The sequence below is a fragment of the Streptomyces sp. CB03238 genome, from assembly GCF_002099185.1.
Classification (GTDB): domain Bacteria; phylum Actinomycetota; class Actinomycetes; order Streptomycetales; family Streptomycetaceae; genus Streptomyces.
In genome coordinates this window covers 390008-435852 of the sequence record NZ_NBCN01000010.1, presented here as the reverse complement: position 1 = coordinate 435852, position 45845 = coordinate 390008, and the positions used below count along the sequence as shown (strand labels likewise).

Below are 45845 nucleotides of genomic sequence, written 5' to 3'. Positions count from 1 at the left end.
TCAGCCGAGACCTGGCTCACCCGTCCACAACCTCCCGAGACAGAACAGCTAGCCCCCGTTCCTGGGGTCGGGGCGCATCCGGAAGCCGTAGCGGTACGGCAGTGGTTCGTCGGTGGCGGCCGACCAGAGGTCGCCCAGCGTCTCGGCGCCCTCCCGCAGGTCCGGCACGTCGAAACCCGCCTCGAACACGGCCCGCGCGCCCGCCTGGTCGCCCTCGGCGAGCAGCACCCGCGCCTGAGCCAACCGGAACGCGCCGCGTCGCCGCACCTCCGGGGGCAGCCGGTCCAGTACGGCACGGGCGGCGCCGGGCCGGCCGGCCTCCAGCAGCGCGTCCAGCGCCTCGCGGGCGAGCGCGACCAGCACGGGCGCGTCGTCCACGGCGTCCACGTCGTCCGCGCCGTCCGCGCCGTCCGCGCCGTCCGCGCCGTCCGCGCCGGAGGCGCACAGGTCGTCGAACGCCTCCGCGTACCGGTCGGCGGCCCGCTCGGGGTGGCCGCCCTCGCGGTCGGCGACGGCCAGGCAGCGCAGCAGCGGCCAGCGGGCCCAGGCGCCGCCCAGGCCGCGTTCCCAGCTGCGGACGGCCTGCGCGCGGTCGCCCGCGTGCCACTGGGCGACGCCCAGGTGGTACTCGGTGTACGGGTCCGCCGGCGCCGTCTCCAGCATGTCCCGCCAGTGGGGCGCGACGAGCGACGGGCCCGGCGGCGCGCCCCGGGGCGGCGCGGGCAGCATCCCCGTACGCAGCAACTCACGCCATGGCTCCTGCTGTTCACCGAGCGTCGACTCCGCGAAGGGCGTACCGGGGAGCGTGAACCGGCCGCGCAGCACCTCCAGCGCGCCCCACCCCGAGCCGGTCGCGAGCGACGTGCCCGGCTCGGTGTCGGCGCACGGGCGCCACGCCCGGTACGCGGCGTCGACCTCCGCCCGGGGCAGCCGCTCCTCCAGCCGCGCCGCGACCTCCGCGCGCGCCGCGCTCCAGTCCGCGCCGTGCACGGCGCGCGGGTCGGCGCCCAGCGGCCCGTACGCTTCCAGCCAGCTCAACTCCCCGCCCGCGTCGAGCTTCAGGTGCTCCAGTTGCGTGCGGGCGAGCCCGGCCTGGATCTCGGCGTAACCCGGCGTGCCGGATTCGGTCAGCCACTCCTGCCAGCGCCGCCCGCCCCGCCCGTGGCCCCACACGAACAGCTTGCGCCCGCGCAGCAGGTCGGTGGAGGTGTGGACGAACCCGTCCCCCGTCCGCGTCGAGCGCGGCGATCCACTTGCGGGAGCCGTCCGGCACCTCGTAGAACCAGTCACCCGAGTGGGCGCTGCCCAGCGGATACGTACGGTCCTCGCCGTCCTGGTACGGCACCGGGGCGCGGCGCAGGGTGTGGGCGCAGCCGTGGTGCCAGGCCTCGTCGGCCGGTGCCAGGACGCGCCGGTCCTCGGGGACGGCGATGTTGGTCCACCAGTAGACGGGGGCGGGCCGCTCGTGCGGGTTGCGGATCCGTACGCCCGCGTAGAGGAAGTCGGAGCCGTCGGGCAGCCACAGGTCGACCTGGAAGGGCAGGTCGCGCAACCGCTCCCACTCCCACAGCCGGACCATGTCGCCGCCGTCGGGCGCGGGGACGACGGCGGCGTGCAGCGGGGCGCAGGTGAGGGGAGTGTGGCCGGTGGCGCCGATGTTCCATTCGATGCCGCCGGAGAACCAGGCGCCGTTGAGGGCGAAGGCGGCGGGCTGGACGACGGGGTTGCGGTGCAGGAGTTCGCGCCCGGTCGGCTTGTGGTGCAGCGAGTGGACACGGCCGCCGAGGCCGGGCAGCACGGTGGCGCGCAGCCGGTCGTTCTCGATGACGATCGCGTCGAAGGCGGTCGGGGTGCGGTCGCGCCCGTACCCGTCGAGGATCCGGGTCGGGAGCGGGGTGAGCAGCGGCGCGTAGGTGGTCTGGCGGGCCATGTCGGGTGGCATGGCCCGCCGGGTGGCGTCGTCGACGGTGCGTTTGGGCGGGTCGAGGAGGCGGAGGGCGGGAAGCGGGTTCTCCGGGCCCAACGGGGCGGCCGGGAGAGTCAGTACGGCTCGGCGCACGGTCATGACGACCATGGAACACGGTGGGCGCCGTACCGGCCAGGGTGTGTCAGTCGCCGGTCATCGCGTCGACCACGAGGTCGGTGAGGAGCGCGCCCGCCGTACCGTCGGGGTCGAGGTCGGGGTCGTAGATGGTCACGTTGAGCCCGACGCACCGCTCGGAGCGGACCAGCGTCCGCAGCAGCGGAGCGAGTTCGGCGGGCAGCAGGCCGTCGGGGTCGGGGCTGTCGACGGCGGGCATCACGGAGGGGTCGAGGACGTCGGCGTCCAGGTGCACCCAGAAGCCGTCCAGGACGGGCACCTCCAGGGTCTGGACGACGGCGCCCGCGAGGCCGGCTACGCCCCACTCGCGCAGTTCGCCGACCGTGACGGTGGGGATCCTGAGCTGGGCGAGTTCGGTGCGGTCCTCCTCGTCGGCGTCCCGGATGCCGAACAGCCGGATGTCCTCGTCGCGCAGATAGGGCCTCAGGCCGTCGATGTCGGTGAGGTCGTCCTGGCCGCGCCCGGTGGCGATCGCCAGTTCCTCACCGGCTGCCGCGCCGATCCGGTCGGAGTTGCCGGGGTGCCGGAAGTCGGCCGAGGCGTCTATCGCGGCGAGCCCGTACCGGCCGAGCCGCTTCAGCGCGAGCGAGGCGCCGAGCTGGATGGAGCAGTCGCCGCCCAGTACGAGGGGGAAGTCCCCGGCCCGGACGTGGTGTTCGATCCGGGCGGCGAGCTTGCGGGTGTACGCGGCGATGGCGGCCGCGTGGAAGACGCCGTCGCCCTCCTGCCAGTCGCCCCGGTCGTAGCGCGGCGGCACGACGACGCCGCCCTCGTACGCGCCCAGCCTCTGCACGATCCGGTTCTCGCGCAGGGCGCCGGCCAGTTTGTGGCAGCCGGGCACGGTGCCGGGGGCGGGGGGCCTGAGGCCCAGGTTGGAGGGGGCGTCGATGACCACGATGTTCCGCATGCGGTTCATCCTCCGCTGCGTCGGGGCGGGTCGACCATCACTTTTTCGGACGTGATCGCCCATCGTTCGTGGTCGCGCCAGGCGCCGTCGACGAAGAGGAACGCCGGGGAGAAGCCCTCCAGCCGGAACCCGGCACGGCGCACGAGCGCGATCGAGGAGTGGTTCAGCGGCTGGACGTTGGCCTCCAGCCGGTGCAGGCCGAGCGGGCCGAAGGCGTACCGGAGGACGAGGCCGAGCCCTTCGCCCATCAGGCCCCGGCCGGCCGCGTGGGCGAAGGCGCCGTAGCCCAGGGTGCCGTTGAGGAACCCGTCGCGGACGATGTTGTTGATGGTGATGTAGCCCGCGATCGCGCCGCCCGCCTCCCGCTCGCAGATCAGCAGGGGTTCGGCGGCCGGGCTCTCGATGCGGGCGCGGGCGTAACGCGCGTACGCCTCGGCCGTGTCGGGCGGGAAGAGCCACGGCCGGTGCAGATCCCGGCTCTCGCGGGCCCGTACGGTGAACTCGCCGGCGTCCTCGTACGTGAAGTGCCGGATCCCGACGCGCGGGCCTTCGGCCAGGTACGGGGGGTTGGCGCCGTTCGCGGACATCCGGTCAGGGTAGCGAGGGCGTCAGCGGTCGTTCTTCGGACGGTCCGGCGAACTCTTCCGTGGGCACTTCTCGCCCTTCTTCATCACGTCGAGGGAGAGGGTGCGGCCGCCGAGGTCCGTGCCGGGCGCCGGATGCTGGGAGCAGACCTTCCAGTTCGACGGCCACAGCACCGTACGGTCGTAGCCGCTGGCGTCCCGTACCTCGACCTTGGTGCGGTAGTCCGTGGTCGTGAAGACGGTCATGAGCCCCTTGCCGGTGAAGTCCGGCAGCGGCGGGCCGGCGGCGGCCGCCGCGACCGCCGTCCCGGCCGTCGTCCCGGCCGTAGCCGTCAGGGCGAGGACGAGCCCCGCCGTCACCGTGGCCGCACGCTTCACTGTCGCCTCCTGAGGTGGACGAAACGCCTGCCGCCCCCGTGCGACCAGGATGTGCAGATCCTGGCCGCGCGGGGGCGGTGGGGCGGGCCGTACGGGTGAGGCTCCTGGGTCAGTGGTGGCTGACGACCAGCTGCGGCTCGTCGGTGCCGGCGGTGTCGGCCGGGTCGGGGCGCTGGATGAGCAGCGCGCTGACGACGCCGATGCCGAGCAGGGCGAGCGCGGCGTACATGGCGTGCTGGTAGCCGGCCTCTGTGACGCCCTGCGCGTCGCTGCCCGCACTGATCATGGCGGAGGCGAGGGCGATGCCGAGCGAGGCACCGATGCCGAAGCAGGCACCGTTGAGGCCGGAGAGGGAGCCGGGCTTGTCCTTGGGGGCGGTGGTGACGGCAAGGCCGTTGAGGCCGGTGAGCATGAAGCCGCCGTACGTGACACCGAGCGCGGCGAGCGCGGCGACCAGGATCCACTCGCTGTGCAGGAACAGCGTGGCGAAGACGAAGATCGCGAAGTTGGCGACGGCGCCGGCGACCACGACCGTACGCCAGCCGATCTTCGGGCCGAGGCGGCCGGTCAGGGGGGCGGAGACCACGCCGATCAGCTGGATCGGGGTGAGGAAGAGGATCGCGGCGGTGACGGCGGACAGGCCGAGGCCGACGCGGGCGTCCTGGGAGAAGAGCGGGATGGTCAGCGCGATCGCGCCGAAGGCGCCGCCGAGGGTGCAGACGGTGGTGAGCAGCAGCGGCCAGGCGCGGCGGGAGGCGAGGACGTCGAGGTCGATGACCGGGTTGGGGGCGCTCTTCTGCGAGACGACGAAGAAGACGAGGGAGGCGAGGCCGCCGAGGAGGAATCCGAGGGTGAGCGCGGAGGTCCAGCCCCAGGCGCCGCCCTGGGCGAGGCCGACGAGGATGCCGGTGAGGCCGAGGGCGAGGGCGGAGATGCCGCGGGCGTCGAACCGGGCGTCGGCGTCGGTGGTGGGCGGGACGTCGGGGACGTACCGGCGTACGCCGATCAGGCCGGCGACGGCGATCAGGGTCGAGCAGACGAAGATGCCGCGGAAGCCGATGGTGTCGGCGATCTGGCCGCCAGCGATGGCGTCGACACCGGCGAGGCCGCCGTTGACGGCGGTGATGATGCCGGCCGCCTTGCCGAAGCCGGCCGGGGTGAGCAACTGGTTCAGGGTGAGGAAGGCGAGGGTGAACATCGCGGCGGAGATGCCCTGGAGGACGCGGCCGGCGATGAAGATCTCGATGTTGGGCGCGAAGACGCAGAGCAGGTTGCCGATGATCAGGACGAACGCGCAGACGATCATCATCGGCTTGCGGCCGCGCTGGTCGCTGAGGCGGGCGAGCGTCACCTGGCCGATGGCGGCCATCAGGAAGAAGAGGGTCTGCGACAGTCCGGCGGCGGCCGTGGTGGTGCCGAGGCGCTCGATGACGTCGGGCAGTGCGGGGCTGAGCATGGTCGCGTTGATCTGGTAGCCGAGGACGGCCAGGACCATCGCCAGCAGCATCGGGCCGCGGCCCGCGAGGTCGGATTCGGCTCCGGAACGTGTCCGGCCGAGCGAGATGGACATGTCGGCCCCTTTGCCTTGGATGTCATGTCGAGAGCGGTGAAGTAGCTCGCCCCTTGCCCTTGTCAGACAAGTGCTGCTGAGACAGATTGGGATCTACGCGCGTAAACGTCAATACCCCGCAGCCAACTTTTCGCATCCCCGCAGCTCAGCGCGGCTGAATCTCACCGAATCGAGTCCCCACCACCATTGCCCGCCCCACCTGTGGCGGCTAACTTGCAGACAAGTCAGCCGAGGAGGGGCAGTGGTGGTCAGCAGCGCAGAGCAGCGGAGACCGGTGGTGGTGCTGTACGAGCGGATCGTGGACGCCATCCACGCCGGCACCTACCCGCCCGGTTCCACCCTCCCCTCCGAGCCCAGGCTCGCCGCCGAGCTGGGCGTGAGCCGCCCCGCCCTGCGCGAGGCCCTGCTGCTGCTCCAGGAGGACGGCCTGCTCTCGGTACGCCGCGGAGTCGGCCGGACCGTCGCCGACCGCCCGCCCCGGCGCGGCTTCGAGCACATCCAGCCGCTGGAGGAGCTGATCGGCGCGGGCGCCCCCGTCCGCGTACGCGCGCTGCTGCGGGCCGTCGAGGAGCCCACCGACTTCACCACCCAGCACCTGCTCGCGGCGGCCCGCGCCCGGCTGCGGTTCTGGGAGTCGCTGCTGGTCGGGGACGGTACGGCGGCGGCGCTCAGCCAGGAGTGGGCGGCCGCCGAGGACGTCCTGGCGGGCGCCCACCCGGGTTTCGCGCGGGCGCTGGAGGCCGTCGCGGCCGGGCCGGACGCCGCCGCGGCCCGTACGTCGATGCTGGCGGTACTCGTCTCGTCGTCACGGGGCGTGCCGCTGAGCGCGCACAGCAGCGTGACGGCGACGCTGGTCGGGCAGCGGCGCGGCGAGCAGCTGGGCCGGCCGGCCGACACCCCGGCCGTACTGATCACCCAGGTCGTGCGTGCCGGGGACGTCCCCGTCCTGGCAGCCAAGCACATGCTGCCGACGGGGGCGGCGGCCCTCCCGGTGCTCCAGTCCAACTGAGCCTGTCGGCTGCGTCACGGCAGCGGGCCGGGAGCGTGCCGTACACTCCGGCTCCATGCACTTGTCTGACAACCTCCCCGCCGCCGAAGGCGCCGCCGAAGCCGCCACCGCCGGGATCACCGCCGACTGGATCCGCCGCGCCCCCAAGGCGGTCCTCCACGACCACCTGGACGGCGGCCTGCGCCCCGCCACGATCATCGAGCTGGCGCGCGAGTGCGGCTACACCGGCCTGCCGACCGAGGACCCGGCCGCGCTCGGCGTGTGGTTCCGCGACGCCGCCGACTCCGGTTCGCTGGAGCGCTACCTGGAGACGTTCGCCCACACCTGTGCGGTGATGCAGACCCGCGAGGCGCTGTTCCGCGTCGCGGCCGAGTGCGCCGAGGACCTGGCGGCGGACGGGGTCGTCTACGCCGAGGTGCGCTACGCCCCCGAGCAGCACCTGGCGGGCGGCCTGACCCTGGACGAGGTCGTCGAGGCGGTGAACGACGGCTTCCGCGAGGGCGAGCGCCGCGCGGGCGGCCGGATCACCGTCGGCACGCTGCTGACCGGTATGCGTCACACGGACCGTTCGCTGGAGATAGCCGAGCTGACCGTCGCCCACCGCGAGCGCGGCGTGGCCGGGTTCGACATCGCGGGCGGCGAGATCGGCAACCCGCCCTCCCGCCACCTGCCGGCCTTCCAGCACCTCAAGCGGCACCACTGCCACTTCACCATCCACGCGGGCGAGGCCGTCGGCGCCGAGTCCATCCACGAGGCCGTCCAGGTCTGCGGCGCCGAGCGGATCGGCCACGGCGTGCGGATCACCGACGACATCCAGGTGCACGAGGACGGCACGGCCACGCTCGGCCACCTGGCCGCGTACGTCCGCGACAACCGCATCGCGCTGGAGGTCTGCCCGACCTCCAACCTCCAGACGGGCGCCGCGAAGGACTACGCGACGCACCCGATCGACCAGCTGCGCCGCCTCGGCTTCCGCATCACGCTGAACACCGACAACCGGCTCGTCTCCGGCACCACCATGAGCCGGGAGTTCCAGCACATGGTGGACGCCTTCGGGTACGGCCCCGAGGTCTTCGAGGAGTTCACGGTCGCCGCCGTCGAGGCCGCGTTCCTGCCGCTGCCGGAGCGCCGCCGGATCATCGACGAGGTGATCCGCCCGGGTTACGCGGCCCTCTAGCTCAGCGTCCCGCCGACGACGGGAAGCTGGAGCACACCGGTGTCCTGCGGGGCGCTGGTGACGGTCACCGGCTTGATGCCGCGGTTGCCGACGTACGCGGAGTCGCTCGCGGCGATCACGAACTGGAGCCGGTGACCGGCCTCGTACCGGTGCACGATGCCGGGCAGGTCAACGGTGAACGGCCGGGTCACATCCGGTACGCGCACCGGGGCGACCAGCCGCTCGACCAGCGTCTTCGTGCCGTCCGGGGCGATGTCGTACACCTTGGCGAAGAACACCAGCTTGTCGGCGGCGTCCCCGGAGTGCTGCACCCGCTCGGTCTTCGGCGAGATGACGCGGAGGGTGGCCCTGGGGGCGCCGACGACGTCGACAGGGGCCTTCAGGGGCTCGCTGGTCCAGCCGAGGTAGGTGCCCCTGGTGTCGTAGGGCTTCGGGTCGGCGATCCCGATCAGGCCGGCGAGCGAGGACTCCGAATGGCTGGTCGGCACCAGCCAGTTGCGGTACTCGCGGGCGCCGCGCGCCACCTTGGCGCGGTTGTCGACGAGCTTGCCGTCGCCGGACAGGTAGAGCTTCTGCGACAGCGGCGGCACGGCGGCGGCGGTGCCGTACCCCGGCTGCCAGTCGCGGTAGTAGGCGAACGCGGGCCCGGTGTCCGTGCCCGTCCTCTTGTGCAGGTGGCGGTCGAACCAGGCCAGGATGCGCCTGCCGACGTAGCTGGACTCCAGGTTGCCCTCGCCGAGGTTGAGCTCGCCGCTCGCCGGGTCGGTGAGCCCGCCGCTGTGGCCCCACGACTGCCAGATCATCTTGGTCTCGGTGCCCTGCGCCCTGAGCCGCTCGTAACTGGCCTGTGCCTCGTTGAGGTTGAACAGGCTGTCCGCCTGCCCCTGGATGAGGAGCGTCGGCGCCTTGACCTTGCCGAGGTACGAGACCGGCGAGACGCTGCGCGCGAAGTCGAGCATCTCCTGCGTCTTGCCGGCCGGGTAGCGGCCGGAGTTGAGCAGCCGGACGGTCTCGCAGGCACGGGTGACGAAGTGCAGGCAGCCGAGGCTGTTGATCCGGGACGGATCGAGCGATGGCACGAGCAGCGGCTGCCCCTCCCCCATCAGGTAGAAACCGTTGGACCACTGCCACTTGAACGCCCCGGGCACGGTGCGCGAGGCGTTGTTGGGGTCCAGCGAGTACGCCAGGTCGTGCCAGGTGATCATCGGTACGAGGGCGTCGACGCGCTGGTCGACGGCGGCCGTGGCCAGCTGGATGGCGCCGCCGTACGAGCCGCCGATCATGCCGACGCGAGGGTCGCCGTGGCCGTCGGTGGTGACGAAGTCGGCCCTGGTGCCGTCGTCGGCGGCGCGCGTGCCGCCGAGGAAGTCGATGAGCCGGGACGCCGCCGAGCCGTCGATGCGCGGATCGTCGAGCGAGATCAGGCAGCCGGACTTGCCGAACCCGAGGCCCGAGTAGACGAGGGCGACATAGCCGCGCTCGGCGAACGCCTTGCCGATGGCGTCGGTGGACCCGTCGGACTTGCTTCCGCCGAAGCCGTTGGTGGCCAGCACGGCGGGCGCCCGGTGGGCTGCATCGGCCCCGGCGGGCCGGTAGAGGTCGGCGTCCACGGTGCAGCTGCGCCCGCCGGCGTCGACGGTGAACGTCAGTGCCGTGACGGTGAACCGCCCCGGCACCGGGGCCGCCGCCGCCGGCGGTACGGTCACGGCGAGCGGCGCGACGAGCGCGGCACCGGCCGCGAGAACGAGGGACGTACGGAGCCGGGGCAGGGGGCGCGACAACACGAAGACCTCCACGATGAGGACACCTACCGACCGGTAAGTACCGGGCCGCGCTCATCGTGTGACACGTGTCAGATCCACGTCAACGCTCGTGCAGTGCTTTCTTGACGCGGATTCAACGAAGAATCCGTACGCGCTCTCAGCGCAGCGCGGGCTCGTCCAGGGTGAGCGTGCCCGCGTCCGCGTCCAGGACCGCCGGGACACCGAGGGGCACCGTCAGATTGGTGGGGCTGTGGCCGAAGCCCAGTTGTTCGACGACCGGTACGCCGAGGGGCGCCAGCCGGTCCATGAGCGTGGCGCGGACCTCGGGGTAGGGTCCGCACTCCTCCCAGGAGCCGAGCGCGATGCCCGCGACGCCGTCCAGCCATCCGGCGCGGAGGAGTTGGGTGAGGATGCGGTCCAGGCAGTACGCCTCCTCGCCGATGTCCTCCAGCAGGAGCAGTCCCCGTCGCGCGGACGGCCGGCCGTGCGGCGTGGCGAGGTCGGCGGCGAGGAGGGCCAGGCAGCCGCCCAGGGTGACGCCCCGGGCCCGGCCGGGAACCATCGGCCCCGCACCTTCCAGGCCCAGCGTACGGACCGTCTCGGGTTCGAACAGCGTGGCCCGCAGCGACTCCTGGGTGGCGGCGTCCTTGAGGAACGTGACCACCCCGGCCATCGGGCCGTGCAGCGTGGCCAGCCCCATCCGTACCGCGAACGCCTCGTGCAGCGCCGTCACATCGCTGTAGCCGACGAACACCTTGGGCCCGGCGGCCCGGATCGCCGTCCAGTCGAGCAGGTCGACCATGCGCTGCGAGCCGAACCCGCCGCGCGCGCAGATCACCGCCGAGACGGACGGGTCGCACCACGCCTCCGTCAGGTCACGGGCACGGTCCTCGTCCGCTCCCGCGAGGTACGGCAGCTCCGGGTGGACGTCCAGGACATGCGGCAGCACCACGGGGTCGAGCCCCCAGCCGCGCAGGATGTCCAGCCCGGCCTGAAGGCGGTCCTCGGGCACGGGGCCGCTGGGCGACACGACGGCGACCCGGTCACCGGGCCGCAGACGTGAGGCGCGTTCCAGCGGCGCCGTCACTTCCGCAGCTCCAGCAGCGGCACGTCGAGCCGGGCGATCCCGAAGACCTGGACGTACAGCGCCAGTTCGGACTCCAGGGCCCGGGTTACGGAGTCGGCCCGCCGGAAGCCGTGCCCCTCCCCCTCGAAGGCGATGCAGGCGTGCGGAATGCCGCGCCCCGCCATCGCCGCCAGGAACCGTTCGCTCTGCGCGGGCGGACAGATCACGTCGTCGAGCCCCTGGAGCAGCAGGAACGGCGAGGTGATCCGTTCGACCTGGGCCAGCGGCGCCCGCTCCCGGTAGCGGCCGGGGACGTCATCGGGCGGCCCGATCAGCGACTCCAGGTAGCGGGACTCGAAGTCGTGGGTCTCGTCCGCCCACCCGGTCAGGTCCAGGACCGGGTAGAGCAGCGTGCCGCAGGCGTACACGTCGGTGACGGCCAGGGACGCGGCGGCGGTCCAGCCGCCCGCGCTGCCGCCCCGGATCGCGAGGCGGGCCGGGTCGGCGGTGCCCTCGGCGGCGAGCGCCTCCGCGACGGCGGCGCAGTCCTCGACGTCCACGACGCCCCACTGCTCCCGCAGCCGGTCGCGGTAGGACCGCCCGTACCCGGTGGAGCCGCCGTAGTTGACCTCGGCGACGCCGATGCCGCGCGAGGTGAAGTACGCGATCGCCAGGTCCAGGACGAGCGGGGCGTTTCCGGTGGGCCCGCCGTGCGCCCACACCACATAGGGCGGCAGTTCGTCGTCGGGGGCGATCCGGTCGGGGTTGTGCGGCGGGTAGATGTGGGCGTGGATCTCGCGGTTGTCCGGCCCGGTGAAGGTGCGGATCTGCGGTTCGGGGTAGTACGCCGGGTCGACCGAGTCGTCGTGGGCGGAGCCGACGACCCGGGTGCGGCCGGTGCTGGTGTCCAGCTCGACGACCTCGTAGCCGCTGCGCGGGCTGGCCGCCACGCCGATGACGCGCGACCCGTGGCCTGCGAGCGTGGGGGCCCATTCGGTCCACGGGCCCGGGGCGTCGACCACCTCGCCGGTCTCGGGGTCGAGTATGCCGAGGCTGGTGGCCCCCCTGCCGTGGATGACGGCGATCGTCCCGTCGTCCAGCGGCTGGAACCACTTCATCCCGATCTTCCACAGCGGCCCGCCGAACTCCTCCGCCCGCCCCGTGCACAGACCGGCCGCCTCCGCGCCGGCCCTCATCCGCCGCAACTCCCACCAGCCGCCCGCGTCGGAGACGAACAGCAGCGAGCCCTCCGGTGCCCAGTCGACCTGGCAGACCGACTCCTCCGGGCCCCCGGCGACCGCCCGCACCCCGGTGAACGGTCCGCCGTCCGTGACGTCACCGGTCATCACCGTCGTGCCGTCCCACGGCATCCGGGGGTGGTCCCAGGCGAGCCACGCGGCCCGCCGGCCGTCCGGGGAGAGCCGTGGCCCGGTGACGAACCGGTGCCGGTCGTCGGTCAGCTCCCGCACCGCGCCCCGGTCATCGGCCGCCGACCCGTCGAGCGGCACGGCGGCGATGACGCGCCGCACGTCGCCCGGCCCCTCGCCGGTGAACTCCTCCAGGACGCACCACACTTCGCCCCGGTCCAGGCGGATGACCGGGTCCACCCAGCGCAGCCCGCCGCCCACACCGGACACCGGGGTGAGCGGCACCGGTTCGCGGCCGCCGTCGCCGTCCACACCGCCGTCGCCGTCGCCGTCCGGCTGGTACGCGTACAGCCGCTGGTCGGGGAAGTGGCTGAAGACGACGAGCGGCCCGCCGCCCTCCTCCCGTACCGCCCCGGCCCAGGACTGTCCGCCGTACTCGACGACTCTGCTGCTGACGTTCCACGGGGCGGGCAGCACCGGTTCCTCGGTGCCGTCCGGGCGCCGGCGCACCAGGGCGCGTCTGCCGCCCTCGGCGGGCCTCGGCTCGGTCCACCACACCTCGTCGCCGACCACGCCGACGAATTCGGGACGCCCGTCGTGCGCGGCGGCGAGACGCGCGTCGATCGGTGACGGCCAGGTTCCGTAAGCCCCCGTGGGTACCATGTCCGGGCTTCCCCCCTACGCGGTCTGCAGATAGTGGTCGAGGACGCGGATGCCGAAGTGCAGCGCCTCGACCGGGACGCGCTCGTCGACGCCGTGGAAGAGCGCCTGGTAGTCGAAGCCGATGGGCAGCCGCAGCGGCGAGAAGCCGTAGCCGGTGATGCCGAGCCGGGCGAAGTGCTTGGCGTCGGTGCCGCCGGACATGCAGAACGGCACGACGTGCGCGTCCGGCTCGAAGTGCTCCAGCGCGGCACGCAGCTTGGCGTACGTCGGTGAGTCGACGGGCGCCTGGAGCGGGATCTCCTGGTGCTGGAACTCCCAGTCGACGTCCGGCCCGGTCAGCATGTCCATGGTCTCGGCGAACTCCAGGTCGCCGCCCGGCAGTACGCGCCCGTCGACATGGGCGCTGGCGACGCCCGGGATCACATTGACCTTGTAACCGGCGTGCAGCATGGTCGGGTTGGAGCTGTTGCGGATGGTCGGCTCGACCAGGGCAGCGGCGCGGCCGAGCTTCGCCAGCAGGGCGTCGGCGTCGAAGTCCTCCGCGTCGAGGTCGGGCTGGAGGCCGTGGAGCGCGGCCAGTTCGGTGAGGGCGGCGCGTACGGTCGGGGTGAGCCGCACCGGCCACTCGTGCCGGCCGATCCGGGAGACGGCCTCGGCCAGGCGGCTGACCGCGTTCTCCCGGTTGACCTTCGAGCCGTGGCCCGCCCGGCCCTCGGCGGTCAGCTTGAGCCAGGCGGTGCCGCGCTCCCCCGCGCCGATGGGGTAGATCTCCAGGTCGGGCCCTGCGTGGAAGGTGTAGGCGCCGGACTCCCCGATGCCTTCCGTGCACCCCTCGAAGAGGTCCCGGTGGTGGCGTGCCAGGTAGGCGGCGCCGTCGGCGGCGCTGGCCTCCTCGTCGGCGGTGTACGCGATGACGATGTCGCGCCGTGGCCGGATGCCGTGGCGGGCCCACTCGCGGACGACCGCCAGGATCATCGCGTCCATGTTCTTCATGTCGACGGCGCCCCGGCCCCACACCAGCCCGTCGCGCACCTCCCCGGAGAAGGGGTGCACGTCCCAGTCGTCCGGGTCGGCCGGGACGACGTCCAGGTGGCCGTGGACGAGCAGCGCGTCGGCGGACGGGTCGGTGCCCTCGATGCGCGCGACGACATTGGTACGGCCGGGTGTGCGTTCCAGCAGCGCCGGTTCCAGGCCGGCGTCGGCGAGCCGTTCGGCCACGTACTCGGCGGCGGGCCGCTCCCGGCAGTCGCCGCTGCCGTGGTTGGTGGTGTCGATGCGGATCAGCTCGGAGGTGAAGGTCACCACCTCGTCGAGCGCCTGCGAGTCCGTGTCGAACGGTGTCGTCACGTCAGCCATACTGCTCCTCCACTGCGGCCGAGACGATCGTGGTGACCGCCTTGAAGGCGCGAATGGCCTCGTACATCGTCTCGCTGGTGTACGCGACACGCCGCTCCCCGCTGACCGCCACGCCCGGGACGACGGTGGCGGCAGCCGCGAGATGCTCCGCGTCGAACTCCAGCTCCACGGTGAACGGCCCGCCGCGCACCGGTTCGTACCGTACGGCGAGAGCGGTCGCGTCCTTGGCTGCGGCGCGGATGTCGGCGGCCGTCCGGGTGGGGGTACGGCACACCGCCGCGTACCGCGAGACGTGGTCCTTGACGGCGACCTTGCGGGCCTCCGGGGCGTACGCGAGGGCGTCCTCGCAGGTCAGGTCGTCGCCGGTGACGAGGATGACGGGGACTCCGTACTCGGCGACGACATGGGCGTTGAGCATGCCCTCGCTCGCCCGTACGCCGTTGAGCCAGACGCCGGTGATGGAGTTGGCGAGGTAGGTGTGGGCGAGGACCCCTTCGCTGCCCGCGCCCGTGTGGTATCCCACGAACGCGATGCCGTCCACGTCACCGTGCTGGACGCCTTCCACCATGGTGAGGGGCTTGTGCCGGCCGGTGAGCATCTCGGCGCGCTCGTCGAGCCGTTCCAGCAGCAGATTGCGCATGGTCCAGTGCGCTTCGTTGATGAGGACCTCGTCGGCGCCGCCGTCGAGGAAGCCCAGCACGGCCGCGTTCACATCGGAGGTGAACATCGACCGGCACCGCTCCCACTGGGGAGTGCCGGGCAGCACGTCGGCAGGCCAGGTCACACCGGTGGCGCCTTCCATGTCGGCGCTGACAAGGATCTTCATGCCTCGAAACCGTACGCGGTCCCGCCGCGCCTGCCCAGGTCTGTGGATAACTGTCGGCCCGGGGTCGCCGACCGCACGATGTCGGTCGTACGCCGGATGCGGACTCCGGGCCGCCGACCGACCATGGACCCATGGATCACGTGGCCAATGACAGGACCGCGGCGCACCCCGCCCCGGTCACCGCCGCCCACGAGGCTCTGATGTCCAAGGGCGCGTACGTGATGGCACCGGCGGCCGTCTCGGAGTGCCTCGGGACGGACCGGCACGACTGGGCCGCCTTCGCCGCCCACTGGGAGGACCTGGCGCCGGACTCGTACGCGGCCGAGCGGGGGACGCGTCGGCTGCGCCGCTACGGGCACTTCTCCCTCTCCCGCACCGGGGAACTGGCCCTGCGGCCGCACGGCACCTTCGTGCAGCCGGAGAACAGCAACCCGCTCTACATCGACGTGGACCGGCACTTCGAACCCCTGACCGACGCCTTCGTGGCCGATCCGCTCCTCACACCGCTGCTGAGGATGCTGGGCGACGTGGCGGCCTGCCTGGACGACGCGGCCGAGTGGAGCGTGAAGGTCCACCCGTTCCGGGTCGTCGCCTCGGCAGACAGCCAGGGCGCGCCCACCCCGGAAGGCCGGCACCGCGACGGGGTCACGCTGGTGACGTCACTGCTCATCGGCAGGGACAACGCCGACGGCGGCGAGAGCACGGTGTACGCCACGGACGGCACGGAACTGCTGACCACCACGCTCAGCGAGCCCGGGACGCTGCTCCTGGGCGACGACCGCTCCACCCTGCACGGCGTGTCGCCTATCCACCCCGTCGACGCCACCAGGCCCGCCCACCGGGACGTCCTGGTGACCACGCTCACGGCGCGCTGACGTCACGGGCACGCCGACCCTCACGGCGGGCTGACGTCACGGCACGCCGGCCCTCACGGCACGCCGGCGCGGTCGGTGGCGCGCACCAGGGCGTCCACCGCCCCGGCCGGGCCCGCCTCACCGCGGGCCCAGGCGCGTTGCCGTTCGGCGCCGGTCCCCCGGGCCGCGAGCCGCCGCAGGAACGCCGACACCTCACCCATGTCCCCGTACGCCTCCAGCACGGGCCGCACATGCCGCACCAGCCGCTCCGCCTGCTCCGGCGCGGGCGCGACCCGCCCGGTCAGGGCGTCCACGCCGCTGCCGGGCCAGCCGTCCCGGGCGGCGCGCCAGTACGCGGCGCGCAGCAGTTCGCTGTTCACGCGCGGGCCCGGGTCGCCGCGTACGACCCGGTCCGCCGCCGTCACCACGAGCGCCCTGATCAGCGCCGTCAGGGCCACCGTGTCGTCGATCTCCGCGAGGACGTCCATGGAGCGGATCTCCAGCGTCGGCAGGCGCGGGTTCGGGCGGACGTCCCAGAACGGCATGCCGGGCTCCAGCATCGCCTCCGACTCGGCCATGGCGGTGGCGAGCCGCTCATGGTCGTCGAGCGATTCGGCGTACGGCGGCGGTCCCAGGCACGGGAAACGGCCCCTGATGACCGCGCGCCAGCTGGCGTAGCCCGTGTCGTGTCCCTCGTGGAACGGCGAGTTCGCGCTCATCGCCACGAGCAGGGGCAGCCAGGGCCGGAGGTGGTTGCCCACCAGGACGGCGAGTTCCCGGTCGGGCAGGTGCACATGGACGTGGAAGGCGCTGATGGCGAAGTCGTCGAGCATGGCGCGGTACTGGTCGGCCCCGGCCCGGTAGCGCGGGTGGTCGCCGATGTCCGCCCTCCGGGACACGCCCAGGACCGGCGTACCGGACGCGCACAGGCGCAGGCCCTCCGCCCGGGCGGCCGCCACGGCTGCCGCCCGTACCCGGTGCAGTTCCTTGCGCAGCTCCTCGGTGCCCGGGCACGGCGGGGTCTTGCCCTCGATCTGGTACGCGGTGAACTCACCGGAGACGAGGTCGCCGACCATCGCGGAGGCCCGGCCCACCACCCGGGCACCGGCGGGTTCCACACCGCGCGTTCCGGGGTGGACGAGGAAGTACTCCTCCTCCACTCCGAGCGTGGGCGCGTCGTTCTCCCAACCGTTCACCGCTTCAGCATCACGCGTCCGGGCGCCCCTGTCGCGGGGAACGCGGGGGAACGTACGGCCGGGTCAGCCCGTGAGGGACGCCGGTCCGGTCGCGAGCCGGTCGAGGAGCTGTTCCCGGTGCAGGTCGGCTATGGGCGCGAGCAGGTCCGGGTGGCGCAGGAGCGCGGCGGCCCGGCGGTCGTGCTCGTCCGGGTCGACCAGCCGCCGGAACTCGACCGGCGCGCCGCCCATGTGCACGGACCCGGCGAGGGCCTCCATGGCGGCCGCGGCCAGCCCGGGCGTACTGAGCAGGGACGCCGCCCAGCTCGCGACGACCTCGTCGACCCACGTACACCACGCCTGACGTTCCTCACCCCGGCTCTCGGCGGAGTCCGCGCCCGTGACCCGGTCGAGCCGCGCGGAGCCGCCCGGCCCCGCCACGGCGACCAGCGCGGCGTCCATCGCGGTCGGGTAGCGCAGCCACGCCGCGACGGTGACGGCCTGCCGCGCCTGCGTCTCGGCCAGGGCACGGTCCAGTGCGCCGCCGCCCGGCGGATAGGCGCGCGTCAGCCACTGCGCGGTCGCCGCTATGAGCGGGGAGAGCGAGAAATCTGCGGGCATGGCTGATCCATCCGAATTCACAGGGGTGAGGTGAACGGAAACCGTACCGCCGGAATTCCGCGGACGAAATGACGCAGCTCACGCGCGGCAAATGTGGGGCAGCGGGGCGGGAACGACACGCTGAGCGCGCGGCAATACGCGGGGTGGGGCCACGGCGGCGTTTCATTGGGGAAATCCGGAAATACCCTCGCGAAGGAGCGACGGCATGGCACACGGCGGAAACGTTGTCACCGAATTGACCAATGACCACGAGGAGGTGGAGGAGCTCTTCAGCACCATCGAGGAACTGCCGCCCGGCGACAGCCGGCGCAAGCAGTACGCCGACCAGGTCACCATGGAGCTGATCCGGCACTCGGTCGCGGAGGAGGCCTACCTCTACCCGGCGGTACGCAAGCACGTGCCGGGCGGGGACGCGCTCGCCGAGAAGGAGCTCGCCGACCACGCGGCCGCCGAGCGCATCATGAAGGAGCTGGAGGGGTGCGACGCGGGCGATCCGCAGTTCGACGTGCTGATGAACCGGCTCATGACGGAGATCCGGTCGCACATCACGGACGAGGAGAACAACCTGTTCCCTCGGCTGCGTGACGCGTGCTCCGCCGAGGCGCTCGACGAGCTCGGGGACAAAATCCGTCAGGCGAAGCGGACTGCCCCGACCCGCCCCCACCCCTCCGCCCCGGACAAGCCCCCGGCCAACAAGCTCCTCGCCCCCGGTGTCGGCATGGTCGACCGCCTCCGCGACGCGATGACGGGCCGCGGCAAGTCCTGACCTCCGCCCGCCCGGTCCGCCCGGCTCAGGCGCCCCGGCCCGCCACCAGCCCCATCGACGGCAGGTCGATGCGCGTGCCGTCCGGGGCGGCGTACTCCGTCGTCGTCGGGGGCATCTCGCCCGAGGCCGGCACGCCGAGGCCCGCTGTACGGAAGTACTCCGGCACCTCCCCGTCCGCGACCGTGGCCGGTGGGCCGGGTTCCGTCACACTCACAACCGACGCGCCCGTCCCACCTCGCGCGGCTCCGGGGCCGGCTCCCACCGGGCGGCGTCCTCGGCGGCGATGCCGCCCAGGCGGGCCATCAGCAGGGCGACGTCGTCCCTGCGGCCGCCCCGGGCGCCCAGTGCCCGGATGATGGCGTCGCAGGCGTCGTCCATGGAGGCCGCCGGGTGGGCGGCCGACTCGCAGAGCGCGGCAAAGCCCACGCCGATGTCCTCGCCCCGCACCTCGACCAGCCCGTCGGTGCACATCACGAGCCGGTCGCCGGGCGCGACCGGTACCCGTACGGTCTCGAACGGCACCCCTCCGACGCCGATCGGGGCGCCCGTCGGCAGGGCGAGCAGGTCGCCGCGCCCGTCCTCGGCCCGGACGATCACCGGCGGCACATGGCCGGCGTTCGCCAGCAGCAACTCACCGGCGACGGGGTCGTAGATCACGTACAGACAGGTCGCCAGGTAGTGCTCGCCGAGCCGCTGAGCCAGGTCGTCGAGGGTGCGCAGCAGCTGGGCAGGCGGCAGGTCGAGCCCGGCCATGGTCTGTACGGCCGCCCGCAACTGGCCCATCATGGCGGCCGCGTTCAAGCCGTGTCCCATGACGTCGCCGACGACGAGGGCGGTGCGGGAGCCGGGGAGCTCGACGGAGTCGTACCAGTCGCCGCCGGCCCGCCCCAGCAGGTAGCGCGTGGCGGTGTCGCAGCCCGCCATGCGCGGAGGGAGCTGGGGCAGCATCGCGTTCTGGAGCAGCTCGGCCACGCTTCCCGCCCGGTGGGCCTTTCCGGCTCCACGCGCGCGTGGGGAGCGTTCCGCGCGGCGGGGCACGCCCCAGTCGGGGGTGACCGGTACGCGGTCGTGGTGGCTGAACTCGAGGACGGGGTAGCCCAGTTCCAGGATCTGGGAGACGATCCGGGCGGACTGCCGGACGCTCATGGGCGGCCGGACCCCGGGGAGCCGCCGGGCCGGCTCGTCCGAGCCGGGGAAGTCGGTGTGCAGGGCGAAGCCGGGCGCGATGCGCTCGAAGTGCTCTCGATCGGCGGCGTCGCCACCGAACTGCGCGGCGTCCACCGCCAGGACGAGGAGCCGTTCGGGGCCGGGGCCGACCAGCGGATAGGCCCACCACAGGACGTCGGTGCGCTCCTGTCCCGGTTCGGAGAGCCGGGCCCGGCCGGCCGCCGGGTAGCAGGTGAACCCGCCCAGGGAGGCGTCCAGGGAGGTGTCCAGGGCATGGCCCGGGCGGTCGTCCGCCCCATACGGACGGTTCTCCTCCAGCGCGCCGGAGACGGGGAGCAGTTCGGCGGCGGGCCGGCCCAGCGCGGCCTGCTCGGCGTGGCCGAACAGCCTCCGCGCGCCGGTCGACCAGTGGGACACCAGGCCGTCGCCGTCCACGACGACCACGGCAAGCGGAACCCGGCCCGCCGTGCCGGTCAGGCCCGTTGCGGGCCTCGGCTGCGGAACGCCACTGTCCATGGCTGGAAGGCTCCTTCCCGGCGCGCCGCGGACCCGCGGCCGTGCCCCACGGTACGGCCCGTGCGCCGTTGTGCGCCGGTCATCCATGGAACTGACGCACCGTCAATCCTCGTGTCCCAGACGGAGATCCCGTTCGGTGCGTCCGCCGCCCGCCACCTGGAGCACGGTGGCCACCGGGGGGTATCCGGCCGCGATCACGGTGTACTCGCCGGACGAGAGGTCCACGAAGCGGAATGTGCCGTCGGGGCCCGTGGTGAGCGTGTCGACGACGTTGCCCGCCGCGTCGAGCAGCGTCACGCGCGCGTCCTCCACGGGCCGCCCGCCGGGCGCCCGTACCGTCCCGCGCAGCACCGCCCCGCCGGCCAGTTCGACGTCCTGCCGGGTCTCGCGGGCCGCCTGGACGCTGACCGGCAGGGCGGCGGGCCGGAAGGCGGGGGCGCTCGCGGCCAGGGTGTACTCCCCCGCCACGAGCGCGGTGAGGACATAGCCCCCGTCACGTCCGGTGCGGGCGCTCGCGACGACCTCGCCGCGTACGTCGGTGAGGGTGACCGCGGCATCGCGTACGGGCGTGCCGTCGGCGGTGTGGACGGTCCCGGCGAGCCGGCCCGCGCCGCCGAGGACCACGTCGATCTCGACGGGCCGGTCGCCGACGGTGACGGGGACGGCCTGGGGCTGGTGACCGCCGGCCGCCGCGATCATCACGTACGAACCGGTGCCCGGCACGCTGAGCGCGTACCGCCCGTCCTCGCCGCTCGCGCCGCGTCCGACCTGCTGTCCGTGCACGTCGATGAGGGTGAGGGCGGCGCGCGGCACGCACGTTCCGTCAGGGTGCTGGACGGTGCCGCAGACCGGGACTCCGGAGCGGACGGCTCCCGGCGCGGTGCGGGGCGGGGGCACGGCGGCGGTGGGGGCGTTGTGGGTCACCAGCGGTTTCTCCTTGAGGAAGAAGGCGATGAGCAGGCCGAGGCCGAGGACCGGCACCAGGTGGAGGAAGGTCCTGGGCACCGCCTCGGCGTACGCCTCGATGTACGCGTCACGCAGAGCGGGCGGCATGGCCCGCACGAGCCCCGGGGTGACTGCCCAGGGCCCGGGCAGCTCCGCTGCGGCGGCGCCGTCGGGCAGGCGCGCGGCGACGGCGTGGTCGAGGCGGTGGGCGAAGAGGGCGCCTAGGGCGGCGGCGCCGACGCAGCCGCCGATCCAGCGGACGTGGGTGTGGGCGCTCGTGACGGTGCCGAGGGCGGCCGGTGGCGCGGCGTTCTGGACGGCGAGGACGAGGGCGGGCAGGACGAGTCCCATGCCGACGCCGAGCACGGCCTGCCAGACGCTGTGGGTCAGGCGTGGCGTGTCGGGCTCCAGGCGGGACAGCAGCCACATGCCGACGACGGAGACGGCGCCGCCGAGCACCGGGTGGACCGTGTAGCGGCCGGTGCGGCTGATGAGGTGCCCGGAGAGGAGGCAGGCGACGGCGAGGCCGCCCGCCATGGGCAGCATCAGCAGACCGGCTTCGGTGGCGTCCGCACCGCCGGCCAGCTGGAAGAAGGGCGGCAGGCAGGCGGCGACGGCGAAGAGCGCGACGCCGGTGACGGCGCCGACGAGGCCGCCGGCCGCGAAGGTGGGGTCGCGGAACAGCCGGAGCGGGACGATCGGTTCGGGCGCGTAGTTCTCCACGACGATGAACAGCAGGATGGTTCCGGCCGCGCCGCAGGCGAGCCCCAGGACGACGCGGGAGTTCCAGGCGTACTCCGTACCGCCCCAACTGGTCAGCAGCACCAGAAAGGTGGAGGCGGCGGCGAGCAGGAGCGCGCCGAGGACGTCGGGGCGGCCCCGGGCGGCGGGCTTCTGCCCGGTGAGCGCCGCGCCGACGAGGAGCAGGGCGACCAGCCCCAGGGGTACGGCGGCCCAGAAGCACCAGCGCCAGGAGACGTGTTCGGGGAGGAGACCGCCGAGCAGCGGGCCGGCCAGCGACGCGAGGGCGAGGGCGGCGCCGATGAGGCCCAGGAAACGGCCGCGCCGCCGGTCGGGGACGAGGTCGGCGGTGATGGCCTGGGCACCGGCCAGCAGGCCTCCGGCGCCGACACCCTGGAGGGCGCGGAAGGCGATGAGCTGGTCCATGGTGCGCGACCAGCCGGCCAGCGCCGAGCCGACGACGAAGACCACGAGGGCGGCCTGGAAGATCCCCTTGCGCCCGTAGAGGTCGCCGAGCTTGCCGTACACGGGCAGGGTGACGACGGCCCCCAGGAGGTAGGCGGTGACCACCCAGGTCGCCCGGCCGGGCGCGGGGTCCGGCCCCTGGAGGCCGCCGCTGATCGCGGGGAGGGCGGTGGCCGCGACCAGCTGCTGCAGCACGGCGAGCAGCAGCGTGAGGACGAGCCCGGAGAACACGACGCGCACTCGGGCGGGGCCGAGCGTGGCGGCGGCCACGGGGAGGGACGGTTCGCCGTCCGCCCCGTCGGCGGCCTCCGGGACGGACGGCCTGGGGGCATCCGGCGCGGGAGCGGCCGGATCGGGGGCTCCCGGCGCGGCCGCCTGCTGTGCGACGCCTTGGGCGGCCGGCAGGAAGGCCGCCGCTGCACCCCTCTCCCAGGGAACGGTCTCGGGGCCCCGTCCCGGGACGGCTTGCGGGCCGGGTCCTGGGGCGGCCTGTGGAGCCGCTCCTGGAACTGCCCGCGAGCCCCGCCCTGGACCCGCCTGCGGGTCCGGCCCCAGGGCCGCCTGCGGGCCGGCCGACGTGCCTTGCCAGGCCGCCGGGCCGGATCGGCCGCGGGCAGGCGGTGTGTGGTCGTCGTTCGCCAGCGTGCTCCCACCCACGAAGCTGCTCCCCTCAGTCGCGCCTACGCGGCGCGCCATTCTTCGCATTGCGCGCCGAGGGGGAGCAAGCGGGCATTACGGGGTCACCAGCACGGCCGGGCGCCCGGCACGCGGAGCACCCCGGCGCTCATCAGGCGGTTTCCGGTGGCCCCCCGCGCCCCCGGCCGTGCACGCGCGCCGGGGAGCCGACGGGAAGACCACCCGAACCGGTGACCGTTCCGCGCTACTTCTCGACCTCGGCGGCGAGCTTGGCGAGCACCTGGTCGTAGATGCGGCCGAGGCCCTTGGGGGCGAAGGTCTTCTCGAAGAACCCGCCGATGCCGCCGGCACCGTTCCACACGGTCGTGACGACGACCCTCGACCGGCCCTCGCCGGCCGGGGTGACCGTCCAGGTGGTGACCATGGAGGAGTTGCGGTCCTTCTCGACGAGCTGCCCGTCGGTCGGCTCGGTGACCTCCAGCAGGCAGTCACGGACGCGCTTGCTGGTGGCCTGGAGCTTCCAGCGGACGAGGGTGCCCTCGCCGTCGCCGCCCTCGCGCACCTCGTACTCGCTGAAGTGCTCGGGCAGCAGCTTCTCGCGGGTCTCCTTGTAGTCGGCCAGCGCGTCGAACACCGTCTCCGCGTCCGCCGCGATGACCCGCTCCGTCGTGGCCTCGACCTGCGCCATGCCATGTCCTCCAGCACTCGTTCCTAAGGGGAGGCACAAGCCAACCACCTGCGGGGTGGCCGCCCAAATCCGGGGAGGCCCGGCAGAGGCGATCATGGGAACAAGTGTTCTATTGTGTGGGCCTGTGCTACCGAGGAGGCGTCCATGCGCTGGGACAACCTGAGCGAGAACCCGACCGGGGACACCGTGCTGTTCGGTACGGACGCCGTGACCACGCGTACGTTCGACACCCCCGAGTTCCGGGGCATCACGTTCCACGAGGTGCGGGCCCGTTCGATCGTGAACCGGGTGCCCGGCGCCTCCCGTATGCCGTTCGAGTGGACCGTCAACCCGTACCGGGGCTGCACGCACGCGTGCGTGTACTGCTTCGCCCGCAAGACGCACAGCTACCTGGACCTCGACACGGGCCTGGGCTTCGACTCCCAGATCGTGGTGAAGATCAATGCCCCGGAGCTGCTGCGCAGGCAGCTCGCCTCACCGCGCTGGCAGGGCGCGCACATCGCCATGGGCACGAACGTGGACTGCTACCAGCGAGCCGAGGGCCGCTACCAGCTGATGCCCGGCATCATCTCCGCGCTGCGCGACCACGCGAACCCGTTCTCCATCCTCACCAAGGGGACGCTGATCCTCCGCGACCTGGACCTGCTGCTCCAGGCGGCCGAGGTGACCGACGTCGGCATCTCCGTCTCCGTCGGCTTCACCGACCGCGAGCTGTGGCGGACCGTCGAGCCCGGCACCCCGGCCCCGGAGCGCCGCCTCGACGTCGTACGGACGCTGACGGACCACGGCATCGGCTGCGGGGTGCTGATGGCGCCGGTGATCCCCTTCCTCGGCGACCACCCCGACGAGTTGCGCGCCACCGTCCGCGCGATCGCGGCCTCCGGGGCGACGTCGGTGACCCCGCTCGTGCTCCATCTGCGGCCCGGGGCGCGCGAGTGGTTCATGGCGTGGCTGAACCGGCACCATCCGCACCTGGTGCGGCGCTACGAGCGGCTGTACGCGGACGGCGCCTACGCCCCGAAGTGGTACCAGCGCCGGATCACCCGTCAGGTGCACGAGCTGGCGGACGAGTTCGGCATAGGCCCCGCGCGGCGCGGCACGCCCCGGCGGATCGCCACGCCACCGCCCGTACCGCCGGAGCGGCAGCCGTCGGAGCGGCAGCCGTCGGGGCCGGGTCCCACACAGCTCACCCTCCTCTGATCGGGTCAAGTCTGATCACGGCATGCCCGCCCGGGCCGGAATGCGGGGACGATCCGCCGAGGGCCGCAAGGTCCTCGCAAGCCCTCGTTCCGCTCGCTCGGGAGGCCGTATGCAGAGACGTGCAGGAGTGCTGATCGCCGCCGGGGCGCTGATGGCGGGCGCGGTCACCGCCGTACCGTCGGCGGCGGAACCCTCCCTCAGGGAGCCGGCAGGCCCTCTCGTATGGAAGGGGTGCGCCACCAAGCAGTACCCCAGGCTCCAGTGCGCGACGGTACGGGTGCCGCTGGACCACGCCGATCCGGACGGTGAGCGGATCACGCTCGCGCTCTCCCGGGTCGCGCACACCGCGAAGACCTTCCAGGGCCCGCTGCTCGTCAATCCGGGCGGCCCGGGCGCCAGTGGGCGCTCGATGGCCGGATTCGTGGCGGCGTCCCTGCCGTCGAAGGTGGCGGCGCAGTACGACGTCATCGGCTTCGACCCGCGGGGCGTGGGCGCGAGCCGGCCGGCGCTCGACTGCAAGCCGGGCTACTTCACGCCCGTACGGCAGGACTCCGTGCCGCGCGACCAGCGCGACGAGCGGGTGAACCTGGCCCGCGCGGCGTCGTTCGCCAAGGCGTGCGGCGACAAGTACGGCGACCTGCTGAGGCACATGAGCACGGTGGACGCGGCCCGCGACCTCGATGTCGTCCGGCAGGCGCTCGGCGCGGAGAAGATCAACTACTTCGGGTACTCGTACGGGACGTACCTCGGCGCCGTCTACGCCAAGCTGTTCCCGCAGCGGGTGCGGCGGGCGGTCCTGGACTCGGTGGTCGACCCGCACAGGGTCTGGTACCGCCTCAACCTGGCGCAGGACGTGGCGTTCGACGCCCGCCACAAGGCGTTCATGGGGTGGGTGGCCAAGCACCACAGGACCTACCGGCTGGGCACCGACCCGGCGAAGGTCGAGGCGCGCTGGTACGCGATGCGGGAGGCGCTGAGGAAGAAGCCGGCGGGCCGGAAGGTGGGCCCGGCCGAACTGGAGGACACGTTCCTGCCGGGCGGGTACTTCAACGGCTTCTGGCCCACGCTCGCCGAGGCCTTCTCGGCGTACGTGAACGACAACGACCCGGACCCGCTCGTCGCGGCCCACAGGACCCTGGCGACCTCCGACGCCGACGACGACAACAGCTACTCCGTCTACGCGGCCGTGCAGTGCCGTGACGCCGACTGGCCGAAGGACTGGGGCGTCTGGCACCGGGACAACTGGGACGTGTACGGCAAAGCCCCCTTCAACACCTGGAACAACGCCTGGTACAACGCGCCCTGCGCCTTCTGGCCGGCCCCGTCCATGACGGCGCCGGACCTGGCGAACGCCGCCCTGCCGCCGGTGCTGCTGTTCCAGGCGACGGAGGACGCGGCCACGCCGTACGAGGGCGGTGTGGCCGTCCACGAACAGCTGCGCGGCTCCAGCCTGGTCGTCGAGCGGGGCGGCGGGAACCACGCGATCACGTTGGCCGGCAACGCCTGCCTGGACCGGCACCTGGTGCGCTACCTGGAGACGGGCGTGGTGCCGCGGAGCGGCGGGGCGGGGGTGGCGGACGCGGTCTGCGCGGCGGTGCCCGATCCGCAGCCGGCGAAGCCGGTACGGGGCACGGGGCCCGCGGGCCGGACCGGCGGCACCGCGCTGCACGGGGTGCTGGGTCACGGGCTGCCCGCTCCGAGGTGACGGGCTGATTGTCAGTGGCGTGCGCGAGGATGAGGCGCATGAGCAACCACCTCACCCACGTGCACGCCCCTGCGGGGGTCGCCCCCGGTTCCGGTTACAGCCATGTCGTCTGGGGCAGCGGCCGGTTCATCGCGATATCCGGCCAGTGCGCCTTCGACGCGGACGGCCGGGTGGTGGGCGAGGGTGACGCGGGCGCCCAGGCCCGCCAGGTCTTCGAGAACCTGCGGCGGTGCCTGGCCGCGGCGGGCGCCGGTTTCGACGACGTGGTGAAGCTGACGTATTTCGTCACGGACGTGGCCCACCTGCCTGCGGTGCGGGCCGCCCGGGACGAGTTGATCGACACAGCACGTCCGCCGGCGAGCTCGGCGGTCCAGGTGTCGGCGCTGTTCCGGCCCGAACTGCTCGTGGAGATCGAGGCGTTCGCGGTCCTTCCGGAGGGGCCCCGGCCATGACGGACGTCGTCCGGGTGCGGGACATGGTGGTGGACGACTGCGAGGCCGTCGCCGAGGTCCGGGTGCGCGGCTGGCAGACGACGTACGAGGGGCTGATACCGACGTGGTACCTGGCGGCGATGACCGTCGAGGCGGACGCCGAAACCCGCCGCACGCACTTCGCCCAGGACAGCACCCGCACCGTCAACCTGGTGGCGGAGCGCGCCGGTTCGGTGGTCGGCTGGGCGTGCTACGGCCCGTACCGGGACGGCCGGGCCCCGACCGGTGAGGCCGAGCTGTACGCGCTGTACGCGCGGCCGGACCAGCTCTCGACGGGCGTGGGGCGCGCCCTCATGGACGAGGCGACGACCCGCGCGGCCGGCGAAGGGTACGCGGCGATGCGGTTGTGGGTGCTGAGGGACAACGCCCGCGCACGGCGCTTCTACGAGAAGGCCGGCTTCGCGCCCGACGGGGCGGAGGAACCCTGGCACGTGGCGGGCACGACGGTCACGGAGGTCCGTTACGCCCGCCGTCTGCCGGCCTGAGCCCCAGGCGTCTCAAGGCCGCCGCGGCGGCCGCGGCGAGGCGGGGGTGGGCGCGGGCGGCTTCGAGCACCGGGCGGGCGCGGGGGTCGCCGAGGGCGCCGAGCCCTTCCGCGCAGGCGACACCCACCCGCCAGTGCGGGTCGCCGACCGGCAGGCGGCGCTCCAGGACGGTGATCAGCGCCGGTACGGACTCCGGAGCGCGCAGCTGGGCGAGCAGCCGGACCGGCAGCAGGGCGTAGGCGACGCGCAGCTCGTTGGTGGCGAGCGCGGCCGCCGCCTTCGGGGTGCGCGGGTCGCCCAGCCGGGCGAGGGCGTACGCGGCGGAGACGCAGCGCGCCGGGTCGCGGTGGTTGAGGAGCAGAACCAGGGCCTCGAAGGCGCGCCGGTCACCGGCGAGGCCCAGCCGGAACGCGGCGATCTCCCGGGCCCACAGCGGCTGCCCGGGCCGGGTGAGGACGGCGGCGAGCTCGTCCGGGTCCCGGACGGTGATCAGCCGTTCGTACGCGGCCGATCCGCCGGCCTCGTCGCGCAGCCGGTGCGCGAGCGACCTGAACTCCTCGTCAGTACCGTCCATGACATCCGAGCCGCCCGCATCGTCCTGGCCGTCCGAGCCGCCCACACCGTCGGCACCGTGCCGGCCTCCCGCACCGGCGGCGCCGTCCGGGCCGTCCGCCTCCTCCGTACCGTCCATGGCGTCCGAGCCTTCCGCACCCCCAGCACCGCCCGAGCCGCCCACATCATCGGCACCGTGCCGGCCGTCCGCACCCCCGGCACCGCCCGCACCGCCCGAGGCGCTGACACCTCCCACACAGCCGGCACCGCCCGCACCGCCCGCACCGCCCATGGCGCCCGAGCCGTAGGAACTGTCCCGGGCCTCCGCACCGTCCGTGGCGTCCATGGCCGTCAGTATCCCGTCCGGCAGCGATCCAGATCACATGTTCCGGCCACTTCCCAGGACTGGCGCGCTCGTTACTCGCCGGTTAATCTCAAGTGAGCGGGCTACACCCGCACCCTCACGGCGGCCTGGTGACGCAGCCGCCGCGAGTGCCTTGTCGGTTCGGCACCTTGTACGACGTGGCTCCGGGACAGAGTCCGTCGTTTCTCCTCACCGCGACAGCACGGCTGCGCAGCACGCCTGCGCACGATCCGCTCGCACCCGCGTACGCCACCTCCCGGTCGTACCCCCGCGCGCGCCCCTCATCAGTCGTCACTCATCCCTGGAGTCCCGTGATGGACACCCCTCTCGCCACCATTGCCGTCGTCGGTCTCGGCACCATGGGCGCCGGTATCGCCGAGGTCCTGGCCCGGGCCGGCCGCGAGGTCGTCGGCATCGACATCAGCGAGGCCGCCGCCGGCCGCGCGATCGCCACCCTGGAGGCCGCCACCGCCCGCTCCGTGGCGCGTGAGCGGATCACCGAGGAGGAGCGGCGCGACATCCTCGCCCGCTTCCGTACCTTCTCCGACATCCAGGCCGCCGCCGACGCCGACCTCGTCATCGAGGTCGTGCCCGAGTCGTACGAGGCCAAGCAGCAGGTCTTCCGGGCGCTGGACTCCGTCGTCCGCCCCGACGCGATCATCGCCACCGGCACGAACGCCCTGTCCGTGACCCGGCTCGCCGCGGACTCCGCGCACCCCGAGCGCGTGCTGGGCCTGCACTTCTTCAACCCGGCCCCGGCGATGAAGCTGGTCGAGGTGGTCTCCTCGGTGCTGACCGCCCCGCAGGCCGTCGCCGCCGTCACCGACCTCGCCCACCAGCTCGGCAAGGAGCCTGTCGCGGTCGGCGACCGGCCCGGTTTCGTCGCGGACGGCCTGCTCTTCGGCTACCTGAACCAGGCGGCCGCGATGTACGAGGCCAAGTACGCCTCCCGCGAGGACATCGACGCCGCGATGAAGCTGGGCTGCGGCCTGCCGATGGGCCCGCTGGCTCTGCTCGACCTGATCGGCATCGACACCGCCCGTACCGTCCTGGACGCCATGTACGCCGAGTCCCGCGACCGGCTGCACGCCCCGGCGCCCATCCTGAAGCAGCTCAGCGAGGCGGGCCTGACCGGCCGCAAGTCGGGGCGCGGCTTCTACACGTACGAGGCGGCGGGCAGCGGTGTCGTGGTGCGTGACGCGCTGACCCCGCTGGAGACGGCCGGGACGGGGGCGGCGGTCCGCGAGGTCCGCTCCGTCGGCGTCGCCGGCTCCGGCACCATGGCGAGCGGTATCGCGGAGGTCTTCGCCAAGGCCGGGTACGACGTCGTCCTCGCCGCCCGCTCGCTGGAGAAGGCCGAGACGGCCAAGGGCCGGATCACGAAGTCCCTCGCCCGCTCCGTCGACAAGGGGCGCATGACCGCCGAGGCGCGCGACGAGACGCTGGCCCGCATCACGCCCGCCGGTTCCCTCGACGCCTTCGCCGAGGTCGACCTGGCGGTGGAGGCGGTCGCCGAGGACCTGGAGATCAAGCAGCAGCTGTTCGCGACCCTGGACAAGGTCTGCAAGCCGGGCGCGGTGCTGGCCACCACGACCTCCTCCCTCCCCGTCGTCGCCTGCGCCCGCGCCACCTCGCGCCCGCAGGACGTGATCGGGATGCACTTCTTCAACCCGGCCCCGGCCATGAAGCTCGTCGAGGTCGTGCGTACGGTCCTGACCGGCGACGATGTCCACGCCACCGTCCGCGAGGTCACCGCGAAGATCCGCAAGCACCCGGTGGACTGCGGCGACCGCGCCGGTTTCATCGTGAACGCGCTGCTCTTCCCGTACCTGAACAACGCGATCAAGATGGTCGAGCAGCACTACGCCTCGCTCGACGACATCGACGCCGCGATGAAGCTCGGCGGCGGCTACCCCATGGGCCCCTTCGAGCTCCTCGACGTGGTCGGGCTGGACGTCTCGCTCGCCATCGAGCGGGTCCTGCACCGCGAGTTCCGCGACCCGGGCCTGGCTCCGGCGCCCCTCCTGGAGCACCTGGTGGCGGCGGGCTGCCTCGGCCGCAAGACGGGGCGCGGCTTCCGCGAATATGCCCGGCGCTGAGCCTTACGGGGAGTGGGGCGGGCTGCTCGACGGTGCGGGCGGCCCGGCCTCCCGGTCGGCCCCACAGGCGCGGTCTCCTGCACAAATGCAGTACGTTCAGGTCATGTCCCAGCCCGCCAAGTCACCCCGTGCCACCGCCACGCCCGACGCCCCCGAGAGTGCCGCGGGCAGCCGCGCCGCCGCCCAGCGGCTCAAAATGCGCCGCGAGCTGGCGGCCGCGGCCATGGAACTGTTTGCCACGAAGGGGTACGAAGCGACGACGGTCGACGAGATCGCCGCCGCGGCCGGGGTCGCCCGGCGCACCTTCTTCCGCCACTTCCGCTCCAAGGAAGAGGCGATCTTCCCCGACCACGACGACACCCTGGTGCGGGCGGAGGCGGTCCTGAACGCCGCCCCCGCGCACGAGCACCCGCTCGACACGGTCTGCCGTGGCATCAAGGAAGTCATGAAGATGTACGCGGCGTCTCCCGCCGTGTCGGTCGAGCGCTACCGCCTCACCCGCGAGGTGCCCACCCTCCGGGAGCGCGAGATCGCCTCGGTGGCCCGCTACGAGCGGCTGTTCACCCGCTACCTGCTGGGCCACTTCGACGAGCGCGACCACCACGATGGCAACGACGACCCGCTGCTGGCCGAGGTGGCCGCCTCCGCGGTCGTCACGGCGCACAACCACGTACTGCGCCGGTGGCTGCGGGCGGGCGGCCAGGGAGACGTGGAGGCCCAGCTGGACCACGCCTTCGCCATCGTCCGGGACACCTTCGGCACGGGCATAGGCGCGGGGCGCGCCGCCGGCGCGACGACCCCCACCAAGCCCCCCGCCGCGACGGCGAGCACCACCGGCGACGTGCTGGTGACAGTGGCCCGCACGGACGCGCCGCTGGACGAGATCATGCGCACCATCGAGCGGACCCTCAAGACCCGCTGACCCTCAAGACCCGCTGACCCGCTGACCCGCTGACCCGCGACCCGCTGAGGCCTCGCGGCCACGCCCGCCCTGCTCGACGGCTCCCCGTCGGGCTCGGCGGGCTTTTTCGTGCCGCTCCACCACCCGGTTCGATCGATCATCGCTCATCTGTGAACGGCGGATTGCATCTGAGAGAAATTGTTGGCACTCAGTGCCTTGCGGCCTGGCACACGGTGTCATACGTTGATGTTGTCCGGGCGGCCGGCGTGCAGAGACATCTCGTACGCCGGCTGTCCCCGCAAGGCCATCGCGCCTCGCGCGCCCGGACGCCTGCGTCACAGGCAACTTCGCGCACCACCCCGCGCCGCCAAGCACCACCCGGCCGAACCGACGGCACACCTCCACAGCAGCAGCACTTCCCCGACGTTCCCCTCAAACGTCTGCTCAAGACGATCTTCGCCGGAGGCAACACCGTGAAGGAAATCCTGGACGCGATTCAGTCGCCGGACACCACGTCCGCGGACTTCGCCGCTCTGCCCCTCCCCGAGTCCTACCGCGCGGTGACCGTGCACAAGGACGAGACCGAGATGTTCGCCGGTCTCACCACCCGCGAGAAGGACCCGCGCAAGTCGCTGCACGTCGACAATGTGCCGCTGCCCGAACTGGGCCCCGGCGAGGCACTGGTGGCCGTGATGGCCTCCTCGGTCAACTACAACTCCGTGTGGACGTCGATCTTCGAGCCGGTCTCGACCTTCAGCTTCCTGGAGCGGTACGGCAAGCTCTCCGAGCTCACCAAGCGCCACGACCTGCCGTACCACATCATCGGCTCCGACCTGGCGGGCGTGGTCCTGCGCACCGGCCCGGGCGTGAACGCCTGGCGCCCCGGTGACGAGGTCGTCGCGCACTGCCTGTCCGTCGAGCTGGAGTCGTCCGACGGCCACAACGACACGATGCTCGACCCCGAGCAGCGCATCTGGGGCTTCGAGACCAACTTCGGCGGCCTGGCCGAGATCGCGCTCGTCAAGTCCAACCAGCTGATGCCGAAGCCCGACCACCTCAGCTGGGAGGAGGCGGCGGCGCCGGGCCTGGTGAACTCCACCGCGTACCGCCAGCTCGTCTCCCGCAACGGCGCCGGCATGAAGCAGGGCGACAACGTCCTGATCTGGGGCGCGAGCGGCGGCCTCGGCTCGTACGCCACCCAGTTCGCCCTGGCCGGTGGCGCCAACCCGATCTGTGTCGTCTCCAGCGAGCAGAAGGCGGACATCTGCCGCGCGATGGGCGCCGAGGCGATCATCGACCGCAGCGCCGAGGGCTACAAGTTCTGGAAGGACGAGCGCACCCAGGACCCCAAGGAATGGAAGCGCTTCGGCAAGCGCATCCGTGAGTTCACCGGCGGCGAGGACATCGACATCGTCTTCGAGCACCCCGGCCGCGAGACCTTCGGCGCGTCCGTGTACGTCACCCGCAAGGGCGGCACGATCACCACCTGCGCCTCGACCTCGGGCTACATGCACGAGTACGACAACCGCTACCTGTGGATGTCGCTGAAGCGGATCATCGGCTCGCACTTCGCGAACTACCGCGAGGCGTGGGAGGCCAACCGCCTGATCGCCAAGGGCAAGATCCACCCGACGCTGTCGAAGACGTACGCGCTGGAGGACACCGGCCAGGCCGCGTACGACGTCCACCGCAACCTCCACCAGGGCAAGGTCGGCGTCCTGTGCCTGGCGCCCGAGGAGGGCATGGGCGTGAAGAACCAGGAGATGCGGGACAAGCACATCGACGCCATCAACCGCTTCCGGAACATCTGATGCCGGAACGGAAGAAGGACCGCCCCTGGCTCATGCGGACGTACGCCGGTCACTCGACCGCCGAGGCGTCCAACGAGCTGTACCGGCGCAACCTCGCCAAGGGCCAGACCGGTCTGTCGGTCGCCTTCGACCTGCCCACGCAGACCGGCTACGACCCCGACCACATCCTCGCCCGCGGCGAGGTGGGCCGGGTCGGGGTCCCGGTCTCGCACCTCGGTGACATGCGCCGGCTGTTCCAGGACATCCCCCTGGAGCAGATGAACACCTCCATGACCATCAACGCCACCGCCATGTGGCTGCTGGCGATGTACCAGGTGGTCGCGGAGGAGCAGGGCGCGGACATCACCAAGCTCCAGGGGACGACGCAGAACGACATCGTCAAGGAGTACCTGTCGCGCGGGACGCACGTCTTCCCGCCCGGTCCGTCGCTGCGGCTGACCACCGACATGATCACCTACACGGTGAACCACATCCCCAAGTGGAACCCGATCAACATCTGCAGCTACCACCTCCAGGAGGCGGGCGCCACGCCCGTCCAGGAGATCTCGTACGCCATGTCGACGGCGACCGCCGTCCTCGACGCGGTGTTCGCCTCCGGTCAGGTCCCGGAGGAGCGCAAGGGTGATGTGGTCGCGCGTATCTCCTTCTTCGTGAACGCGGGCGTCCGCTTCATCGAGGAGATGTGCAAGATGCGCGCCTTCGGCCGCATCTGGGACAAGATCACGCGTGAGCGGTACGGGATCGAGGACCCCAAGCACCGCCGCTTCCGCTACGGCGTGCAGGTCAACTCGCTCGGCCTGACCGAGGCGCAGCCGGAGAACAACGTCCAGCGCATCGTCCTGGAGATGCTCGCCGTGACGCTGTCGAAGGACGCACGCGCGCGTGCCGTCCAGCTCCCGGCCTGGAACGAGGCCCTGGGCCTCCCCCGCCCCTGGGACCAGCAGTGGAGCCTCCGCATCCAGCAGGTGCTGGCGCACGAGAGCGATCTGCTGGAGTACGAGGACATCTTCGCCGGCTCGCACGTCATCGAGGCCAAGGTGGACGCCCTGGTCGAGGAGTGCCTGACCGAGATCGACCGGATCCAGGAGATGGGCGGCGCGATGGCCGCCGTCGAGTCCGGCTACCTCAAGTCGCAGCTGGTGTCCTCGCACGCCGAGCGGCGGGCCAGGATCGAGTCCGGCGAGGAGAAGATCGTCGGCGTCAACATCTACGAGACGACCGAGCCGAACCCGCTCACCGCGGACCTGGACACCGCCATCATGACGGTGGACCCGGCCAACGAGGCGCGGGTGGTGGCGAAGCTCCACGAGTGGCGCGACAACCGCGACGAGAGCCGGGCCCAGGAGGCCCTGGCCCGCCTGAAGGCGACTGCGGCCGGGGACGCGAACCTGTTCGAGGCCACCCTGGAGTGCGCCCGCGCGGGTGTCACCACCGGCGAGTGGTCGTGGGCGCTGCGGGACGTGTTCGGCGAGTTCCGCGCGCCGACGGGTGTGTCGTCCGCGCCGGTCGCGATCGCCGCCGAGGAGGGCACCCCGCTGGCCGCCGTACGCGAGACGGTGGCGCGGACGGCCGACGAGCTGGGCGCCGGGCGGCTGCGGCTGCTGGTGGGCAAGCCGGGCCTGGACGGGCACTCCAACGGCGCCGAGCAGATCGCGGTACGCGCGCGTGACGCCGGTTTCGAGGTGGTCTACCAGGGCATCCGGCTGACCCCCGAGCAGATCGTGAACGCCGCGCTCGCGGAGGACGTCCACTGCGTGGGCCTGTCCATCCTGTCCGGGTCGCACGCCGAGCTGGTGCCGGACGTGCTGGCCCGGCTGCGCGACGCGGGTGCCACCGACATTCCGGTCATCGTCGGCGGGATCATCCCGAGCGCCGACGCCGCCGAACTGAAGCGGGCGGGTGTGGCCGCCGTCTTCACACCGAAGGACTTCGGTATCACGGAGATCATCGGCCGTATCGTCGACGAGATCCGTACCGCGAACAAGCTCGACCCCCTGGAGGTCCCCGCATGACGACCGTCAACCGTCTCCGCCCGCGCCGCTCCTGCCTGGCGGTTCCCGGTTCCAACCCGCGCTTCCTGGAGAAGGCCCAGGGGCTCCCCGCCGACCAGGTCTTCCTGGACCTGGAGGACGCGTGCGCGCCGCTGGCCAAGCCGGAGGCGCGGCACACCATCGTCAAGTTCCTCAACGAGGGCGACTGGACGGGCAAGACCAGGGTCGTGCGGGTCAACGACTGGACCACGGAGTGGACATACCGCGACGTCGTCACCGTCGTCGAGGGCGCGGGCCCGAACCTGGACTGCATCATGCTGCCGAAGGTGCAGACGGCCGAGCAGGTCGTGGCGCTGGACCTGCTGCTGACCCAGATCGAGAAGACGATGGGCTTCGAGGTCGGCCGGATCGGCATCGAGGCGCAGATCGAGAACGCCCAGGGCCTCAACAACGTCAACGCGATCGCCCAGGCCTCGCCGCGCGTCGAGACGATCATCTTCGGCCCGGCCGACTTCATGGCGTCCATCAACATGAAGTCGCTGGTCGTCGGCGAGCAGCCGCCCGGCTACCCGGCCGACGCGTACCACTACATCCTGATGAAGATCCTGATGGCGGCCCGCGCCAACGACCTCCAGGCGATCGACGGTCCGTACCTGCAGATCAAGAACGTGGACGGCTTCCGCGCGGTGGCCGGCCGCGCCGCGGCCCTCGGCTTCGACGGCAAGTGGGTGCTGCACCCGGGTCAGGTCGACGCGGCCAACGAGGTGTTCTCGCCCTCCCAGGAGGACTTCGACCACGCCGAGCTGATCCTGGACGCGTACGAGTACTACACGTCCGAGGCGGGCGGCAAGAAGGGCTCGGCGATGCTCGGCGACGAAATGATCGACGAGGCCAGCCGCAAGATGGCGCTCGTCATCTCCGGCAAGGGCCGCGCCGCCGGTATGACCCGTACCTCGAAGTTCGAAGCCCCCTCCGCCTGACGGCGGCAGAACCGGACGGGCCGCTCCGTCCCCGGCGCGCCGGGGCGGGACCGGCCCACCGGCCGCTCCCCGTCACGCTCCACCCGACGCACCCGGAAGGGCAGCACCCATGCAGTTCGGCCGCACCTACGAAGAGTTCGAAGTCGGCGCCGTGTACAAGCACTGGCCCGGGAAGACGGTCACCGAGTACGACGACCACCTCTTCTGCCTGCTCACCATGAACCACCACCCCCTCCACATGGACACCAACTATGCGGAGAAGACGACGGACTTCGGGAAGAACGTCGTCGTGGGCAACTACATCTACTCGCTGCTGCTGGGCATGTCCGTGCCGGACGTGTCGGGCAAGGCGATCGCCAACCTGGAGATCGAGTCGCTGCGGCACGTGGCGCCGACCTTCCACGGCGACACCATCTACGGCGAGACCACCGTCCTCGACAAGACCCCGTCCAGGTCCAAGAGCGACCGCGGGATCGTGTACGTCGAGACCAGGGGCTACAAGCAGGACGGCACGCTGGTCTGCGTGTTCCGCCGCAAGGTGATGGTCCCCACCGAGACGTACATCAAGGAGCGCGGCGGCGAGCAGCCCGGCCGCCCGGAACTGAAGGCGCAGGAGAAGTAGTCATGGCCCGACTCGCGCAGACCCACGGTCTGACGGACGTCCAGCAGGAGATCCTGTCCACGGTCCGGGAATTCGTCGACAAGGAGATCATTCCGGTCGCGACCGAGCTGGAGCACCGCGACGAGTACCCGCAGGACATCGTCGACGGGCTGAAGGAGCTGGGTGTCTTCGGTCTGATGATCCCGGAGGAGTACGGGGGTCTGGGCGAGTCCCTGCTCACGTACGCGCTGTGCGTGGAGGAGATCGCGCGCGGCTGGATGTCCGTGTCGGGCATCATCAACACCCACTTCATCGTCGCGTACATGCTCAAGCAGCACGGTACGCAGGAGCAGAAGGACACCTTCCTGCCCCGGATGGCGGCCGGCGAGGTGCGGGGCGCGTTCTCGATGTCGGAGCCGGCCCTCGGTTCGGATGTGTCCGCGATCACATCGAAGGCGGCCAAGGACGGCGACGAGTACGTCCTGAACGGTCAGAAGATGTGGCTGACGAACGGCGGTACGTCAACACTCGTCGCCGTTCTCGTCCGAAGTGACGAAGGACACCCGGAGGGCACCGCCCCCCACAAGTCGATGACGACCTTCCTGGTGGAGAAGGAGCCCGGTTTCGGAGAGGTCCGGCCCGGCCTGACCATCCCCGGGAAGATCGACAAGATGGGTTACAAGGGGGTCGACACCACCGAACTCATCATGGACGGACTGCGCATTCCGGCCAATCGAGTGCTCGGCGGGGTCACCGGCCGAGGATTTTACCAAATGATGGACGGCGTCGAGGTCGGCCGCGTGAATGTAGCGGCACGTGGTTGCGGCGTGGCGCAGCGTGCGTTTGAGCTGGGCGTCTCGTATGCCCAGCAACGTCACACTTTCGGTAAGCCGATCGCTCAGCACCAGGCGATCCAGTTCAAACTGGCCGAGATGGCTACCAAGGTGGAGGCCGCCCATGCCATGATGGTCAACGCAGCACGCAAAAAGGACTCCGGGGAGCGAAACGACCTGGAAGCAGGGATGGCGAAGTACCTCGCCTCCGAATACTGCAAGGAGGTCGTCGAGGACGCCTTCCGTATCCATGGCGGCTACGGGTTCTCGAAGGAGTACGAAATCGAGCGTCTCTACCGAGAGGCGCCGATGCTGCTCATCGGCGAAGGTACCGCCGAGATCCAGAAAATGATCATTGGGCGTCGGTTGCTCGAGGAGTACCGATTCCAGGGGTGATTGTCGCTTTTGAGCCGGTTTGGCCGCGAAGAAGATCACACCCTGTCATCGTCTTCCGGCCGCCGACTCGACTTCTGGCTTGCCCAGTTGCGGCCCGCAACCGATAGCATCGCCGAAAAGCCGCCGTCCCCCGCATCCGCGCGGCATCACCGCTACGAAGGTCATCCATGCCCCACAGCCAAACCTCTGCACCTCGCGGCCGCGTCCGCATCGCACGCGGAGCATCGCCGTGGCTTCTGCCGACCGTCGCCACCGCTGCACTCAGTCTTGCCCGCTCGCGCCGTTCCAAGCGTGCCGCGGCCATCGCTGTGCCCACCACCGCCCTGGCGGCGGGCATGCTGTGGTTCTTCCGCGACCCCGAGCGCGAGATCGCGCAGGGCAGGGTCATCTCGCCCGCAGACGGGGTGGTGCAGAGCATCATGCCGTGGAAGGACGGACGGACCCGGGTCGCCATCTTCATGAGCCCGCTGAACGTCCACGTCAACCGCGCCCCGCTGGCGGGCACGGTGACGTCCGTCGAGCACGTCCCGGGTGGGTTCGTGCCGGCGTTCAACAAGGAGAGCGAGAACAACGAGCGCGTTGTCTGGCACTTCGACACCGAGTTCGGCGACATCGAGATGGTGCAGATCGCGGGTGCGGTCGCCCGTCGCATCGTGCCGTACATCCCCCAGGGGACCAAGGTCGAGCAGGGCGAGCGCATCGGTCTGATCCGCTTCGGATCGCGCGTTGACATCTACCTTCCGGAAGGTGTCGACGTCGCTGTCGAGGTCGGTCAGACCACGACCGCGGGGGTGACTCGAATTGACCGTGATTGATCCTGACACACGGGCCGACTGGGTCGCCGACGCCGAGGCGGACGTCGCCGAGGAAGCCGAGGAGATGCCGCTGTCGCTGCGTCTCTCAATAGCGGACACGCTCACGCTGGGCAACGCCACCTGCGGCTTCATGGCGGTGTACTTCACCACCACCGGCATCCTGATCCCGCACCTCACGGGCAGCGACGAGACCGGCATGGCACGGCACTCCGCCGCGACCGCCGTGATCCTGATGCTCTGCGCGGCGGTCTTCGACCTCTTCGACGGGCTCGTGGCGCGCAAGCTGCGCAGCTCGCCGATGGGCGCGGAACTCGACAACCTGTCGGATCTGATCAGCTTCGGTCTGGCCCCGGCGTACTTCGTGCTGGTGTACGGGATGGTCGCGGACGACGCGCACCAGCGGGTCTCCGCGGTGGCGGCCATCGTGGTGCTGCTGGCGGTGGTGCTACGGCTCGCCAGATTCAGCTGCGTGACCATGAAGGACGGCATGTTCCAGGGCATGCCGTCCCCGTTCGGCGCGCTGACGGTCGTCTCGATCGTGCTGCTGGAGCTGCCGTTCATCCCGACGCTGCTGGCGATCATCGGTACGGCGTGGCTGATGGTGAGCCGCGTCGAGTACCCGAAGCCGCGGGGCATCCTCGCGGTGGCGATGCTCAGCTGGATCGTGGGGGCGATGGGCCTGCTGGCGGCGTGGGCGTTCGACGCCCCGGGCGGCCAGCTGCTGCTCCAGACCGGCTGCGCGCTGCAGGTGGTGCTGGGCGCGGTGATCCCCCTCTTCGCGACGGCCCGGCGGGTGAACACCTTCCGCGACAACCGCCGCGAGAGCCGCGAGGCGCGGGCGGCGCAGCTGCCGTAGCGGTACGTACGGATACGGGTGAGGGCCCGGAGCGGATTCACCGCTCCGGGCCCTCACCCGTATCCGGGACCACGGGCGTGCCCACGCGCGGGCGCGTTCGGTGCGGGCCGCCCGGGTGCGGCCTTGGCGGGGCGCCGCGCGGCCGCCGGGCGGGGGTGGGCGGCCGCCGGGCGGTGTGGGCGGGCGCCGCGGGGGTGTGGCCGGCGCCGCGGGGGTGTGGGCGGGCGCCGCGGGGGCTTTGCCCCCTCCCCGCCCCTTCCCGAACCGGGGCTCCGCCCCGGACCCCGTGTGCGACCTTCGGCCGCATGTCCTCACACGCCGGACGGGCTGAACATGCAGCCCCGCTGGGGATCCCTCACACCTCAGGAACCGGCCAGCACCTTGTAGTAGTACGTCGTGGGGTGCGGGGTGCCGGCCGGGGTGAGGGCGTAGTCGGGGATCGAGCCCGCCCGGGTCCAGCCCGCCGAGCGGTAGAGGGACTCGGCCGGGCTGCCGGTCTCGGTGTCCAGGACGAGGAGGGTCAGGCCCTCGTCGAGGGCCGCGCGTTCGGCCGTGGCCAGGAGGCGGCGGCCCAGGCCACGCCCACGGGCGGTGCGGTGGACGAGGAGCTTGGCGATGTCGGCGCGGTGGGGCTGGTTCGGCATGGTGGCCCGGACGAGGGTGATCACGCCGGAGACGGCGCCGTCGTCGTCGTACGACGCCCAGACGTGCCGTACGCCCCGCTCGGCCTCCTCGGCGACCCCCTGCCACCAGGAGGCCGCCTCGGCGTGGCCGAGCGGGGCGAGAAAGCCCACGGAGGCGCCGCTGTCGACGGCGTCCACCAGCAGGGCGGCGAGCCCGTCGGACGCGTGGGCACGGATCTGCGGCGCGGTCAGGCACTCTATGTCGCTCATGATCAGAGCGTGGCACGAGGGCGTTTCGGCGCGGTGACGAGGGACCCGTCCGGTCAGCCGCCCGGTGTGAAGGCCTTGGCCGCGTCGGAGACCTGGGGCTGGCGCACCACCCGCGCGCCGCCCGTGACGGACTTGTCGGGCTGGAGGATCACGCTCTGCCGCGACGACGGCGCCTTCGGGTCGGAGAAGTCGTGGGTCACACCGAAGCCCCCGTCCAGGGCGTTCAGCGTCCGCAGCGCCTTGCCGACGCCCTCGCGGGTGAGGTCCTTGTCCGCGCACGCCTTCTTCAGGGCCTCGCCGAAGACCTCGGCGGCCGACCAGCCGGCGACGACGCCGTTGTCGAGGGCGTCCTTCGGGTAGGCGGCGCGGTAGTCCGCGGCGAGCTTCTTCGCGGCGGGGGCGTCGGCGCCGATCGGCAGGCTCGGTGTGGCCACGTAGTACATCTTCTCCAGCGCCGGTCCGGCCTGGGTGGCCAGCAGTTGCGGGGAGTACGCGGAGTTGTTGCCGATGACCGGCACGGTGAGCTTCACCGCCGCCGCCACGCCGACGAGCGAGGCCGCCTGGCGCGGGCCCGCGCTCAGCACGATCGCCTTCACCCCGGCCTGCTTGAGCGCGGCCACCTGCGCCGACATGTCGTTGTCGGTCGGCTTGATCTTCTGCTCGACGACCGTGAGACCGGCCTTGCCGGCCGCGTACTTCGAGCCCTTCAGCGCGTTCTCGCCGTAGTCGCCCTCGAAGTAGACGTGGCCGAGCTTGTCGCCCTTCTTCAGGCCCTTCTCCTTCAGCAGGAAGTCGACCGCGTTGATGGTCTCGATGTCGTACGTGGTGCCGATGACCCGGATGTACGGGCTGCCCAGCAGCGACGCCGACCAGGCCTGCGGCAGCACCAGGCCCTTGTCCTGGCCGTCGACCCGCGGCTTGACGGCGGCGACGAACGGCGAACCGATGAACTGGGGGAAGCCCAGCACCTTCGGCTCCAGTTCGGTGTACCCGGCGAGCGCCTTCTGCGGGTCGTAGCCGTGGTCCCGGACCGTCAGCTCCACGGTGCGGCCGCAGACGCCGCCTTTCGCGTTGAGCTGCTTGACGTACAGCTGCTGGGCCTGGGTGACGCTCTTGCCGAGGGTGGCGTACACGCCGGTCATGTCGGTCAGGACGCCCAGCTGGATCGCCTTGGCGTCGACGCCCTGGCCGGTCTTCACGCCGTCGGCGCCCGCCGCCCCGTCCTGGTCGGTCTTCGCCTTGGAGCTGCAGCCCGCGGCCGCCGTCAGGGCGACGAGCGCGGTGAGTGCCGCGGCGAGCCGCCGGTGTCTGCGTATGGTCATCGTTCCTCCGCTGAGGTGCGCACGGTTCTTACAGGACGTACGGGACGCCGGGCGGCCAGGCGGACCAGGCCTCCGGGCAGGAAGAGCACCACCGCCACGACGGCGGCGCCGTACAGGTAGCGCGACGCCTCGCCCGGGGCGATACCGCCCGTGCCGGGGGCGGAGACGAGGGGCAGCGCGTCGCTGTACCGGTTGAGGATCTGCGGCAGCACGGAGACGAAGACGCCCCCGATCACCGCGCCCGCCACCGAGCCCAGACCGCCGATGACGATCATGGCGAGGTACTCGAGGGAGAGCAGCATGCCGAAGTACTCCGGCACGGTCCGCTGGAACACCAGCGCGAGCAGGACGCCGGCGAGACCGGCGTACATCGAGGAGAGCACGAAGGCGGCCGCGCGGTAGCGGGCCACCGGGATGCCCAGCACCCCGGCCGCGATCCGGTGGTCCCGGATGGCGTTCAGGGCACGGCCTGGCCGGCCGCGCAGCACGCCCCGCGCGAAGAGGGCGGAGGCGACGAGCAGGGCGAGGCCCAGGTACCAGAGCTTCTCGGCGGCGCCGAACGGGACGGCCGCGATCAGCAGCTCGCTCTCGTCGAAGGTGACGCCGAGGAGGGAGAGCGGCGGGACGGCGCGGCCGTTGAAGCCGCCGGTCAGGTCGTGGGCGTTGAACAGCACGTGCTGGCCGATGAAGATCAGCGCGAGCGTGGCGATGCCGAGGTACGCGCCGCGCAGCCGCCCCGCGATGGGGCTGAACAGCCCGCCCGCCGCGCCCGCCAGCGCCACCGCGCCGACGGCGGCGAGCCAGCCGGGCAGGCCGAGGCCGGTCAGCCCGTCCGAGCCGTCCCCGGCGAGCGCGCAGTAGCCGTACGCGCCGACGGCGAGGAAGAAGGCGTGGCCCATGGAGAGCTGCCCGGTGGAGCCGGTCAGCAGGTTGATGCCGATGGCGCCGATGGCGGCGGCCATGGCGAACAGCCCGGCCTGGAGCCAGAACCGTTCGAGGTAGAAGGGGAGGGCGAGGAGGAGGACCGCGCCGAATGCGTACGCGTACGTACGCGGGCGGGTGAACGTCTCAGACACGGGCCAGCTCCTTCGTACCGAAGAGCCCCGCGGGCCGGATCAGCAGGACCGCGACCATGACCAGGTAGGGCGCCAGGTCGCCGATGCCTCGGCCGAGGAAGGTGAGGTCGCTCTGGTAGCCGGTGGCGAGGGACTCGGTGATGCCGACGAGCAGCCCTCCGACGAGCGCGCCGGTCGTCGAGTCGAGCCCGCCGAGGATGGCGGCCGGGAAGGCTTTGAGGGCGGCGAGGGAGGTGGAGCGTTCCAGTCCGGGCGTCGGGAAGACCGTGAGGAAGAGGGCCGCGACGGCGGCGAGGCCCCCGGCGACGGCCCACGCGCCGAGCGAGACCCGCCCGAGCCGTACACCCATCAGGGCGGCCGTGGACGGACTCTCGGCGGCGGCGCGCATGGCGACGCCCCAGGCGGTGAACCGGAAGACGAGCAGGAACGCGGTGATGAGGAGCGCGGCGGCGAGGAACGCGGCGATGCGCGTCTGGGCGATGGTGACGGAGCCGATGGTCACGACCGCGTCGCCCCACGGGTCGCCGAGGGTGAGCACATCCGTACCGATGCGTCGGGTCAGCTCGGTGGTGAGCAGGATGTCCACGCCGATCGTGACGATGGCGAGGACGCTGTGGTCCGAGCCCCGGTGACGGCGCATCACCAGGAACTCCACGGCCGCTCCGACGAGCGCGGCGCCCGCGATCCCGGCGGCCAGGGCGGGCCAGAAGCCGATGTCGTCGTGGAGGACGGCGGTGACGTAACCACCCGCGAGGAGGAGGGAGGCGTGGGCGAAGTTGACGACCTCGGTGGCGCGGAAGATGACCACGAAGCCGAGGGCGATGAGGGCGTAGACGGAGCCAAGGGATATGCCGTTGAGGAGGAGTTCGGCGAAGGTGGTCACTCGGCTGCCTCCTCTCCGAGATAGGCGCGGACGACCGCGGGGTCGTTCTGTACGTCGGTGGGGGCGCCGTCCGCGATACGGCGGCCGAAGTCGAGGACGGTGACGGAGTCGGCGAGCCGCATCACCACGCCCATGTCGTGTTCGACGAGGACGATGGAGATGCCGAGGCTGTCGCGGACGCCCGCGATGACGGCGGCGGTGCGGCGGCGTTCGTCGGCGGTCATGCCGGCGACGGGTTCGTCGAGGAGGAGCAGGGTCGGCTCCATGCACAGGGCGCGGGCCAGTTCGGCGAGCTTCTGCTGCCCGTACGGGAGGGAGGCGGCCGGGTGGTCGAGTTTGTCGGCGAGGCCCACGAAGTCGGCGATCTCGTGGACGCGGGCGCGGTGGCGGGCCTCCTCGCGGGTGGCGGACGGCAGGCGCAGCCCGGTGGCGAGGAAGCCGGCGCGGGTGAGGCGGTGGCGGCCGAGCATCAGGGCGTCGGCGAGGGTGGCGTGGGGCGGCAGGGCGAGGTTCTGGAAGATGCGGGCGACGCCGAGGGCGGCGATGCGGTGCGGGGGCAGGCCGGTGAGCTCGTGGTCGCCGAAGCGGACGCTGCCGGAGGTGGCGCGGTAGACGCCGGACAGGACGTTGAAGGTGGTGGACTTGCCGGCGCCGTTGGGGCCGATGACGGCGTGGACGGTGCCGGGGTGCACGGTGAAGCTGACGCCGTCGAGGGCGGTGAGGCCGGCGAAGCGCACGGTGAGGTCGCGGACGTCGAGGGTGGTCATGCCTGTGCCTCCCAGCGGGCCAGGTGCGGGACCTCGGCCGGGGACGCGTCGGCGGCGGCCTGTTCGTCGACGACGCCCAGGTAGCGGCGGCGTACTTCGTCGGAGGCGGCGAGTTCGGCGGCGGGGCCTTCGATGGTGACCTCGCCGACTTCCAGGACGTACGCGTGCGTGGCGAGGCGCAGCGCGAGGGCGGCGTTCTGCTCGACGAGGAGGACGGAGGTGCCCTGGGCGTGGATCTCGCGGATGGTGTCGGCGATCCGGGCGGCCATCAGCGGGGCGAGGCCGAGGGACGGCTCGTCGAGCAGGAGGAGGCGCGGGGAGGCCATCAGGGCGCGGGCGACGGCGAGCATCTGCTGTTCGCCGCCGGAGAGGAGGCCGGCGCGCTGGCGGGCGCGTTCGGCGAGGACGGGGAACAGCTCGTGGACGCGGCGGAGGGCTTCCGCTCTTCCGGAACGGGCGGCGGTGAGGGCGCCCGCGCGGAGGTTGTCCTCGACGGTCATGCGGGCGAAGACCTGGCGGCCCTCGGGTACGTGGCAGAGCCCGGCCGCGACGACCCGGTCGGGCGGCAGGGTGTGCAGCGGGCGGCCGGCGAAGGTGACGGTGCCGGCGGAGGCGGCGCCGCCGTGGAAGGCGAGCGTGCGCGACAGGGCGCGCAGCAGTGTGGACTTGCCGGCGCCGTTGCCGCCGAGGACGGCGACGACCGCGCCGTCCGGTACGTCCAGCGATACGTCGCGCAGCGCCCGTACCTTGCCGTACCCGGCTGTCAGACCCCGCACCTGCAGGGCGGCAGCGCTCATGGATTTCCCCTCGTCGGTGTGTTCGATCGCGCTCACCCCAGCACCGGGGCGGGACCCCCGTCCACGTTCGTGGCCGGAATCGCTGCCGTTGCCCAGCGGGCGCGGAGGCCGGTTGTGCACGCGCACAACACTGCGTGTCAGGGGCATGCCGGATGGGGTGCGGAGGTGGCATCCTCCGGGCCATGGGAGTCCGCAGACCGCGTACAGGCGATGACTGGAAACTACTCGCGCAGGCGTGTACGGCGCTGCTGGAGCGGCTGCCCGAGCTGGTGGACGAGCACGTGCGGGAACTGCACGAGTACTCCCCCGCGTACGGGCGGGTCATCGGCTACGACCAGCACTGGCAGGAGGCGCGGGAGGCGATGCGGATCGGCATCGAGACGATCACGGCGCCGCGCGCGTCACCGCGCCGCGACCTGGAGCACGCGGAGTGGCTGGGGCGGCGGCGCGCGGAGCAGGGCCTGCCGCTGGAGCTGGTCGTGCGCGCGTACCGGATGGCGGGGCACCTGGTGTGGGACGCGCTGCTGGAGGACGCTGGCGCGGACGCGCGGCGGCTGGCCGTGCTGATGCAGGCCGCGACGATGGTGTGGTCGGCGGTGGACGCGCAGGCCGACACGGCGTCGGAGGCGTACCGGGTGACGGAGCTGGAGCTTCGGCGCCGTACCGACGAGCAGTTGCAGGCGCTG

38 protein-coding genes and 3 pseudogenes (1 of these 41 cut by a window edge) are annotated in these 45845 nt (G+C 72.3%); 18 read left to right on the top strand and 23 right to left on the bottom strand.

The features are described 5' to 3' along the window. Positions 1–48: 48 nt before the first annotated feature. The 5 genes and pseudogenes from BKD26_RS21080 to BKD26_RS21060 all read right to left on the bottom strand — a co-directional run bounded on the left by BKD26_RS21080 (position 49) and on the right by BKD26_RS21060 (position 5540). Positions 49–2074 (bottom strand): annotated as a pseudogene (locus BKD26_RS21080) (DUF5107 domain-containing protein). Between the two features lie 34 nt (positions 2075–2108). After that, positions 2109–3008, bottom strand: a complete 900-nt coding sequence (locus tag BKD26_RS21075; protein ID WP_084900398.1) for an arginase family protein — start codon at positions 3006–3008, stop codon at positions 2109–2111. A 5-nt stretch (positions 3009–3013) separates the two neighbouring features. Continuing rightward, on the bottom strand, positions 3014–3595 hold the full coding sequence (locus BKD26_RS21070; protein ID WP_084900395.1) for a GNAT family protein: 582 nt from the start codon (positions 3593–3595) through the stop codon (positions 3014–3016). 21 nt (positions 3596–3616) lie between these two features. Next, positions 3617–3970: a hypothetical protein gene (locus BKD26_RS21065; protein ID WP_084900392.1), complete on the bottom strand. Its 354-nt coding sequence runs from the start codon at positions 3968–3970 to the stop codon at positions 3617–3619. A 109-nt stretch (positions 3971–4079) separates the two neighbouring features. Continuing rightward, entirely contained in the window at positions 4080–5540 is a 1461-nt protein-coding gene (locus BKD26_RS21060) for an MFS transporter (protein ID WP_084900390.1), read from the bottom strand. Between the two features lie 244 nt (positions 5541–5784). Between BKD26_RS21060 and BKD26_RS21055 the strand changes: the two genes are divergently transcribed. Both BKD26_RS21055 and BKD26_RS21050 read left to right on the top strand, forming a co-directional pair. Next, positions 5785–6549 (top strand): GntR family transcriptional regulator, encoded by a 765-nt coding sequence (locus BKD26_RS21055; protein WP_084900469.1) that lies wholly within the window; start codon positions 5785–5787, stop codon positions 6547–6549. A gap of 55 nt (positions 6550–6604) precedes the next feature. Continuing rightward, positions 6605–7726 carry an adenosine deaminase gene (locus tag BKD26_RS21050; protein WP_084900387.1) on the top strand — a complete coding sequence of 374 codons (1122 nt, stop codon included), beginning with the start codon at positions 6605–6607 and terminating at the stop codon, positions 7724–7726. On the opposite strand, the gene BKD26_RS21045 is transcribed toward BKD26_RS21050, so the two are convergent. The 5 genes from BKD26_RS21045 to BKD26_RS21025 all read right to left on the bottom strand — a co-directional run bounded on the left by BKD26_RS21045 (position 7723) and on the right by BKD26_RS21025 (position 14767). After that, positions 7723–9522 carry a CocE/NonD family hydrolase gene (locus BKD26_RS21045; protein ID WP_084900384.1) on the bottom strand — a complete coding sequence of 600 codons (1800 nt, stop codon included), beginning with the start codon at positions 9520–9522 and terminating at the stop codon, positions 7723–7725. The two genes, BKD26_RS21050 and BKD26_RS21045, sit on opposite strands and share 4 nt — an antisense overlap. Positions 9523–9646: 124 nt before the next feature. Beyond that, positions 9647–10576 carry an LD-carboxypeptidase gene (locus BKD26_RS21040; RefSeq protein WP_084900381.1) on the bottom strand — a complete coding sequence of 310 codons (930 nt, stop codon included), beginning with the start codon at positions 10574–10576 and terminating at the stop codon, positions 9647–9649. Beyond that, positions 10573–12585: a prolyl oligopeptidase family serine peptidase gene (locus tag BKD26_RS21035; RefSeq protein ID WP_084900378.1), complete on the bottom strand. Its 2013-nt coding sequence runs from the start codon at positions 12583–12585 to the stop codon at positions 10573–10575. Before BKD26_RS21035 ends, BKD26_RS21040 begins: the two co-directional genes overlap by 4 nt. Before the next feature lie 15 nt (positions 12586–12600). Beyond that, positions 12601–13941: a M20/M25/M40 family metallo-hydrolase gene (locus BKD26_RS21030; protein WP_084900375.1), complete on the bottom strand. Its 1341-nt coding sequence runs from the start codon at positions 13939–13941 to the stop codon at positions 12601–12603. Further along, a complete protein-coding gene (locus BKD26_RS21025; RefSeq protein ID WP_084900372.1) occupies positions 13934–14767 on the bottom strand; it encodes a M55 family metallopeptidase in 834 nt (277 codons plus the stop codon). Before BKD26_RS21025 ends, BKD26_RS21030 begins: the two co-directional genes overlap by 8 nt. A gap of 131 nt (positions 14768–14898) precedes the next feature. Here BKD26_RS21025 and BKD26_RS21020 point away from each other — a divergent pair, with 131 nt between their 5' ends. Then, positions 14899–15642 carry a 2OG-Fe dioxygenase family protein gene (locus tag BKD26_RS21020; RefSeq protein ID WP_084900370.1) on the top strand — a complete coding sequence of 248 codons (744 nt, stop codon included), beginning with the start codon at positions 14899–14901 and terminating at the stop codon, positions 15640–15642. A gap of 53 nt (positions 15643–15695) precedes the next feature. Here BKD26_RS21020 and BKD26_RS21015 read toward each other — a convergent pair whose 3' ends face one another. Then, complete coding sequence (locus tag BKD26_RS21015) at positions 15696–16817, bottom strand: glutamate--cysteine ligase (RefSeq protein ID WP_084900367.1); 1122 nt, start codon at positions 16815–16817, stop codon at positions 15696–15698. 63 nt (positions 16818–16880) lie between these two features. Next, entirely contained in the window at positions 16881–17417 is a 537-nt protein-coding gene (locus BKD26_RS21010) for a hypothetical protein (protein ID WP_084900364.1), read from the bottom strand. Positions 17418–17622: 205 nt separating this feature from the next. Between BKD26_RS21010 and BKD26_RS21005 the strand changes: the two genes are divergently transcribed. Beyond that, entirely contained in the window at positions 17623–18183 is a 561-nt protein-coding gene (locus tag BKD26_RS21005; RefSeq protein ID WP_084900361.1) for a hemerythrin domain-containing protein, read from the top strand. Between the two features lie 25 nt (positions 18184–18208). Here the strand turns inward: BKD26_RS21005 and BKD26_RS21000 are convergent. The 4 genes and pseudogenes from BKD26_RS21000 to BKD26_RS20985 form a co-directional block, all read right to left on the bottom strand. Beyond that, positions 18209–18364 (bottom strand): annotated as a pseudogene (locus tag BKD26_RS21000) (SAM-dependent methyltransferase); the annotation flags it as partial. Between the two features lie 32 nt (positions 18365–18396). Then, positions 18397–19866 (bottom strand): annotated as a pseudogene (locus tag BKD26_RS20995) (PP2C family protein-serine/threonine phosphatase); the annotation flags it as partial. 102 nt (positions 19867–19968) lie between these two features. Continuing rightward, positions 19969–22422 carry an MFS transporter gene (locus BKD26_RS20990; RefSeq protein ID WP_241518761.1) on the bottom strand — a complete coding sequence of 818 codons (2454 nt, stop codon included), beginning with the start codon at positions 22420–22422 and terminating at the stop codon, positions 19969–19971. A gap of 475 nt (positions 22423–22897) precedes the next feature. Then, positions 22898–23341, bottom strand: coding sequence for an SRPBCC family protein (locus BKD26_RS20985; RefSeq protein ID WP_084900350.1), 444 nt, complete (start codon positions 23339–23341; stop codon positions 22898–22900). Positions 23342–23485: 144 nt separating this feature from the next. Between BKD26_RS20985 and BKD26_RS20980 the strand changes: the two genes are divergently transcribed. The 4 genes from BKD26_RS20980 to BKD26_RS20965 all read left to right on the top strand — a co-directional run bounded on the left by BKD26_RS20980 (position 23486) and on the right by BKD26_RS20965 (position 27222). Further along, positions 23486–24541 (top strand): Rv2578c family radical SAM protein, encoded by a 1056-nt coding sequence (locus tag BKD26_RS20980; RefSeq protein ID WP_084900347.1) that lies wholly within the window; start codon positions 23486–23488, stop codon positions 24539–24541. Between the two features lie 109 nt (positions 24542–24650). Then, positions 24651–26246, top strand: a complete 1596-nt coding sequence (locus BKD26_RS20975; protein ID WP_084900344.1) for an alpha/beta hydrolase — start codon at positions 24651–24653, stop codon at positions 26244–26246. 38 nt (positions 26247–26284) lie between these two features. Beyond that, a complete protein-coding gene (locus BKD26_RS20970; protein WP_084900341.1) occupies positions 26285–26698 on the top strand; it encodes a RidA family protein in 414 nt (137 codons plus the stop codon). Beyond that, positions 26695–27222: a GNAT family N-acetyltransferase gene (locus BKD26_RS20965; RefSeq protein WP_084900339.1), complete on the top strand. Its 528-nt coding sequence runs from the start codon at positions 26695–26697 to the stop codon at positions 27220–27222. Before BKD26_RS20970 ends, BKD26_RS20965 begins: the two co-directional genes overlap by 4 nt. Here BKD26_RS20965 and BKD26_RS20960 read toward each other — a convergent pair. After that, the gene (locus BKD26_RS20960; RefSeq protein ID WP_084900466.1) at positions 27185–27796 is read right to left on the bottom strand and encodes an adenylosuccinate lyase; all 612 of its coding nucleotides are present in this window, start codon (positions 27794–27796) and stop codon (positions 27185–27187) included. The two genes, BKD26_RS20965 and BKD26_RS20960, sit on opposite strands and share 38 nt — an antisense overlap. Before the next feature lie 656 nt (positions 27797–28452). Between BKD26_RS20960 and BKD26_RS20955 the strand changes: the two genes are divergently transcribed. From BKD26_RS20955 to pssA, 9 genes are all read left to right on the top strand, one after another. Beyond that, positions 28453–30237, top strand: a complete 1785-nt coding sequence (locus BKD26_RS20955; RefSeq protein ID WP_084900337.1) for a 3-hydroxyacyl-CoA dehydrogenase — start codon at positions 28453–28455, stop codon at positions 30235–30237. Between the two features lie 103 nt (positions 30238–30340). Further along, entirely contained in the window at positions 30341–31159 is an 819-nt protein-coding gene (locus BKD26_RS20950) for a TetR family transcriptional regulator (RefSeq protein WP_179166628.1), read from the top strand. 452 nt (positions 31160–31611) lie between these two features. Further along, positions 31612–32949, top strand: a complete 1338-nt coding sequence (gene ccrA / locus BKD26_RS20945) for a crotonyl-CoA carboxylase/reductase (RefSeq protein ID WP_084900332.1) — start codon at positions 31612–31614, stop codon at positions 32947–32949. Continuing rightward, positions 32949–34961, top strand: a complete 2013-nt coding sequence (locus BKD26_RS20940; RefSeq protein ID WP_084900329.1) for a protein meaA — start codon at positions 32949–32951, stop codon at positions 34959–34961. The genes ccrA and BKD26_RS20940 overlap by 1 nt, the downstream gene beginning before the upstream one ends. After that, on the top strand, positions 34958–35920 hold the full coding sequence (locus BKD26_RS20935; RefSeq protein WP_084900327.1) for a CoA ester lyase: 963 nt from the start codon (positions 34958–34960) through the stop codon (positions 35918–35920). The genes BKD26_RS20940 and BKD26_RS20935 overlap by 4 nt, the downstream gene beginning before the upstream one ends. Positions 35921–36029: 109 nt before the next feature. Further along, a complete protein-coding gene (locus BKD26_RS20930; protein ID WP_084900324.1) occupies positions 36030–36542 on the top strand; it encodes a MaoC family dehydratase in 513 nt (170 codons plus the stop codon). A gap of 2 nt (positions 36543–36544) precedes the next feature. Beyond that, the gene (locus BKD26_RS20925) at positions 36545–37750 is read left to right on the top strand and encodes an acyl-CoA dehydrogenase family protein (protein WP_084900321.1); all 1206 of its coding nucleotides are present in this window, start codon (positions 36545–36547) and stop codon (positions 37748–37750) included. A gap of 167 nt (positions 37751–37917) precedes the next feature. Next, complete coding sequence (locus BKD26_RS20920; protein ID WP_084900318.1) at positions 37918–38565, top strand: phosphatidylserine decarboxylase; 648 nt, start codon at positions 37918–37920, stop codon at positions 38563–38565. Continuing rightward, positions 38558–39421, top strand: coding sequence for a CDP-diacylglycerol--serine O-phosphatidyltransferase (gene pssA, locus BKD26_RS20915; RefSeq protein ID WP_084900315.1), 864 nt, complete (start codon positions 38558–38560; stop codon positions 39419–39421). Before BKD26_RS20920 ends, pssA begins: the two co-directional genes overlap by 8 nt. Before the next feature lie 362 nt (positions 39422–39783). Here the strand turns inward: pssA and BKD26_RS20905 are convergent, their stop codons facing one another. Genes BKD26_RS20905 through BKD26_RS20880 form a run of 6 tightly spaced genes read right to left on the bottom strand, consistent with a single transcriptional unit; the run spans position 39784 to position 45159 of the window. Next, complete coding sequence (locus BKD26_RS20905) at positions 39784–40314, bottom strand: GNAT family N-acetyltransferase (RefSeq protein WP_084900309.1); 531 nt, start codon at positions 40312–40314, stop codon at positions 39784–39786. Positions 40315–40367: 53 nt separating this feature from the next. Next, entirely contained in the window at positions 40368–41636 is a 1269-nt protein-coding gene (locus BKD26_RS20900) for an ABC transporter substrate-binding protein (RefSeq protein ID WP_084900306.1), read from the bottom strand. Beyond that, positions 41633–42712, bottom strand: a complete 1080-nt coding sequence (locus BKD26_RS20895) for a branched-chain amino acid ABC transporter permease (RefSeq protein ID WP_084900303.1) — start codon at positions 42710–42712, stop codon at positions 41633–41635. The genes BKD26_RS20900 and BKD26_RS20895 overlap by 4 nt, the downstream gene beginning before the upstream one ends. Beyond that, positions 42705–43595 carry a branched-chain amino acid ABC transporter permease gene (locus tag BKD26_RS20890; protein ID WP_084900301.1) on the bottom strand — a complete coding sequence of 297 codons (891 nt, stop codon included), beginning with the start codon at positions 43593–43595 and terminating at the stop codon, positions 42705–42707. The genes BKD26_RS20895 and BKD26_RS20890 overlap by 8 nt, the downstream gene beginning before the upstream one ends. Continuing rightward, entirely contained in the window at positions 43592–44362 is a 771-nt protein-coding gene (locus tag BKD26_RS20885; RefSeq protein WP_084900298.1) for an ABC transporter ATP-binding protein, read from the bottom strand. Before BKD26_RS20885 ends, BKD26_RS20890 begins: the two co-directional genes overlap by 4 nt. Next, positions 44359–45159, bottom strand: coding sequence for an ABC transporter ATP-binding protein (locus BKD26_RS20880; protein WP_084900463.1), 801 nt, complete (start codon positions 45157–45159; stop codon positions 44359–44361). The genes BKD26_RS20885 and BKD26_RS20880 overlap by 4 nt, the downstream gene beginning before the upstream one ends. A gap of 182 nt (positions 45160–45341) precedes the next feature. Here BKD26_RS20880 and BKD26_RS20875 point away from each other — a divergent pair, with 182 nt between their 5' ends. Continuing rightward, a protein-coding gene (locus BKD26_RS20875; protein ID WP_084900295.1) for a helix-turn-helix domain-containing protein crosses the window boundary here: on the top strand, positions 45342–45845 show its 5' end (the start). It continues 693 nt past the right edge of the window; the window shows 504 of its 1197 coding nt (coding positions 1–504); it begins with the start codon at positions 45342–45344; its stop codon lies beyond the right edge, outside the window.

Bases quoted from the DNA above. Each gene is read 5' to 3' on its own strand.
- BKD26_RS20970 (WP_084900341.1), top strand. From the start codon at position 26,285: ATGAGCAACCACCTCACCCACGTGCACGCCCCTGCGGGGGTCGCCCCC.
- BKD26_RS21020 (WP_084900370.1), top strand. From the start codon at position 14,899: ATGGATCACGTGGCCAATGACAGGACCGCGGCGCACCCCGCCCCGGTC.
- BKD26_RS20935 (WP_084900327.1), top strand. From the start codon at position 34,958: ATGACGACCGTCAACCGTCTCCGCCCGCGCCGCTCCTGCCTGGCGGTT.
- BKD26_RS21025 (WP_084900372.1), bottom strand. From the start codon at position 14,767: ATGAAGATCCTTGTCAGCGCCGACATGGAAGGCGCCACCGGTGTGACC.
- BKD26_RS20950 (WP_179166628.1), top strand. From the start codon at position 30,341: ATGTCCCAGCCCGCCAAGTCACCCCGTGCCACCGCCACGCCCGACGCC.
- BKD26_RS21050 (WP_084900387.1), top strand. From the start codon at position 6,605: ATGCACTTGTCTGACAACCTCCCCGCCGCCGAAGGCGCCGCCGAAGCC.
- BKD26_RS20920 (WP_084900318.1), top strand. From the start codon at position 37,918: ATGCCCCACAGCCAAACCTCTGCACCTCGCGGCCGCGTCCGCATCGCA.
- BKD26_RS21005 (WP_084900361.1), top strand. From the start codon at position 17,623: ATGGCACACGGCGGAAACGTTGTCACCGAATTGACCAATGACCACGAG.
- BKD26_RS20960 (WP_084900466.1), bottom strand. From the start codon at position 27,796: ATGGACGGTACTGACGAGGAGTTCAGGTCGCTCGCGCACCGGCTGCGC.
- BKD26_RS20975 (WP_084900344.1), top strand. From the start codon at position 24,651: ATGCAGAGACGTGCAGGAGTGCTGATCGCCGCCGGGGCGCTGATGGCG.
- BKD26_RS20965 (WP_084900339.1), top strand. From the start codon at position 26,695: ATGACGGACGTCGTCCGGGTGCGGGACATGGTGGTGGACGACTGCGAG.
- BKD26_RS20885 (WP_084900298.1), bottom strand. From the start codon at position 44,362: ATGACCACCCTCGACGTCCGCGACCTCACCGTGCGCTTCGCCGGCCTC.
- BKD26_RS21010 (WP_084900364.1), bottom strand. From the start codon at position 17,417: ATGCCCGCAGATTTCTCGCTCTCCCCGCTCATAGCGGCGACCGCGCAG.
- BKD26_RS21030 (WP_084900375.1), bottom strand. From the start codon at position 13,941: ATGGCTGACGTGACGACACCGTTCGACACGGACTCGCAGGCGCTCGAC.
- BKD26_RS20925 (WP_084900321.1), top strand. From the start codon at position 36,545: ATGGCCCGACTCGCGCAGACCCACGGTCTGACGGACGTCCAGCAGGAG.
- BKD26_RS20900 (WP_084900306.1), bottom strand. From the start codon at position 41,636: ATGACCATACGCAGACACCGGCGGCTCGCCGCGGCACTCACCGCGCTC.
- BKD26_RS20955 (WP_084900337.1), top strand. From the start codon at position 28,453: ATGGACACCCCTCTCGCCACCATTGCCGTCGTCGGTCTCGGCACCATG.
- BKD26_RS20985 (WP_084900350.1), bottom strand. From the start codon at position 23,341: ATGGCGCAGGTCGAGGCCACGACGGAGCGGGTCATCGCGGCGGACGCG.
- BKD26_RS21075 (WP_084900398.1), bottom strand. From the start codon at position 3,008: ATGCGGAACATCGTGGTCATCGACGCCCCCTCCAACCTGGGCCTCAGG.
- BKD26_RS21060 (WP_084900390.1), bottom strand. From the start codon at position 5,540: ATGTCCATCTCGCTCGGCCGGACACGTTCCGGAGCCGAATCCGACCTC.
- BKD26_RS20940 (WP_084900329.1), top strand. From the start codon at position 32,949: ATGCCGGAACGGAAGAAGGACCGCCCCTGGCTCATGCGGACGTACGCC.
- BKD26_RS21070 (WP_084900395.1), bottom strand. From the start codon at position 3,595: ATGTCCGCGAACGGCGCCAACCCCCCGTACCTGGCCGAAGGCCCGCGC.
- BKD26_RS20905 (WP_084900309.1), bottom strand. From the start codon at position 40,314: ATGAGCGACATAGAGTGCCTGACCGCGCCGCAGATCCGTGCCCACGCG.
- BKD26_RS20980 (WP_084900347.1), top strand. From the start codon at position 23,486: ATGCGCTGGGACAACCTGAGCGAGAACCCGACCGGGGACACCGTGCTG.
- BKD26_RS20880 (WP_084900463.1), bottom strand. From the start codon at position 45,159: ATGAGCGCTGCCGCCCTGCAGGTGCGGGGTCTGACAGCCGGGTACGGC.
- BKD26_RS20930 (WP_084900324.1), top strand. From the start codon at position 36,030: ATGCAGTTCGGCCGCACCTACGAAGAGTTCGAAGTCGGCGCCGTGTAC.
- BKD26_RS21035 (WP_084900378.1), bottom strand. From the start codon at position 12,585: ATGGTACCCACGGGGGCTTACGGAACCTGGCCGTCACCGATCGACGCG.